Genomic DNA, 56915 nt, shown 5'->3' on the forward strand with positions numbered 1-56915 from the left:
CCAGGCGGGGCGCGCGTTCGCGCCGCACCTGGCTGCCCGCTTGCGCCAGCGCATCCTGCAATTGCCGCCAGCGGCCCTGCGCGGCGTGCGGCCGCAGCAGCTCGGCCACGTCTTCGTCGAACACTTCCACTTCATCGGTGGTGGTATTGTGCAGCGCCGCCATGAATACGGTGGCGTCGGGAATGGCAATGCCGCGCGCATGCAGGCCGCTCCGCACGGCGGGATGGTTGAGCAGGCGCGCCAGCGTACGCGCATTGACGTCGCCGCTCTGGCCGCAGCAGGCGCCGCAGTCCAGCGCGGCCGCGTGTGCATTGTTGGCTGACTGGCTGCCATGCCCGACCAGCAGCACCAGCGGCGCCAGCCCGTGCGCCAGCCCCATCGCGTGCAAGATGCGGTACGCCAGGTCCACTTGCGCGCCGGTTTCCAGGCCGGTCAGCTGCGGCTGGCAAAGTGCACGATAGCGGCGCGGCATGCCTTCCAGGTCATCCCGCGCACGGCCGCGGCGGCGCGGCAAGATCCAGTTTCCCAGCTTGGCCAGATAACCGAGGCCGGCCGCCTCCACGTAGGAAAAGGCGGCGCCCGGCCAGCGGCTGGCGCCATGCCACTGCGCTTTCATGGCCAGGCGCGCTTGGCGTGCGCGGCCGGCCGCCTGCTGCAAGCCTGCATCGGCGGCGGGCGCCACGCAATCCGTGATGTCGATGGCAGGCGCCAGCAAGCCTGGCAATTGCGGCCTGCGGGCCGGCGTACCCAGCGGCGTATACGCTGCCGGCAAACCGAAAAAGCCCGCGCAGCCCACGGTTTGCACGGCCGGCCATGCGGCTTCCAGCGCGCGGCGCAACGGTTCGCTGCGCACGTCGATGCAAAACGCGGCTTGCACTTCAATGACGTGCGTAGCAACGTGCGTAGCGACGCGCGTAGCGGCAGGGGGCGCCAGCAGGCGCTGCGCCAGGGTGCGCTGGTAACCGGCTTCCAGCGCCACTTGCCACACTTCGTCCACCAGCAGCGCGTGCTCGGCAGCCTGCAGGATGGCGGGCGCCTGATCCCACGCGTGCCGCAGCGCGGCATAGGCTTGGCGGGCCGCCAGGTCGTCCTTGCACTCCAACAGCAGGGCGCCCCAGGCCAGGCGGATGGCCAGCAAGTCGCGCAAATGCGGGTCCGTGCGGCCTTCCAGCCGCGCCTGCCAGCCGAGGTAGGCGCACCATGACGCCCAGCCATTGACGGTCAGCAGCACGGCTTCCAGGTAATCAGCCCACACTGCCGGCGGCAAGCCCAGGCGCGCCATCACCCACTGTTCGGCATCGCGCGCCGTGGCCGGCAGCGCATCGATGGCGCGGCCGATGTCCGGCAAGCCCATCAGCATGCCGATGCCGTGGTCGTGCCGCAGCGTATCGCGCCAAAACGCATACAAGCCTTGCGTGCGCGCCGGTTGCCAGTCGGCCTGATGGTGGTCGAAATACGCGGCGCACGTCTGGCTCACCTGGTGCGTGATGGCCTGGCGCCACGACAGCCGCGTGTGGCGCTGGGGATCGTTGTCAAGCACGTCGATCAGCAGCGGCAATTGCTGCACGCCGGGTTGCACCGCCAGCGCATCGAGGCACTGGCGGGCCGTCAAGTCCCGGGTCTGCGCGCCGGGCACGTGGCGCAGCGCGAAGTCGACGTCGGCCAGCGTGATCCTGCCGGCGTCATAGGCTTGCTGCTGCTGTTCGCGCGGCGGCAACACGCCTATGCTGCCCAACACCGCCATCCGCGCCGCCACCCGGCGCAGCGGCATGCCGATGCGCGCCCAGTGCGGATTGACGGCAATCGCGCGGTCCAGCGGCCACGCGGGGGCAATCGCACTGCATGCTTCGGCGCACGCGCGCTCCACCAGCATATCGGCGCCGCCGCCGTGCGTGCGGTGAGCTTGGCCGGGATAACTGCCTGGCTGGGCCGCGGTATTCGATGTCTGCTTCATGGGCTTTCCTTGGTCTTCACGTTATTGGCGCGCGGGCGTCAGGGCAGGCAGCGACGGCGACGGGCGCCCGCCGGTGTCCGGGACAGGCGTCCAGCGGGCCGCTCCCACGGCCAGGGCCAGGCGGGTATAGGCTTCGTCCACATAAAAGCCCGCATAGCTCCAGCGCCGCCATGCCGGCAACGCGTGCGGCCGCCATTGCAGCACGGCCAGGCACAGGTACAAGCCTGCCATGCCGGCCAGCGCCGCCATGCCCAGCACGCCGTCGGGCGCATCGCCGCCGCCCAGCGGTAGCCTATGCCCCAGCCACGTGATGGCGGTCAGGCCGGCCACCATCAGCACGCCCGATGCCGCATGGCGTGCGCGTGCCGGCAGGCCGGCGGACTGTCCGGGCAGCCACAGCAGCGGCGCCCACGCCAGTCCCAGCACACAACCCCACCACCATGGCCACGCCGCGTGGCCGGGCCACGTGGCGGCCGGCAAGGTCACAGCCATGGCCAGCAACGGCGCCAGCGCCAGGCTCCATGGCGCGATGGGCGCCGCGCCATGCAATGCTTGCTGCCGGGTCTGGCGCACCGTGGCGGACGCCGACAGGAAGACGTGCGCCTTGTACAGCGAATGGCCGGCCAGGTGCAGCGCCGCCAGCGTGTACAGGCCGGCCGCGCATTCCACCAGCATGAAACCCATTTGCGCCACGGTCGACCAGGCCAGCCGGACCTTGATGCTGACGCGCGTCAGCATGACCATGCCGGCCAGCACGGCCGTGGCCAGGCCGAACGCCAGCAACAACGCGCGCGCCGGGACGGCGGCCTGCAGCAGCGGCGCAAAACGGATCAGCATGAAGCCGCCCAGGTTGACGACGCCGGCGTGCAGCAGCGCCGACACGGGCGTGGGCGCTTCCATCACCTGGATCAGCCAGCCGTGCGCGGGCAATTGCGCCGTGCGCAAGATGACGGCCAGCGCCAGCACGGCCGCGCACACATGCAGCGGCGTGCCCATGCCATGCTGGCTCACGTGCGCCCACAAGGCCGACAGTGAACCGCTGCCGGTTTCGCTCCACGCCAGCAGCGCCGCGCTCACCAGCAAGCCATCGGCCGCGCGGTCGGCCAGCAATTTTTTGCGCGCGGCCAGCAGGGCGAACGGACGGTCCGGGTAAAAGCACAGCAATGGCTGCAGGGCGGCGCCCACCAGGGACCATGCGGCAATCAGCACCAGCCAGTGATCGGCCAGCAGCAGCACGTGCACGGACGCCAGCACGCCCGCCAGCGCCGACACGTAACGGCGCTGGCCGCGTTCGCCTTGCAGGTAGCGCGCGGAGAACGCGGCGATGACGGCGCCCAGCATTTGCACCAGCAGCGTCATCGCCTGGCTTGGCGGCGACGCCAGCAGTCCAGGCGGCAGCGCCAGCCCGTGCGGCGCCACGGCGGCGGCAATAACAGCCGCCATCACGGCCGCGCCACACGCTGCCTGCAGCGCGCGCCACAGTTGCTGTTCGCTGATCCGGGCGATGCGGCCAGCCACCGCTACGCCCGCCATCAACAGGGCCGGGGCCAGCGCACAAGCCGTTAAAAAAAATGAAATCACGGTTGACATTGCGTCCATCACAGCACCTTTCCAAAGACTGCGGCATGATGCGGTCATTAGAATGTTCTGTAAAATACATTTATCCGAACTTTTTCATACTTTAAAAAGAACGATGGACCTCGACCAGTTGAACTTCAACCATTTGTTTTACTTTTGGCGCGTGGCGAAACTGGGCCACCTGACGCGCGCGGCGGAAGAGTTGCACACGTCGCAGTCGGCCGTGTCGACGCAAGTGCGGCAACTGGAAGAACGGATCGGCGCGGCCTTGTTCGTGCGCGAGCGGCGGCGGCTGGTGCTGACCGATACCGGGCAGCTGGTGTTTGCGTATGCGGAAAATATTTTCGGCCTGGGCCAGGAAATGCTGGGGCGGCTGCAGGGCCGTGCTGCCGGCATCACGCGCGTGCGCGTGGGCAGCGTGGCGACGCTGTCGCGGAATTACCTGGAAAACTGGATCCGGCCCTTGCTGGCCGATCCCGCCGTCGTGCTGACGTTGGAGTCCGGCCTGCTGGAAGGCTTGGTGGCGCGCCTGGCGCAGCACCAGCTCGACGTGGTGCTGGCCAATGAAACGGTGCCGTCCGACCCGGACCGGCCGCTGCATTGCCGCTTCCTGGGCAGCCAGCCGATTTCACTGGTGGGCCCGGCCAGCCGCTGGGCCGCGCAAAGCTTGCGCATACCGGACGACCTCGATGGCGCCGACATTGCGCTGCCGGGTCCGCGCAGCGCGTTGCGCTCGCAATTCGACGCGCTGTGCGTGTCGGCCAGCGTCAGCCCGCGGGTGCGCGCCGAAGTCGACGACATGGCGATGCTGCGCCTGATTGCACGCGACAGTGGCTGGCTGGCGGTCTTGCCGGAAGTGGTGGTGCAAGATGAATTGCGTTCCGGCGTGCTGGTGACGGTGGGCCGCTCCACCGCGCTGGCGGAGCGGTTTTATGCCATCACGACGCCGCACAGCCATTACGTGGAACTGCTGGACCGCTTGCTGCCAGCCAGCCGCGATCCGCTGCACGGCAAGGCTGCAACCGGCTGAACGCTGCATTACAATGCCTTGCGCACTGGTGTTCGTTGCCGTGCACCAGTGATCTCCCCTGTCAACATGATTGATCCGGAGACGACTCATGCACATTTTCGATACTGTTTCTGCGCAGGTATCCGCCATGGGCCTGCCTCTTCTTGCCGTCAGCGCAACGCGCGTGAATTTGCCGGATACGCCGCTGCTGCTGTTCCTTCACTGGCACGGTTTCCGCCGCGCCACGCCGCTGCAGCTCGACGGCGTCGAGTTGCCGGCGCGTCCCATACCCAGTTCCGCCTTCCAGTTCGACGGGCCGTGGCCCACCCGCGCCGCAGCCGAAGAAGCGTTGCTGGACGCCGCGTGGCGCCTGGGCGCATGGAGCCTGGAGCGCTTGCAGCAGCGCGCCTGCAATACGCCCGGGGCGTCCGCCAGCGAAGCGTATGCGTGCCGCCAGGCGTTTGGCGACAATGCCGCCGATTACCCCGATGAACCGGTGCTGGCGTCAGAATTGCCGGACCGCGAACAGTTGATGGGACTGGCCGCCCGCAAAGGGTATTCGCGCTGGCTGTTCCAGCCCGTCAAAGGTGGGCTGTGGGCCGGTATCGGACCGGGCGATGACAGCCTGGAAGCGGATGGCGGGCGCCAGTCCGATTGCCCCGTGCGCCCGGCGCCTGCCGGTGGCGATGCGCGGCTGGTGTACCAGCTGGGGCACATCCGCCACCTGATTCTTCCTTGATACATTTTGTTACAAACTGCCGCGCGGCGCGGCTCTTGAAAACCTTGTTGAAAAAACCTATTTCCGGAATCGCTGAAGTTCCGGCTCTGGATTTTTGTCTGGGCCGATTCACTTTGGAATGATCTGAAACCACATTGGAGATTGAAGCGATGAATATTCGTCCCCTTTATGACCGGGTTATTGTTAAGCGAATTGAGCAGCAACGCCAAACCGCATCCGGCATCGTCATCCCGGATTCCGCCACGGAAAAGCCTGAACAGGGCGAAGTCCTGGCGGTAGGCCACGGCAAAGCGCTGCCTGATGGCACGGTGCGTGTACTGGCCGTCAAGGTTGGCGACTCCGTCCTGTTTGGCAAATATGCCGGCCAGACCGTCAAAGTCGATGGCGAAGAATTGCTGGTGATGCGCGAGGAAGACATCCTTGGCGTGATCGAGCACACCCGTACCGCAGCCAAAGCCGCTGCCTGACCATCCACCTGATCGAGACATACGGAGAAAAACATGACTGCGAAAGACGTACAATTTCATGACGACGCACGCGCCCGCATCGTAAAAGGCGTCAACGTGCTGGCCAATGCCGTGAAAGTCACGCTGGGCCCGAAAGGCCGCAACGTGGTAATCGACCGCAGCTTCGGCGCACCGGCCATCACCAAGGATGGCGTGTCGGTGGCCAAGGAAATTGAACTGAAAGACCGCCTGGAAAACATGGGCGCGCAAGTGGTGAAGCAGGTCGCCTCCAAGACCGCCGACGTGGCGGGCGATGGCACCACGACGGCCACCGTGCTGGCGCAATCGATCGTGCAGGAAGGCATGAAGTATGTGGCCGCCGGCATGAACCCGATGGACCTCAAGCGCGGCATCGACCAGGCCGTGGCCGCCGCCATCGATGAATTGAAAAAGATTTCCCGCCCGATTGCCACCAACAAGGAAATCGCCCAGGTCGGCGCGATTTCCGCCAACTCTGATACCGCCATTGGCGACATCATTGCCCAGGCGATGGAGCGGGTCGGCAAGGAAGGCGTCATTACCGTGGAAGACGGCAAGTCGCTGGACAATGAGCTGGACGTAGTGGAAGGCATGCAGTTCGACCGCGGCTACCTGAGCCCCTACTTCATCAACGACCCTGACAAGCAGCTGGCGCGCCTCGATGATCCGCTGGTGCTGCTGTACGATAAGAAGATCAGTAACATCCGCGACTTGCTGCCGGTGCTGGAACAGTCGGCCAAGGCGGGCAAGCCGCTGTTTATCGTGGCGGAAGACGTGGAAGGCGAAGCGCTGGCCACGCTGGTGGTCAATTCCGTGCGCGGCATCCTGAAAGTCGCGGCGGTGAAGGCGCCAGGCTTTGGCGACCGCCGCAAAGCCATGCTGGAAGACATTGCGATCCTGACGGGCGCCACCGTGATTTCCGAAGAAACCGGCCTGACGCTGGAAAAAACCACGCTGGAACAGCTGGGCAGCGCAAAGCGCATCGAAGTGCAGAAAGAAGCCACCACCATCATCGATGGCGCCGGCGAACAGCAGCGCATCGACGCGCGCGTGGCGGCCATCCAGGCGCAAATCGAGCAAGCCACCAGCGACTATGACAAGGAAAAGCTGCAAGAGCGCGTGGCCAAGCTGGCCGGCGGCGTGGCCGTGATCAAGGTGGGCGCTGCGACCGAAGTGGAAATGAAGGAAAAACGCGACCGCGTCGACGATGCGCTGCACGCGACGCGCGCTGCCGTGGAAGAAGGCATCGTGCCAGGCGGCGGCGTGGCGCTGCTGCGCGCCCGCACGGCTGTCGCCAACGTCAAAGGCGCCAACGCGGACCAGCAGGCCGGTGTGCAGATCGTGCTGCGCGCGCTGGAAGAACCGCTGCGCGTCATCGTTTCCAATGCGGGCGAAGAAGCGTCCGTCGTGGTGGCGAAAGTTGTCGAAGGCAAGGGCAACTTTGGCTACAACGCGGCCACCGGCCAGTATGTCGACATGGTGGAAAACGGCGTGATCGACCCGACCAAGGTGACCCGCACGGCGCTGCAAAACGCGGCATCGATTGCGTCGCTGATCCTGACGACGGAAGCCACCGTGTCGGAAGCACCGGCGGAAGAGAAAGCGGCTGAACCCGCGTAAGCGCGTAAGCTGTAGGGCGGATTAGGCGTAGCCGTAATCCGCCAATGCCGGCAATACCGATACGCATGCATGGCGGATTACGCTTCGCTAATCCGCCCTACAGCAGCATGCGCCGGAGACTAACGGCTTGCAGGAGACCCGGCAAGCCGTTTTTGCATCGTACAGCGTGTATTACATATTGCGGCGATACTGCCCGCCCACCTCGAACAGCGCTGCCGTCACCTGCCCCAGCGAGCACACGCGCACCGCATCCATCAGTTTGGCGAACACGTTTTCATTGTCGATCGCGGCTTTCTGCAGCGCGGCCAGCGCGGCTGGCGCCTTGTCGGCATTGCGGGCATGGAAGTCCGCCAGGCGCTGCAACTGCGACTGCTTTTCATCGTCCGTGGAACGGGCCAGTTCGATCGGCGCCGGCACGTCGGACGCCTTCGGATTGCGGAAGGTGTTGACGCCGATGATAGGCAGGGTGCCGTCGTGCTTCTGGTGTTCGTACAGCAGCGATTCCTCCTGGATCTTGCCGCGCTGGTAGCCGGTTTCCATGGCGCCCAGCACGCCGCCGCGTTCCGCGATGCGCTCGAATTCCTGCAGCACGGCTTCTTCCACCAAGTCGGTCAGCTCGTCAATGATGAACGAACCCTGGTTCGGGTTTTCATTTTTCGCCAGGCCCCATTCGCGGTTGATAATCAATTGAATGGCTAACGCGCGCCGCACGGATTCGTCGGTCGGCGTCGTGATGGCTTCATCGTACGCATTGGTGTGCAGCGAGTTGCAGTTGTCGTAGATCGCAATCAGTGCCTGCAGCGTGGTGCGGATATCGTTGAAGTCGATTTCCTGCGCGTGCAGCGAGCGGCCCGACGTTTGCACGTGGTACTTGAGCTTTTGCGAACGGTCGTTGGCGCCGTATTTGTCGCGCATGGCCACGGCCCAGATGCGGCGCGCCACGCGGCCCAGCACCGTGTATTCCGGATCCATGCCGTTCGAGAAGAAGAACGACAGGTTCGGCGCGAAATCGTCGATGTGCATGCCGCGCGCCAGGTACGCTTCGACAAACGTGAAGCCGTTCGACAGCGTAAAGGCCAGCTGCGAAATCGGGTTCGCGCCTGCTTCGGCAATGTGGTAGCCGGAGATCGACACGGAATAGAAATTGCGCACCTGGTGGTGGACAAAATATTCCTGGATGTCGCCCATCACCTTCAGCGAGAATTCCGTCGAGAAGATGCACGTGTTCTGGCCCTGGTCTTCCTTCAGGATGTCGGCCTGCACGGTGCCGCGCACGTTTTGCAGTACCCAGTCCTTGATCTTGGCCGCTTCATCATCGGTCGGCTGGCGCTTGTTCTCTTCGACGAACTTGTCGATTTGCTGGTCGATGGCCGTGTTCATGAACATCGCGAGGATGGTCGGCGCCGGACCATTGATGGTCATCGACACGGACGTGCTCGGGCTGCACAGGTTAAAGCCGTCGTACAGCACTTTCATGTCGTCCAGGGTCGCGATCGACACGCCGGAGTTGCCGATCTTGCCGTAGATGTCAGGACGGATGGCCGGGTCCGCGCCGTACAAGGTCACGGAGTCGAACGCGGTCGACAGGCGTTTTGCATCCATGCCGGTCGATACCAGCTTGAAGCGGCGGTTGGTACGGAAGGCATCGCCTTCACCGGCAAACATGCGGGTCGGGTCTTCGCCTTCGCGCTTGAAGGCAAACACGCCGGCCGCGAACGGGAACGAACCCGGCACGTTTTCCGACATCAGGAAGCGCAGGATTTCACCGTGGTCCTGGTACTTCGGCAGCGAGACCTTGCGGATGCGCGTGCCGGACAGCGTCTGCTGCACGAGGCGCGTGCGGATTTCCTTGTCGCGGATTTTCACGACGTAATCGTCGCCTGCATACGCGGCCTGCATGTCGGGCCACATGGCCAGCAGCTTTTTCGCGCCGCCATCCATCGCGTTGTCGCGTTCCGCGATCAAGCCGTCCAGCGTATTCAAGTCCGCATCCTTGCCGGCGGCTGCCAGCATGCGCTTGGTTTCCTGCAGTTGCTGGCGCTCGCGCGCCAGTTGCACTTGCTTGTTCGTGTTCTTGTGGTAGCCGCGCACCGTGTCGGCAATTTCGGCCAGGTAGCGGGTACGGGCCGGCGGCACGATGACGTTCTTGCCGCTGGAGAAGCGCACGTTGCTCGCTTCCAGGATGCCTTCACGGGTCTTCATGCCATATTCGGCCAGCGCAGGCAGCAGCGCCTGATACAGCGCGGTGACGCCATCGTCATTGAAGCGGGACGCCTGGGTGCCGAACACCGGCATTTCTTCCGGACGCTTGGACCACAGTTCGCGGTTGCGCTGGTACTGTTTCGCCACGTCGCGCAGCGCATCTTGTGCGCCCTTGCGGTCGAACTTGTTGATGGCGATGAAGTCCGCAAAGTCCAGCATGTCGATTTTTTCCAGCTGCGATGCGGCGCCGAATTCCGGCGTCATCACGTACATCGACACATCGACGTGCGGCACGATGGCGGCATCGCCCTGGCCGATACCGGACGTTTCCACGATCACCAGGTCGAAGCCCGCGACTTTGCACGCGGCGATCACGTCCGGCAGCGCCTGCGAAATTTCCGAACCGGCTTCACGGGTCGCCAGCGAGCGCATGAACACGCGCGTCTGGCCTTGCCATGGACCGATGGCGTTCATGCGGATCCGGTCGCCCAGCAGCGCGCCGCCGGATTTGCGGCGCGACGGGTCGATGGAAATCACGGCGATGTTCAACGCGTCGCCCTGGTCCAGGCGGATACGGCGGATCAATTCATCGGTCAGCGACGATTTGCCGGCGCCGCCCGTGCCCGTGATACCCAGCGTCGGCGCAGGCAGGCTTTCCGCAGCCGTTTGCAGTTCCGTGCGCAATTCCGGCGTGACCTTGTCGTTTTCCAGCGCGGTAATCAATTGCGCCAGCGGGCGGTGGCGGTCCGCCATGTCGCCCGTTTGCAGCGGGGCCAGCGACGTCGGCGCATATTGCGACAAATCGCTGTCGCACTGCTGCACCATCCACTGGATCATGCCCACCAGGCCCATGCGCTGGCCATCTTCCGGGCTGAAAATACGGGTCACGCCGTACGCGTGCAAATCGGCGATTTCTTCCGGCACGATCACGCCGCCGCCGCCGCCAAACACCTTGATGTGCGAACCGCCGCGCTGGCGCAGCAAGTCCAGCATGTATTTGAAGTATTCGACGTGGCCGCCCTGGTAGCTGGAAATGGCGATGCCTTGCACGTCTTCCGTCAGCGCTGCCGTCACCACTTCGTCCACCGAGCGGTTGTGGCCCAGGTGGATCACTTCCACGCCGTTCGATTGCAGGATGCGGCGCATGATGTTGATGGAAGCGTCATGGCCGTCGAACAGCGAAGCGGCGGTGACGAAGCGTACCTTGTTGGCCGGCTTCGCTTCAACTGCGGCGGCGAGTTTTGGTGCGGAGAGGTCGTTCATGGAAATCCTTATCTTGGACTGTTCAGGACGTGATGCCTGAAATTATATGACGTTTACGTTAACGTCAAGTCAAGCAATTCTTGTGGAATGGACGGGCCTTGTAAGCCCGTCCTTTGCTATCAGGCCGCGTGTTGGTGGCCACTGTTGAAAATCGCCAACAAGCGCTCTTTTTCAGCGCGGAACTCAGCCACCGCCTTTTCCTTCACATGGCCAAAGCCGCGGATTTTCTCCGGCAACTGGGCCAGCGCCACGGCCGTGTCATAGTTGTTGGCATCGACTTTGCTCAACAGCAGGGACAGCAGTTCGCGGTATTCGCCGATCAGCGCACGCTCCATCTTGCGCTCTTCAGTGTAGCCAAAGATGTCGAGAGCGCCACCACGCAAGCCTTTCATTTTTGCCAACAGCTTGAAAGCGCTCCACATCCACGAACCGAATTCCGCCTTCACCAGGTGGCCCTTGGCATCTTTCTTCGCGAACAGCGGCGGCGCCAGATTGAATTTCAGCGAGAAGTTGCCTTCGAACTGCGATTGCAACTGCTCGACGAAACGGCCGTCCGTGTACAGGCGCGCCACTTCATATTCATCCTTGTACGCCATCAGTTTCGACAGCGATTTCGCGGCAGCCATAGCCAGCTTGTTGCCGAGGTTCAGCGACACATCCTTGGCGCGCACTTGCTGGACCAGTTCTTCGTACTGGGCGGCGTAAGCGGCATTTTGGTAGCCGGTCAGGAATTCCACGCGCTTCTTGATGACGGTATCCAGGCTTTGCGGCATTTGCACGATGACGGCTTGCGCAGGGATCGCGGTTTTTTCCACGCGCTTCAAATCCACGGCCGCGCGGCGGCCCCACAGGAAACTCTTCTTGTTGGCTTCCACGCCGACGCCATTCAATTCAATGGCGCGCAGCAGCGACGCTTCATTCAGCGGAATGCGGCCGCGCTGCCATGCGTAACCCAGCATGAACAGGTTGGCGGCAATCGAGTCGCCCATCAGCGCGGTGGCCAGCTTGGTGGCGTCGATGAAGTCGGCGGCGGCCGTGTTGCTGTTGTCTTGCGGCGCACCGACGGATTCGCGGATCAGTGCTTTGACTTCCTGCACCGGGTATTCCCAGTCGCGCTGCTGTGCGAACGTGCCTGGCGGCTGTTCGTGCAGGTTGACGACGGCCAGCGTGCGGCCCGGACGCATTTTCGATACCGCGTCGGCAGCGCCGGCCGTCAGCATGTCGCAACCGAGGATCAAGTCGGCTTCGCCGGTGGCGATACGCTGTGCGCGCAAATGCGCCGGCGAACGGGCGATCTTCACGTGCGACGTGACGGAACCATTCTTTTGCGACATGCCCGTCATGTCCAGCACGGACGCGCCTTTGCCTTCCAGGTGCGCAGCCATGCCCATCAGCGCGCCCACGGTGATGACACCGGTGCCGCCGATACCATTGATCAGGATGTTGTACGGGTGTTCGCAGTCCGGCAGCACAGGCTGCGGCAGCGGCGCCCAGCCGTCATCCGTCTTGGAAACGCCCGTCTTGGATTTTTTCAGGGTGCCGCCTTCCACCGACACGAACGATGGGCAGAAGCCTTTGACGCATGAATAATCCTTGTTGCACGACGACTGGTCGATCGTGCGCTTGCGGCCGAATTCCGTTTCTTTCGGCAGAATCGATACGCAGTTCGACTGGATGCCGCAATCGCCGCAGCCTTCGCACACGGCTTCATTGATGACCATGCGCTTGTTCGGGTCAGGGAATTCGCCTTTTTTGCGGCGGCGGCGTTTCTCGGCAGCGCAAGTCTGGTCATAAATGATGACGGTGGCGCCGGGCAGTTCGCGCAATTCGCGCTGTACGGCATCCATTTCCTTGCGGTCGTGCAGCGACACGATGGCCGGCAGGCTGGAACGGTCTGTATAGCGCGACAAATCTTCCGTCACCAGCGCAATGCGCTTGACGCCTTCGGCCGCCATTTGCTGCGCAATCATCGGCACGGACACGGTGCCGTCGACCGGCTGGCCGCCCGTCATCGCGACCGCATCGTTGTACAGGATCTTATACGTGATGTTGACCTTGGCTGCCACGGCAGCGCGGATTGCCAGGTAGCCCGAGTGGAAGTACGTGCCGTCGCCCAGGTTCTGGAATACGTGCGGCACTTTCGAGAACGCCGCCTGGCCGATCCACGGCGCGCCTTCGCCGCCCATGTGCGTGGTCAGCTTGTTGTATTCAGGGTAGATCGACGTGGCCATCACGTGGCAGCCGATACCGGCCAGTGCAAACGAACCGTCCGGCACTTTGGTCGACGTATTGTGCGGGCAGCCGGAGCAATAGAACGCAGGACGGAATGGCGTGTTGATGGCCTTTTTCAGCACGGCGTCTTTTGCGTCGAGGAAGGTCAGGCGCGCCTTGATCTCATCCTGGATGTGCGTGTCCGTGATGTACTGTTTGATGCGGGATGCAATCACGCGCGCCACTTGCGACACGGAGAAGTCAGCCTTTGGCGGCAACAGCCATTCGCCGCGCGGCGCCACCCATTCGCCCTTGTCGTCGAACTTGCCGACCACGCGGGGGCGCACGTCTTCGCGCCAGTTGTACAGCTGTTCTTTCAACTGGTATTCGACGAACTGGCGCTTTTCTTCGACCACGAGGATTTCGTCCAGCCCTTGCGCGAATTCACGCACGGAATCCGGTTCCAGCGGCCATGGCATGGCGACCTTGAACAGGCGCAGGCCGACTTTCGCGGCCATCTCTTCATCGATGCCCAGTTCTTCCAGCGCTTCCAGCACGTCCAGGTACGACTTGCCGGACGCGATGATGCCCAGTTTCGCCTCCTTGGAATCAATGGTGGTGTGATTCAGCTTGTTTTCACGGGCATAGGCCAGCGCTGCATAGATCTTGTAATCCTGCATCAGCGCTTCCTGGTTGCGCGCCTGCTGGCCCAGCGGGATCGCGGACAGGCGGGCATTGAGGCCGCCTTCCGGCATGTGGAAGTCTTTCGGGATTTTCACTTCGACGCGGAACGGGTTCGCATCGACCGAGGCCGACGATTCCACCGTGTCCGCCAGCGCCTTGAACGCCACGGCGCAGCCGGAGAAACGCGACATGGCCCAGCCGTGCACGCCCAGGTCCAGGTATTCCTGCACATTGCATGGGTACAGCACGGGGATCATGCAAGCGGAGAAGATGTGGTCCGACTGGTGCGGCAGGGTCGACGAATACGCGCCGTGGTCATCACCGGCCACCAGCAGCACGCCGCCATGTTTCGACGTGCCGGCATGGTTCATGTGCTTGAAGACGTCGCCGCAGCGGTCCACGCCCGGGCCTTTGCCGTACCACATGGCGAACACACCGTCATACTTGGCCGGGCCGATCAAGTCCACTTGCTGCGAACCCCATACCGCCGTTGCCGCCAGGTCTTCGTTGACGCCAGGGACAAATTGCACGTTGTGCGCTTCCAGGTGCTTCTTGGCTTTCCACAGCGTCTCATCGAGGCCGCCCAGCGGCGAGCCGCGGTAGCCGGAAATAAAACCGCCGGTGTTCAAGCCGTTCGCGTGGTCGCGCACTTGCTGCATCATCGGCAGGCGCACCAGCGCCTGGATGCCGGACAGGAAAATGTTTCCGGAAGTGGCCGTGTATTTGTCGTCGAGGGTGACGGAAGTAAGGCGGTCGGCAATTGCCGCAGGTGCCGTGGTATCGGCCATGGTGATGTCTCCAAAAGGGTATTCGGGATCGCCGCCAATCGTCGCGGTGCGCCGGGTAAGCGCGGGCGGGACAGGCGTTTTGCCGCGGGTGTGCGGCGGTAATACGTCATGCTTACGGATAGTTTAGGTCTAAAAAATCCGTTTAGCGTGCCAGTTTAAATGGCAAGTTAACGTATACGGAAATACCGTTTCTGGATGGGGGTATAAGTAAAAGTTATGGCCCGGCGCCAGAATCCAGCAGCCGCGCGCCCAGCCAGTAGCCGCTGCGGCACAGGTCGGCTGCAACCTGGCAAATCAAGCGGCTGACGGCAGCGGCGGCATTGGTCAGCGGGATATTTTTCGAGCCGCACAGCACCACGGTACGGGAAATGGACGGGCTGTGGATGGGCAGGGCGCGCATGGCGCCGTGTTCGACTTCGGCCAGTACCGGGGCGACCGGCAAGATGGTCGCGCCCATCCCCGCCAGGATCGCGGATTTCAAAATCGCAATGGAATTGATTTCAATCACGTTCGACGTCGCCAGCCCGGCGCCGCGCGCCACCGCCTCAATGCGGGGACGCACGCCGTGCTGCATGCCGGGCAAGATCAGCTGGGTGGACAGCGCATCGGATAGCGTAATGCCGTTGCCGTCATCGGGCGGGGCCATGTCGGCACGGCAGAGATAGCGCAACTCTTCTTCCGCCAGCGGCGTACAGACGAACGGCGACAATTGCCCGTCATCGAACAGCACGGCCAGATTGACCCGGCCCGATTTCAACTGTTCCGCCAGGTTGCCGGTCAATTCTTCCGTCAATTGCAATGTGATTTCCGGGAATTGTTCGCGGGTCGCCGTCAGCAGCGGCAGCGCCAGCGCACCGGAAATACTGTGCGGCAAACCAACAGTCACGCTGCCGGATGGCCGCGTGGCCGATTGCGTCACGGCGGAACGGGCATCCGCTACTTGTTTGAGGATGGCCAGCGCATGCTCATAAAATACTTTGCCCGCATCCGTGCTGAGCACGCCCTGAGCCGAACGGTGCAGCAGTTGCGCCCCCAGTTCTTCTTCCAGTTGGCGCAATTGCTGCGTCAGTGCGGGTTGCGCCACGTGCAGCATGGCTGCCGCGCGCGACAGCGATCCATGGTCAACAATGGCAACAAAATAGCGGAGCTGGCGTAATTCCATGTAAAGTGTGTTGTGTGCAAGACATAGGAATGAATCCTACGGGAAACAATTTGTTATACTGATTCTAACTTGTTTTACAGCCCACACCGCCCGCAGCAGAGTTCCCTATGCTCAAGAAAGTCGATTCGTCCCAGCTGAAAGTGGGCATGTTCATCCACGATCTCAGTTGTGACTGGATGTCACATCCATTCATGCGCAACCGCTTCCTGCTCAGCAGTGAAGATGAAATCCGCAAGATAGTCCAGGCCGGCATCCATGATGTCGTTATCGACAGTTCCAAGGGATTGGATGTGCAGGATGCGCCCACGTTGCAGGAAGCGCAGGAAGCCACCGAGCAGGAATTGCTGGAACTGGCCACCAAGCCTGTGACCGTGATGCGCGTATCGCTGGGCGAGGAATTGTCGCGTGCGGCGCAAGTGCGGCACCAGGCGTCGTCGCTGGTGCGCACCGTAATGGCGGACGCCCGACTGGGCAAAGCCATTGAAATCGGCCAGGTGCAGCCCGTGGTGCAAAACATCACGGAATCGATTTTGCGCAATCCCGGCGCGCTGGTGGGGTTGCTGCGCATCAAGAACAAGGATGACTACACGTTCCTGCACTCCGTCAGCGTCTGTGCCTTGCTGGTCGCGTTCTGCAATTCGCGGGGCATGGCGCCGGAAGTCACGCGCCAGGCGGGCCTGGGCGGCTTGCTGCACGATACGGGCAAGGCGCTGGTGCCGGACGAAGTGTTGAACAAGCCGGCCGCGCTGACGGATGCGGAATTTGCCGTGATCCGCAAGCACCCGGAAGATGGCTACAACATCCTCAAGCAATCGCCGGAAGTCAACGATATTGCGCTCGATATCACCTTGCACCACCATGAGCGGTGCGACGGCAGCGGCTACCCGCACAAGCTCAACGGCAGCCAGATCAGCGAATTGGCGCAAATGGCGGCCATTGTCGACGTGTATGACGCGATCACGGCAGACCGCTGCTACCACAAGGGCATGTCGGCGGCGGCAGCGCTGCGCAAGATTTACGAGTGGAGCAAATTCCACTTCAACCCGGTCTATGCGCAGGAATTCATGCGCTGCGTGGGTATTTATCCCGTCGGCACGCTGGTGCTGCTGGAATCCGGACGGCTGGGCGTGGTGGTGGAACCGCACGAAACCAATTTGCTGGCTCCGAAGGTCAATGTGTTCTTCCACACCAAGAAAAACGTCTACATCAAGCCGGAAACCCTGGATTTGTCGAAAGGGCTGGGCTTTGGCGGCGGCGACAAGATCGTCGGCCACGAATCGGCTGCCAAGTGGAATGTGGACCCGATGCGGTTCCTGACGCTGGCCTGAGCCGCCAGCGTTTTAAAAGAATTCTGCCTCGTCGTTCGAGGCGATTGCCTGCAGCAAGCCGCCGCTGACCAGTTCATCGTAGTGGCAAATCATGTTGCGGCCATGGCTTTTCGCGTAATACAGCGCCTGGTCCGCGTGGCCGAGGATGATCACGGGCGCTTCATACGCACTGATGCTGACGTAGCCGATCGATACCGTGACTTTGCCCACTTGCGGGAATTCATGCGCTTCCACATTCATGCGGAAGCGGTCGATGATGCGGCGGGCATTTTCCTGCGTGGTCGAACGCAGCAGCACGACGAATTCTTCACCGCCAAAGCGGAACACGCGGTCTTGCGCGCGGAACGATGATTGCAGCAAGTTCGCAATCAGGATCAGCACTTCGTCGCCATACAGGTGGCCGAACTTATCGTTGACGTGCTTGAAGTGATCGACGTCCACCACGGCCAGCCACTGCTTTTCCTGGTCCGAGTGCTGGCGCCGTTCTTCATCGCCGGGCAGCAGGGTCAGTGCATCCTGCTCCGCGCTGCTGGCAGCGAGCATCTTGGCCAGCTGGTCATCAAAGGTTTTACGGTTCAGCAAGCCCGTCAGTGAATCCCGCTCGCTGTAATCCAGCAAGTTCTGGAAATTGCGGTATACGCTGACGATCCCGCCCACAATGTGGATGGTTTCCGGCGTGTATGGCGTGGGATTGATAATTTCCAGGCAAGTATTGCATTTGTCGCCCATCCAGATCGGCAGCCACAGCGTGTGGTTGCCTTCCGCATCAACTTGCTCGGCAGACGATTCGTGGTGGCTGATGCAGGCGGCCAATGCCGGGATGCTGGTTAGCGGGTCGCCCGGGTCTTGCTGTTCTTCCATGCGGGCGGTTTTGCCGGCGCTGATGATGGCGCGTGAACGGACAAACATCTGGCCTTTGACGACGGTGACCGACAGCACGCGCGTTTGCTGCGCGTTGGCAAGTTCTTGCACTGCGGAAATTACCGAAATGTCAAGCATGGTGTGGTCGCGGTGGCCAGTCATGTCCACCATGTGTTTCAGTAGGGAATCCATCGTCGTTCTCTGATCACACACCCATAGCCTCAAGCATCATACCGAGAGCCCATCATAGCGAGTTTTACTGCAGCTGCAAGGCTCACAGTGCTTAAAAGCATGAGGCCTTTCCGAAAGACAGCTAAGTAGAATAATACCTTTTTGTCTTATAAGCAATTAAAGCTTACGAATATCTGCCAAAACGCCACGATTCTACGCCGTAGGGTTCAGCCTGAGCGCCCGTCTGTGGAAAAAACGCGGCATTGGCTGCGTCACCGCTAAGCAAAAAAATTCCATGTGGAAAAGTTGTGCGTCGTCAACGACGCATGAATGGCCGTGCCTATAGTGGTCTCAATGGCGGCGGCATGGCTGCAGACAGGTCCCGCCAGGTCTTGTTAACTCTTTTTAGGAGCACATCATGGACTCACTGTTTGCAGCCGTCCGCAACTTTGCCCGGGACGAGGGCGGTATCACTGCCATTGAATATGGCTTGATTGCCGCCGTCATCGTCGTCGCCATCACCACTGGTTTCACGTCCGTCAGCGCGGGCCTGGACCACATCTTTACGGACATCAAGACCAAATTGGGCGTCACCAGTTAGTGACCCGCAGCGCGCCGGCGCAGTCTGGCCGGCGCGCCTGGATTCCGCCATGCTGAATGTCTTTGAATTTGCGCTGCTGTGGCTGGTCATGCAAGCCGCAGTCACGGATCTTGCTGTGCGCAAGGTCCCCAACGTGCTGGTGCTCAGTGGCGTATTGCTGGCGCTGGTGCTGCATTGCCGGCTGGGGCCGGACGGCGCGTGGCTGTCTGCGTGGCTGGGCGGCTTGGCGGCAGGATTTTTCCTGTTCCTGCCCATGTACGTGGGCGGGGGCATGGCCGCAGGCGACGTCAAGCTGATGGCCATGGTGGGCGCGTTTGCCGGGCCATCGCTGGCATGCGATATCGCCATGGCCAGCATCCTGGCGGGCGGCGTGCTGGGCCTGGTGCTGATTGCCGCCAGCGGACGGGGGCGCCAGTGTTTTGCCAACGTCAAGCTGTTGCTGGCGGCGCTGATGGCGCGCCTGTCCGGGGTACGGGTGCCATTGCCTGTACTGTCCGGCGGCGCTTCGGTAGGCGGCATGCCGTACGGCGTGGCGGTGGCCATTGGTACGGCCGCCACACTGTGGTCGCACCACGGCATGCCGTGAAACGGCCTTGCCGCTAATCAATGTCCATCAGGAAAGCCGCGGCTAGACTCGCTTTTCCTACAGATCTGCTCGCTTGAAGGAGGACCGTCATGCTTGATATTGCCACCGTGCTTCCCGCCACCCGCACTGATGAGGATGAGCACAGCCCCATCTTGCCGCCGCAGCCGCGCAACGTGCATGAAACGGGGCTGGAATTGCAATTGATTGTGGAATTGATTGCGAAAGCGATTTTCACTGCGGGCCGCACGCATTTGCCTATCCTCGCGACCCGCTTGCGGCTGTCCGTCAACGTGCTGCGCGAAGCGCTGGATTTCATGGTGGCGGAACAGTTGGCGGAAGTGGCGTGGCGGGGCGATGCCGATATCGACGTGCAATACCAGCTGACGGGCATGGGACGCCAGCGCGCCGGCGTCTGGCTGGAGCGGGCGCCCTACATGGGGCCCGCTCCCGTGACCCTGGACGCGTACCGGGCCATGGCGGCGCGCCAGGCGGCGCGGCTGGCGCTGGGCGGCGTCATGGCCGACGATGTGGACGCCGTCTTTGCCGATTGCAGCCTGGATCCCGCCGTCCACCGGCTGGCGGGCGCGGCCATGCATGCGGGCCGCTCCATGCTGCTGTACGGCCCGCCGGGCGGCGGCAAGAGCACGTTGGCGCGCAAGCTGGGCGGTTTGCTGGCCGGCGCCGTGCTGGTACCCCATGCGGTGGCGGTGGGCCAGGAAATCGTGCAGCTATATGATCCCGCCATCCACCAGCCACCCACGCCGGCGCCCGGCGGACGCTTGCCGCCGGAGCGGCGCAGCGGCGATGCGCGCTGGATGCTGTGCCAGCGGCCCATCGTGCACCTGGGCGCGGAACTGGACGCCGCCATGCTGGAATTGCGGCACGATGCCTTCTCGGGCTGCTACCAGGCCCCCGCGCACTGCAAGGCCAGCCATGGCCTCGTCATTGTCGATGACCTGGGCCGCCAGCGCATTGCCGCTACCGCCTTGTTGAACCGGTTTATCCAGCCGCTCGATGCCGGGCAAGACCAGCTGGCGCTGGCCGGCGGTTATCAATTTTCCATGCCATTCCACGCGATGCTGGTGTTTGCCACCAACTTGCCGCCGCACCAGCTGCTCGATGGTTCCGCGCTGCGCCGGCTGGGCTACAAGGTGCACGTGGGAGCGCTGTCGGAAAGCGCCTATTGCGCGCTGTTCCGCAAACAGTGCCGGGCCGCCAACGTGGCGGTCGATGAAGCGGCGCTGCGCCATCTGGTGGACGAGCTGCATGCGGGCAGTGGGCAGCCGCTGCTGGCCAGCTTTCCCCGCGAAATCCTCGCGCGGCTGGCGGACTTTGCCAGCTATGCGGGCCAGCCGCCGCAATTGACGGTGGTGGCGCTGGAACAGGCGTGGTCCAGCATGTTCGCCGCCGGGGCCAGCCATGAAGCATAAGCGCGCCTTGCTGATGCTGGGGCTGGCCATGTTGCTGGGGCTGGCCGCCGTCTTGCTGGCGTCACGCTGGCTGTTGAATCAGTCGCCGGGGGCGGCGGGCCGCATTGTCGTGGCGGCAGTCGATGCCAGCCCGGGCCAGCGGCTGGCGCCGGACATGGTGAAGCTGGCGGACTGGCCCGTCGAAAGCTTGCCGTCAGGCGCCTTGCGCGAAGTGCGCAAGCTGGAGGGGCGCGTGCTGCGCCATGCCGTGCAGCGGGGCGAGCCGCTCAGCGAAGGCAAGCTGGCGCCGGCCGGCGCGTCCGGCGGCCTGTCTGCGCTGATTTCGGAAGGCAAGCGCGCCATCACCGTGCGCGTCAATGATGTCGTCGGTGTCGCGGGATTTGCGCTGCCGGGCAATTTCGTCGATGTGCTGGTGTACACGCAGCTCGATAGCGAAGGACACGAAGGGCAGCGCGCCATTTCCAAGATCGTGCTGGAACGCATACTGGTGCTGGCGGTCGCCCAGGAAGTGGGACGCGACGATACCAAGCCCCGTGTCGTCAACGCCGTCACGCTGGAAGTCACGCCGGTGCAGGCGGAGCAGCTGGATCTGGCGCGCAGTGTCGGCACGCTGTCGCTGGCGCTACGCAACCAGGTCGATCCGCATCCGGGCATCACGGATGGCGCGACCAAGGTGTCGCTGCTGGGGATGCCGGATGTGCATGCCGTGCCTGCCGCCGTATCCAGTGCGCCGCCAGCCCCGGCGCCGGCGCAGTCCAGGCCGCGCGTGGCGCAGGCTGCGGCAAAGCCGGCGCCGCGCCAGTGCATTGGCGTCATCAATGGGGTGCACAGCGGCCAGGAGTGCTTTTAAGGAGAGACCATGAACGCCATGACCGGATGGCTGCCGCGCGCACCGCGGCGGCAGGGACGGGTTTTGCCGTCCATTTCATGCCTGGCCCTGCGGCTGCTGGCGGGGCTGTTGGCGGGGACGTTGGTGCTGCCGGCCACGGCTGCTAACGGCGGTGAAGACAGTACGGCGCCACAGCGCGGCGGCAGCTTGCACTGCCGTGGTTCGAATGGCGCGCCGTGGCGTTTGCAGCTACAGCCAGGCAAGTCCAGCATGCTGCCCGTGGGTGGAAAGGTTGCGGGCCGCAGCATCGGCAATCCGGGCGTGGCGCAAGCCGTGCTGGTGGCGCCCGACACGCTGTATGTCGCCGGCGTGGCAATTGGCAGCACCAATATGGTGGTGCAGCTGGCAAGCGGCATTTGCCAGCTGGTTGATATCGACGTGGCGCTCGATGCCGCGGGCTTGCAGGCGGCGCTGGCTGCCTTGATGCCGCTGGAGAAGGGCGTGCGCGTCACGCCGGCGGCGGATTCGCTGGTGCTGAGCGGCGCCGTGTCGGACGGCCCCACGCTGGTGCAAGTGCTGGAATTGGCGCAGGCGTATGTGCGCCGCCCCGTCCCGCAACTGGCCACGCCCGGCGCGCCCGCATCTGCCGCATCCCCCGCTTCGGCGCCGCCATCCGCGGCCGATACCGGACCAGGGGCCAGTCCCCGCATCGTCAACCTGCTGTCGGTGACGGCGCCGCAGCAAGTCATGCTGGAAGTGAAAATCGCGGAAGTGTCGAAGACCTTGCTGGACAAGCTGGAAACCAGCGTGCTGATGAAGGCGGGCGGCAGCTGGACCGCCACCTTGCTGACGAATTTCCTGTCCGGCGTGGCGAAGGGCCATGCCGACTTGACGCGCGCATCCGGCAAGGGCGTGATGATCGATGCGGAACGGCAGGACAGCCTGGTGCGCATCCTGGCCGAACCGACCTTGATTGCCGTGAGCGGCCAGGAAGGCAGCTTCCTGGCCGGCGGCAAGATCTTGATTCCCGTGGCGCAGGATGACCGGCGCGTGACGCTGGAAGAAAAGGAGTTTGGCGTCGGCCTGCGCTTTACGCCGACCGTGCTGTCCGGCGGGCGCATCAACCTGAAGGTGGCGCCGGAAGTGTCGGAATTGTCGCGCGAAGGCGTGGGTATCAGTACGGGCGGCCTTGGCGGCACGGCGATCTTGCCGCTGGTGACGACGCGCCGTTCTTCCACCACGGTGCAATTGAATGATGGCCAAAGCTTTGCCATCGGCGGGCTGATACGCAATCACCAGAACACGGGCGTCAAAGGCTTGCCGCTGCTGGCGGAAATCCCGGTGCTGGGCGCCCTGTTCCGCAGCACGGATTTCCTGCATGAGCGCACGGAATTACTGTTTGTGATCACTGCCCGCCTGGTGCAGCCGCAGGCGCCGGGCCAGGCATTGCCGACCGGGGACATGGCGCCGCCCGGACGCGCACCGCTGATGCTGGGCGCCCATCCAGCCGGAGAACAGCCATGATGACCATGCCCAAACGCTTGTCCTATTGGCTCCGTTATGCCTTGCCCTGCCTGCTGTCGGCATGCGCGTCGCCGCCGGCGCTGCAGACGCCGCCTGCTTCCGGCGATGTGGTGCGTGCAGCGTTTGCGCGCCAGGTGATTGCATTGCCATCCAACGCGCCCGTCACCGGCATCGATAGCGGGGCGGCGCTGCAGGCGCAGCAGGCTTACCGCAAGAGCTATGCCGAGAAGGAACCAGCCTACCGGCCGCTGGTCATCGGTGCGGGAGCGCAAAAATGAAGCGCGCGGCTGGTTCCATTTCCATCGCGTTTGCGCTGATGCTGGCCGGAGTGCTGGCCTTTATCGGACTGGCGATGGACCTGGCGCAAGTGTTCAACCGCAAGCAGGAATTGCAGCAACTGGCCGATGCCGTGGCGCTGGCGGCGGCGCAATCACTCAATGGCACGGCCGACGGCATTACCAGTGCCGTCAGCCAGGCCAGCACGATTGCAGCCGGCTACCACTATGCGTATGTGCAAAACGTGGCATGGAGCAGCAGTGCGCTGTCGTTTGCCGACAGCGCTGATGCGGCGGGTAGCGCATGGAAGGATGAAGCTGGCGCCAAGGCCGCGCCGAATGGCTTGCGCTATGTGCGGGTCGATACCAGCCAACTCGGTGACATCGGCAACGTGGCGATGCCATTTGCCGCCATGCTGGGCGATGCATATGCCTCCATCACAGCCAGTGCGCAAGCGGTGGCGGGGCGCAGCGGCATCGAGGTGGCGCCGCTGGCCATTTGCGCGATGAGCGCGGCGGCCGACGCTACCCGCAACAATGGCGCAGGCGATGCGGAATGGGTGCAATATGGCTTTCGCTATGGCGTCACGTATAACTTGCTGAACTTGAATCCCGCACTGGGCGCGGCCACGCCGGAATACTTCCTGGTGGCGCCGCAAGCCACGTCGGCTGACGCTTCCGATGCAACCGTGGCGCCGTTCATGTGTAGCGGCAGCATGGCGCGCGACCGCATCACGGATGCCACCGTGCCTGTGCGCCGGCCCGGCGCCTTTACGTTCAGCGGCCAGTTGAATACGCGCTTTGACAACTACACGGCCGCCGCGCCCTGCACGGCGCGCGGCACGCCGCCGGACATCAATGTCAAGTCTTACACGGCGCCGGCGTGGATGGGCGCCCCCACCGCGGCCCACGCGCAGCCAGGTGCAAGCGGGCCGGGACAAAAGCTCGATACCATGGCGGACCGCACCGTGCCCGCGGCCAATGCGGCAGCCTATGGCACGCTGTGGGCATATGGCCCCGCGAAGCAGGCCAATGCGGCCCATGGCAACATCGCCAAGAGCCAGTGGCAATACCTGTACAAGGTCAATACCGGCAGCCCGCCCGCGGTGAACGCCACGTATACCGGCGCGCCGCCATACAGGTCGACCGGCGCCAGCATGAGCGCGAAACCGGTGAACCCCGGCCGCAAAGACCGGCGCCTGCTGTACATTCCGTTGCTCGCCTGCCCCGTGGCCGCTGGCGCCAGTGCGCAGGCCCAGGTCGTGGCCGTGGCCCGCTTCCTGTTGGCGGCGCCGGCGACGGCTTCCGCAGTCAGCGCTGAATTTGCCGGCATTGCCAGCGAACAGGCGCTGGGCGGCATGGTGGAGTTGTACCGGTGAAGCGCGCTATACCAAAGCTGGCCGGCGCGCTGCAGAATGGGGTGGCGGCCATCGAGCTGGCGCTGTGCCTGTCCGCGTGCGCACTGCTGGCGCCGACCGTGCTGGCGCTTGCCGGCGTCTTTCTGCATTACGCGGCCATGCAAAAGGCCGTGCATGAGGGCGCGCGCTATATGGCGTCGCTGCCGCCACAGGCGCTGGGCACGGATGCCGCGGCTACCCAGGCCATGGCGGCTGCGCGCGCGATCATGGTGGAGACGGCGCGGCAAGCCGGCCTGGAAGTCACGCTGCAGCCGGAACAGATCATCATCGAATGTGATGGCTTCGCGTGCTATGGCACGCTGCCGTCGTCCATCAAGGTATCGGCTGCCATCAATGTACCGCTGTCGACAGAGCTGTTCAGCACGGAAACCAGCGGCACCGTGCAAGTGCGGGCATCACATACGATGCGCTATGGCTATGCGGGCAATTGACATGGCCGGCAAGCGTCAGGGCGGTGCGCTGACAGTGGAATACGCGCTGGTGTTTCCTGTGTTTCTGCTGTTCCTGTTCCTGCTGCTGGAAACCGCGCGCGCAGTGTGCGTGTGGAATACCGTGCAGGAAGTGACGCGGCGCGCGGCGCGCACTGCCGCCGTCACGGATTTCCGCGACAGCAGCGCCATGGATGCCTTGCGCCGCAATGCCATCTTCCGCGACAGCGACGGCACGCTGCTGCTGACGGGCGGCGTCACGCAAGACCATGTGGTGATTGATTACCTGTGGCAGGACAGTGCGGGGAACCTGCAGGCATTAGCGGAAGGGGCGCTGCCTGCATCGGCCGCGCAAAACCGTATCAACTGCATGGCCGACCCGGGCGGCGGCAGTTGCATCCAGTTTGTGCGGGCCCGCATTTGCAGTCCGGTGGGCTGCGAACCTGTGCCTTATCTGCCGTTGCTGACCTGGCTGCCTTTGCCTGCCATGACCATACCGCTGGCGACCACCGTGGTCAAGGCTGAATCGCTGGGTTACCGCACCTGCACTACGCCATGTCCGTGAAGGAGGATTCATGAAAGCATTGATCATCAGCCATGACAGTGAATTGCAGGCGGACGTTGCCTCGCAAGGTTCGGCGCGCATGCCTGCCGTGGAAGTATTGGCCGTGCGGCAAGGCTTGCGCGATGCCGTGGAGCGGCTGTTGCCGGATTCGCCCGGCCTGGTGGTGCTGGACGCCAGCGAACTGGCGCCGGGCGAAGCGGAGTTGCTGGAGCCGCTGGCGCGCCATTACCCGCGCGCCGCGTTCATGCTGCTGACGCGGGCGCCGCAACAGGACTTGCTGATCCGCGCCATGCGCGCCGGCATGCGCGAAGTGCTGGCGCTGCCGCTGGATCACCGCGCCTTCCATGACGCGATGGACCGCATCGAAGTCGATGCCGGCATCACGCGCATGCGCAATGGCAAGGCGCTGGCCTTTATCTCATGCAAAGGCGGCAGCGGCGCCACGTTCCTGTCGACGAATTTCGGCTATGCGCTCGCCGAACTGGGTGGTTGCAAAGTGCTGCTGATGGATTTGCACGGCCAGTTTGGCGATGCGACCTTGTATGTGTCGGACCAGAAGCCGGTCATGACGCTGTCCGACATATGCGCGCAAATCGGCCGCATGGATGGCGCGTTCCTGGATTCGTGCCTGGTGCATGTGGCGCCCGGCTTTGGCGTGCTGGCGGCGGCTGACGATCCGGCGCAGGCCGTGGAAATGAAGCCGGACCACATGGACATCATCTTGCGCGTGGCGCGCCAGCATTACGACTACATCTTGCTGGATGTGGGGCGCCAGATCGATGCGCTGTCGCTGCGGGCGCTGGACCATGCGGACGTCATTTATCCGGTGCTGCAACTGGCGCTGCCCGATATCCGCGATGGCAGGCGGCTGCTCGATATTTTCCGGTCGCTGGGCTATCCGGCGGAACGCATCCGCCTGATCGTCAACCGCTATGAAAAGGGCGGCAAGCTGCGGCTGGCGGATTTGTCGTCCGCGCTGGGCGCCGAAGTGGCGCATACGGTGCCCAACGATTACCTGGCGGCGACCGACTCCGTCAACCAGGGCGTGCCGCTGCTGCAGCTGTCGCGCAGCAGTGCGCTGGCGCGCAGCCTGGGCGAACTGGTGGAGCTGGTGACGGCCCGCCGCATCCCGGAAAGCAAAGGCTTGTTTGACCGTCTGTTTGGCCGAGGGGAGGATATATGAGCTTAAGGGAACGTTTGACGGGGCTGGAAGATGGCCGCCTGATGCAGGGGGCGGGCAGCGGCGGGCCGGTACTGACTGCCAGCCTGCCTGACGCGGCCTATCAAGAGCTGCGCAAGTCCATGCACCAGGCGATCCTCGACCGCATCGACCTGGAACGCTTGAAAAAACTCACGCAAGAACAGTTCCGCCACGAACTGGCGCTGCTGGTGCAGCGCGTCATTGAAGATGAGCGCATCGTGCTGAACCAGCACGAGCGGCACCGCCTCGTGCTCGACATCCAGAATGAAATGCTGGGTTTCGGGCCACTGGAAGCGCTGCTGGCCGATGCCGGCGTGTCGGACATCCTCGTCAATACCGCCAGCAAAGTGTATGTGGAACGGAGCGGGCGGCTGGAACTGACCAGCGTGACCTTCCACGACAATGCGCACCTGATGAAAATCATCGAGAAAATCGTGTCGCGCGTGGGGCGCCGCATTGATGAATCCAGTCCCATGGTCGATGCACGCCTGCCCGACGGTTCCCGCGTCAATGCGATTATTCCGCCGCTGGCCATCGATGGGCCCATGCTGTCGATCCGCCGCTTTTCTTCCAGCCCGCTGACCATCGCCAACCTGCTCGCCTACAAAAGCGTGACGCCGCCCATGGTGCAGGTGCTGGAAGCGCTGGGACAGGCGAAGATCAATATTTTGATTTCGGGCGGCACCGGCAGCGGCAAGACCACGCTGCTGAACGTGCTGTCCGGCTTCATTCCCGGCAGCGAACGCATCGTCACGATAGAAGATGCGGCGGAACTGCAATTGCGCCAGCCCCACGTGGTACGGCTGGAGACGCGCCAGCCGAATATTGAAGGCAAGGGCGAAGTCACGCAGCGCGCGCTGGTGCGCAATGCGCTACGCATGCGGCCGGACCGCATCATCCTGGGCGAAGTGCGGGGCGCGGAAGCCATCGACATGCTGCAAGCGATGAATACCGGCCATGAAGGTTCACTGGCCACCATCCATGCGAACTCGCCGCGCGATGCACTGGCGCGGCTGGAAAACATGGTGGGCATGGCCGGCGTGCATTTGACGCCGCGCGCCATGCGGCAGCAAATCTGTTCCGCCATCACGGTGGTGATGCAAATGTCGCGCCTCACGGATGGCACGCGCAAGCTGGTCAGCATGCAGGAAGTGACAGGCATGGAAGGCGAAATGATCGCCATGCATGAAATCTTCCGCTTTGAACAGGACGGCATCGATGGCGCAGGCAAAGTGCTGGGCCGCTTCCGCGCCACCGGGGTGCGGCCCCGCTTTGCGGAACGCTTGCGCATGTATGGCGCGCCGGTGCCGGACAGTACATTTGATCCAGAAAAGCTGTACGAATAGGAGGTGGTATGGACCTGGTGTTTTCCGCATTTGCAGTGCTGGTATTTGCCGCCGTGATCCTCGCCATTGAAGGCGCATGGCTTTGGTGGTCGGGCAATCATGGCGGCGATGCGCGCCGTATTGCCCGCCGCCTGCAATTGATGGCGGCCCGCACGGATGGCAGCGAGCGCGTGACCATCCTCAAACAGCGCCGCTACAGTGCGCAACCATTGCTGGACAGCTGGCTGCGCCGTATACCGCACATGGCCAAGCTGGACCGGCTGCTGCTGCAGGCAGGCGTGGATTGGACAGTGGGACGGTTTCTTGCCGTGCAGGGCGCGCTGCTGCTGGCGGCGCTGGCGTTGCCCGCCTTGTCGGGCGCACCGGCGCCGCTGCGTCTGGCGGCGCCCATACTGGCATGCGCGGGGCCGGCGCTGATGCTGCTGCAGGCCAGGGGACGCCGCCTGCACAAGCTGGAAGAGCAATTGCCGGAAGTGGCGGACTTCCTTGGCCGTGCGCTGCGTGCCGGGCACTCGTTTGCCAATGTGCTGCAAATGGTGGGCAATGAAATGCCGGAACCGACGGGCAGTGAATTCCGCATGGCGTATGAAGAAATCAATTATGGCGTGCCGATGAATGAAGCGCTGCACAACCTGGCGGCGCGGATTCCATTGACGGACTTGCGCTACATGGTGCTGGCTGTGCTGATCCAGCGCGAGTCCGGCGGCAACCTGGCGGAATTGCTCGACAACGTCAGCACCATGGTGCGGGCGCGCTTGAAACTGATGGCGCAAGTGCGCGTGCTGTCCGCCGAGGGGCGCATGTCGGCGTGGATACTGGGCTTGCTGCCGCTGGGCGTGGTGGCGCTGATGTCGCTGCTCAACCCCGGCTATATCTCGGTGCTGTGGACCGATCCCGCCGGCGCGCGGCTGCTGTGGTATGCGGCGGGCGCCATGCTGGCAGGGCTGCTGTGGATGCGTACCGTGATCAGGATCAGCGTATGAACGGCCCCATGGCGGTGTTCCTGTTGCTGGTATTCCTGGTGGTGGCAGCCATCGTGATGCTGGCTTTGTGGCTGTTTGCACCAGATGCCGTGCGCCTGCGCCTGAACGGGCAATTGCTTGACCCGGATGCGCAGCCAGTGGAAGGGCAGGGCAAGTGGGTCGAGCGCATTGCGCGCGTGGCGCAGCCGCTGACGCGCCTGTCGCTGCCGGACGAAGGCTGGGAACGGTCGCCGCTGCGCACCCGCTTCATTACGGCAGGCTGGCGCCAGCAATCCGCTCCGACGCTGTATTTCGCGGCCAAGACCATGCTGGCATTGCTGCTGCCGGCGCTGGCAGCGCTGCCGGCCGCCAGCCATGTGCCGCAAAACGCGTGGCTGCTGCTGTTGCTGGGGGCTGCCGCCATCGGCTATTACTTGCCTAACGCCGTACTGGCGCGTACCGCGGCGCGGCGCCAGCGGGAAATCTTTGAAAATCTGCCCGATGCGCTGGATTTGCTGACAGTCTGCGTGGAAGCGGGCCTGAGCCTGGAACGGGCGCTGGTGCGGGTGGCGGCGGAAATCCACATCAAGAGCGTAGCGCTGGCGCAGGAATTGCAGCTGACGTTGATGGAAATGCGCGCCGGCTTCAGCAAGGAAAAAGCGTTGCGCAACCTGGCGCTGCGCAGTGGCGTCGAAGATATGGATACGCTGGTGGCAATGCTGATTCAATCGCAGCGCTTCGGCACCAGCATGGGCGATTCGCTGCGCGTGCATTCAGAAAATTTGCGCACCAAGCGCAGGATGATGGCGGAAGAAGCGGCGGCAAAGATCGGGTTGAAATTGCTGTTCCCGCTGATCTTTTGCATTTTCCCGACGTTGATGCTGGTGCTGCTTGGCCCGGCAGCGCTGCAAGTGGCGCGTGTGCTAATGCCGGGCCTGTTGAAATAACCGGCTTAGTTCCAGGCGACGCTGCCCATGCCGCGCGCCGTGGAGCTGCGGTTGGCCGGTTTGCCATACACGGTGGCGGAACCCATGCCGGACAGGCGCAGGTTGGCCGACGTCTTCGCGTACACCGTGGCGCCGCCCAGGCCCGACATGTCGACGTCGACGCTGTCGGCGCGCAAGCCTTGCGCATCCAGGCTGCCGATGCCGCCCAGCTTGGCCGTCAGGTTTTTGCTTTGGCCGTTGATGACGATTTGTCCCGCGCCTTTCAAGTTCAAGTCCACGCTCTCCGCGTCGCCCGCGTTCACGTGCATGCTGCCGACGCCGGTCAGGCGCGCATCCATATGCTTGTAGCGCGATGCCATGTTGACGGAGCCGGCGCCTTCCAGCGACACGCGCATGTCATCGCCCGAAAAGCCGGACAGTTCTGCGGAACCGACGCCAGCCGAGACAAATTCACGCAAGTTCGGCAACGTCAGTTCGGCGCGCAGGTTGCCATTGCTGAAGTTGACGCCGCGCAGGTCAGTGCCGATGCGCAGCGTATCGCCGCTTTGCACCACCGTGATTTTCGGCACGTAGCGCTTGTCGCCGGACACCACCAGCGAAGGCGTATTGCCCTGCTTCAGATTCAGGCTGATGATCCCATCCAGCACCACCTTGACGGCCCGTGCATCCACAGTGCGGATTTCACTGATCACTTCATCCGCGACGGCCAGGCCGTGTGCTGCGTACAGGGAAACTGCCATCATCGTGGCGCTGATAAATTTGTTCATCATTCTGCTCCGGCTGGATTGATTGGACTGCTGGGATTAATTGGCGAGCGCTGCTTTTTCAGCTGCGCTCAGCCGTTTAGCGGAGATCACCACCACTGGCACCTTGGCGGCATTTGCTTGCACGGTGTGGGCGGTAGCGACAGTATTCTTGGCGGCTGGTACGGCTGCAACGGCAGTGGTCACCAGGGTAGCGCCTGCCAGGGTAACGGCAGCGAGGAAGATGGCTTCCATGTTTTTAGCGATGTTCATTTTCAGCTCCTTGTCTATGTGTTCGTCGTTTCGATGAGTGAACTATAGACAAGGGCCGTTTGCAGCTCTATCGGTGTGCGACGAACTGCAATTTTTGCGACATGAACTGCATGAAAACGCCGACCGGCGTATTGCGGAGGATCAGGCGAAGCGCAAATGACACGCTGCGCCGGTGAGGAAGGTCAAATATGGCGGTAAGGCACGGGGCGCCGTTATGCGGCTTCCTCTTCTTCATCTTCGCGTGCGGAGCGCATCCACTGCACCAGCGGATACGCATCCTTCATGCCGTTGGCAATCAGGGGCAGCAGCAAATCCGGCTTGTTCAAGTCGAGATCCATCTCGGTCCACACAAAGAAGCTTTTCAGCTTGATGTATTCAATGTGTTCGTGCTCGGGATCGAAGCCTTTTGGCGGGCGCTGCAGCTTGCCTTCATTCTGGATCGTGCCGTAGCGGGCTTTCAGGTTTTTATTTTTCAGCACTTTGCTGAAACCGGCAGCATCTTCGACCATGGCGCGGCGCAGCGCTTTGATGCGGTTGGGCGGCGGCATGTATTCACCGGCGCCAAACAGGACGCGGCCTTCACCGTCCAGCTGGAAGTAATACGTGGGGCCGCCGGCTTTTGACGGGCGGCGCATGTCGTTCGGCGCGATGGCGGCCGAGAAACGGGTTTTGTACGGGCTTTTGTCGTTGGCGAAGCGCACGTCGCGGTTAATGCGGAACATGGCTTTCTTGGGATTGCAAAACTTGACGGCCGGGTCGAACTTGCCCAGTTCGGCGATCAGCTGCGTCACCAGCTGCAGGAACTCTTCGCGCAGGATGTCATAGCGCGGTTTGTTCATGATGAACCAGGGGCGGTTGTTATTGTCGGCCAGCTCGGTCAGGTAGTTTTTCAGGTCGCGCAGGTGCATGGGCATATCGGAGTTGGAAGAGACGGACCATTATGCCGCCACCCCGCCTACTTCGCTACCGGCCGCCTGCCCACCGTGACCGCCAGTTCTGTTTCCCGGCTCTTGCGCAAGACGCGCATGGTGGCTTTGCCGCCTGGTTGCAGTGCGGCAATCAAATTCAGCATTTCCGTCGTGTCATGGACATCCTTGCCTTCCACGGACACCAGGATGTCGCCCGGCTTGATGCCGGCCTTGTCGGCCGGGCCATTGCGTACCACGCCCGCAATGATCGCGCCGCTGGTGCGCTGCAAGCCAAAGCTTTCCGCCAGTTCCGGTGTAATTTCCTGCGATTCCACGCCGATCCAGCCGCGCGTGACATGCCCGGAGGAAATAATCGCTTCCATCACGGATTTCGCTGTGGACACGGGAATAGCAAAGCCTATGCCGACGGAACCGCCCGTTTGCGAATAAATCGCGGAATTAATGCCGAGTAAATTGCCGTTGGTATCAATCAGCGCGCCACCGGAATTGCCGAAATTAATGGCCGCATCAGTCTGGATAAAATTCTCGAAGTTATTGATACGCAAATTATTGCGGCCCAGCGCAGAAATAATGCCCATGGTGACGGTTTGCCCGACACCGAACGGATTGCCGATGGCCAGCACGACGTCGCCGACTTTGGCGTTTTCCGCATGGCCCAGCACGATCACGGGCAATTTATCCAGGCCGATTTGAATGACGGCCAAATCCGTTTCCGGGTCCGTCCCCACGACTTTGGCCTTGCTTTTGCGCCCGTCCGGTAACACCACCTGGATATCGTCGGCCGCATCGACCACGTGGTTATTGGTGAGGATATAGCCGGCCGGGCTGACGATGACGCCAGAACCCAGGCTGGACTGGTCTTCATCGCCATCGTCGCCTTCTCCCCGGTCGCCCCGTTCAAAGAAGCGGCGGAAAAACGGGTCGCGCGACAGTGGATGCTTGCGCTTCGGGGACTTCGTGGTGAGGACATTGACGACGGCGGGCATCGCGCGCGATGCCGCCACCCGGTAAGAACCGGGGGAAGGCGGGGTATTGCTGGAGGCTTCCAGCAGCGTGGCAGGGCGGGCGCTGCCCGTGCCCAGTTGCCGGATCGAGGCCGGCAAGCTGGCTGCGTCGGGACGGACGGCGTTATAGACGAAATACAGCGCAAGGACCACGGTCACCGTTTGCGCAAACAACAACCACAGTCGTCGCATGATCTTCATCCCGGGCCCGCTGGCCGGGCCAGCAGGGCGTTATTTATTCTTCAGCGAGTCGCGGATTTCACGCAGCAGCAAAACATCTTCTGCGGGCGGCGCCGGCTCGGCAGCCGCTGCCGGCGCCTCCGTGCGGCGGGCCTTTTGCAGCAGGCGCACCATTTGGAAAATGATGAACGCCAATATGATGAAGTTTAGCAGGATGGTCAGGAAGTTACCGTACGCGAGGACCGCGCCCAGCTTTTTTGCTTCGGCCAGTGATAAATTCATGGGCTGGCCGTTGAGCGGAATGTAATAGTTGGCGAAATCCAGGCCGCCGATCAGCTTGCCGATGGGCGGCATGATGATGTCTTGCACCAGTGAATCCACGATTTTGCTGAATGCCGCGCCCACGATCACGCCGACCGCGAGATCGACCACATTGCCTTTCATGGCAAACTCTTTGAATTCCTGCATCATGCCCATCTGTGTACTCCTGGTAAATAAACGAACCGATGATAGCGGTATTTTGTTGCTTTTCACAACACATTGCCGGGTCGATCCCCCTGGGACAATTTACCCATGGACGGCGTTGCATAATGTGGGGCAGAATTTACACAAATACTACGTTTTCCTTTAATTCAAAAAACTTTTGTCCTACAATTTAAGGTTGCTGCAAGCTCAGTAGTCGTATAACAACTATTTCGCAATTTGATGATTGGGGTTTGTGTATGAGTATCGAAAAGCAGGTCGATCCCGGCCGACGCGGTTTGCTGGCTGCCACATGTGCAGCGGGCGGCGTAGTAGGCTTGTCTGCCACGGGCGCCTTGGTCAGTACCTTCCAGCCGTCCGAACGGGCGAAAGCCGCCGGTGCACCGGTTGAAGTCGACATCAGCTCTCTGCAGCCGGGCGAGATGAAGACGGTGGAATGGCGTGGTAAGCCGGTGTGGATTCTGCGCCGCACGCCGGAAATGATCGCTTCCCTGAAGAAAACCGACGGCCAGGTGGCCGATCCCCAATCGAAACGTAATCCTGACGAATTCACGCCGGAATACTGCCGCAACGAAGCGCGCGCGATTAAACCGGAATACCTGGTCGCCATTGGCATTTGCACCCACCTGGGCTGCTCGCCATCGACCAAGTTCGTGCCGGGCCCGCAAGCGTCGCTGCCGGATGACTGGGCTGGCGGTTTCCTGTGCCCATGCCACGGCTCCACCTTCGACCTGGCCGGCCGCGTGTTCAAGAACAAGCCTGCGCCGGATAACTTGCCTGTGCCGCGCCACATGTACCTGAGCGACACCAAGCTGATCATTGGTAAAGACCAGAAAGGCGAGGCATAACCATGGGCGCATTCAAAGAAACCAAGTTTCCTGCCAACGCGCCAGCCTCGCAAAAGGCCCTGGGCTGGGTCGACGACCGTTTTCCGCTGACGAAGCTGTGGAACGACCAATGGGGCAAGTACTACGCTCCCAAGAACTTCAACTTCTGGTACATCTTCGGTTCGCTGGCCATGCTGGTGCTGGTGCTGCAGATCGTTACCGGTATTTTCCTGACCATGCACTACAAGCCGGACGCCAACCTGGCTTTCGGTTCCGTGGAATACATCATGCGTGAAGTGCCGTGGGGCTGGCTGGTGCGCTACATGCACTCGACCGGCGCGTCCGCGTTCTTCATCATTGTGTACCTGCACATGACCCGCGGCCTGCTGTACGGTTCGTACCGCAAGCCACGCGAACTGATCTGGCTGTTTGGTTTCGCCATCTTCCTGTGCCTTATGGCTGAAGCGTTCTTCGGCTACCTGCTGCCATGGGGCCAGATGTCGTACTGGGGCGCGCAGGTGATCGTCAACCTGTTTGGCGCGATTCCCCTGATCGGCCCTGACCTGTCGCTGTGGATTCGTGGCGACTACGTGGTGTCCGACGCCACCTTGAACCGCTTCTTCGCGTTCCACGTGATTGCGATTCCTCTGGTGCTGCTGGGCCTGGTGGCTGCGCACTTGATCGCGCTGCACGAAGTGGGTTCGTCGAACCCGGATGGCATTGAAGTCAAGGAAAACCTGGGCCCGGACGGCCACCCGGTCGATTCGATTCCATCGCACCCATACTACACGGTGCACGACTTGTTCGGCGTATCGGTATTCCTGCTGATCTTCTCGACGGTGGTGTTCTTTGCACCGGAAATGGGTGGTTATTTCCTGGAGTACAACAACTTCCTGCCCGGTGACTCGCTGAAGACCCCGCTGCACATCGCGCCAACCTGGTACTTCACGCCGTTCTACTCGGTGCTGCGCGCCACCACTGCGGACTTCATGTGGGTACTGATGTTTGCCGTGGCAGCCTATGTGGCCTTCCTGTGGCTGAAGTCGCGCCTGTCGGGCATGGTCAAGACGGTCATTGCCGCGGTTGCCCTGGTGGCCATCATCGGCATGCTGCCTTCCGTGCTGGATGCGAAATTCTGGGGCGTGGTGTTCTTTGGTTCGTCGGTGGTGATCCTGGCCTTCCTGCCATGGCTGGACCACTCGAAAGTCAAATCGATCCGCTACCGTCCTGACTGGCATAAATATGTGTACATGCTGTTCGGTATTGCATTTATTGCACTGGGCTACCTGGGTACCCAGCCGCCTAGCCCGGTTGGCACCGTGGTTTCGCAGATCTGCACGCTGTACTACTTTGCCTTCTTCCTGCTGATGCCTTGGTGGAGCGAAATGGGCCAGTTCAAACAGGTTCCATCCCGCGTTACGTACCACGCGCATTGATTACCGGCCATCGCTGAAGAGGACATGTACATGAATTTTGCTAAAAAGTTAATTGCAATCCTGGCGCTGGCAGTCCCTGGACTGGCGCTGGCAAACGAGGGTGGCCACCCGCTGGACAAGGCGCCGGACCGCTCGACCAACATGGCGGCACTGCAAAATGGCGCCAAGTTGTTTGTGAACTACTGCCTGAACTGCCATAATGCGTCTTCGATGCGTTATAACCGGTTGAAAGACCTGGGCCTGACGGAAGAGCAGATCAAGGGCAACCTGTTGTTTACTGCTGAAAAAGTGGGCGAAATGATGACAACGGCGATGCCGGCCAAGGATGCCAAGGCCTGGTTCGGCGCGGTTCCGCCGGATTTGTCCGTGATTTCGCGCGCCAAGGCATCGTCCGCAGGCACCGGTGGCGACTACCTGTATACTTATCTGCGTACTTTCTACAAGGATGACAACCGCCCGACCGGCTGGAACAACCTGGTATTGGCAAACGCGGCAATGCCGCACGCCCTGTGGGAATTGCAGGGTGTGCAAAGCGCCAAGTTTGTCGAGGAAACGGATCCACACGATCCATCCAAGAAAGTGCACAAATTCGCTGGCTTTGAGCAGGTGAAACCCGGCACCATGACCAAGCTGGAGTTCGACACGGCCGTGGCGGACCTGGTGGGCTACATGGAGTGGATGGCGGAACCTGCCCAGCAAACCCGCAAACGCCTGGGCGTGTGGGTGGTGCTGTTCCTGTCGTGCTTTGCGCTGCTGGCCTGGCGCCTGAACGCATCGTACTGGAAGGAAGTTAAATAAGAGTTAGCTCGGAAGTTTGAGCTTTGTTTTGTGCGCCGCCCGCGATGCGGGCGCGCTCCTTGGGGTGAGCCGCTTTTGCGGCTACATCCCATTTTGTTTCTAAGGAACTACAAAAAATGATGGTTCTCTACTCGGGTACGACCTGCCCCTTCTCGCAACGCTGCCGCCTGGTCCTGTTTGAAAAAGGCATGGACTTTGAAGTGCGCGATGTGGACTTGTTCAACAAGCCGGAAGACATTTCGACCATGAATCCATACGGCCAGGTACCGATCCTGGTCGAGCGCGAACTGATCCTGTACGAATCGAACATCATCAATGAGTACATCGATGAGCGCTTCCCGCACCCGCAACTGATGCCGGCCGACCCGCTGATGCGCGCCCGTGCCCGCCTGATGCTGTTCAACTTCGAAAAAGAATTGTTCGTGCACGTGCACACGCTGGAATCCGAGCGTGCCAAGGCCAACGACAAGAGCCATGACAAGGCTAGAGCAGAAATCCGCGACCGCCTGACGACCTTGGCGCCGCTGTTCCTGAAGAACAAGTACATGCTGGGCGATGAATTCTCGATGCTGGACGTGGCGGTGGCGCCGCTGCTGTGGCGTCTGGATCACTATGGCATTGAGCTGTCGAAAACTGCTGCGCCGCTGATGAAATACGCCGAGCGTATCTTCTCGCGTCCAGCCTACATCGAAGCGCTGACCCCATCCGAAAAGGTCATGCGCCGCTAATATCATGGCAGACATCTCCACCAAGCCCTACATGCTGCGCGCCATCTACGAGTGGTGCACCGACAGCGGCTATACGCCTTACCTGGCCGTGAAAGTCGATGCCGCCACCACGGTACCGATGGAATACGTGAAAAAGGGCGAAATTGTGCTCAACATCAGCTTTGGCGCCACTTCGGGGCTGAAGATGGACAATGACAGCATCCGTTTCCACGCCCGCTTCGGCGGCGTGTCGCGCGAAATCTTCGTGCCGGTAAATAACGTCATGGCCATCTATGCCAACGAAAACGGCCAAGGCATGGCGTTTGAGCCGCAATTGGGCCAGTACGAACCGCCAGCCCCGGCGCCAGCACCATCGGCGCCAACCCTGGCGCCCGTGCCGAGCCCGGTGCCTTCGTCCGAGTCCCGTCCTGCTGAGACTGTCAGCACGGATGCACCGGACGATGGTGGCGAACCGCCAAAAAAGGGCGGACGTCCTACCCTGACACGTATCAAATAGCGTATAATCCGCGCTGAAAAGTTTACGCCGGCTTAGCTCATTTGGTAGAGCAGTTGATTTGTAATCATCAGGTGGCCAGTTCGAAACCGGCAGCCGGCACCAAAATTAAGTAGTAAAAACAAAGGGTTACATGATTTTTCATGTAACCCTTTTTGTTTCCAGTACGCTCTGTTTGACCCTTGTAACCACTATGTAACCCGATTGAGTGGTGGCGAGAACCTCGGCTGATGCTATAAGCCGTCATTTCCGTTACCCGCCCATATATGGTTGAGTCTGTACAGCATTTCACAGTTCAATGCAAGTCCCGGTTGCTATGAAGGGAGGGACACTGTTAGAATTTAGACTTCATATACTGTAAAACCGTACAGTAGTAATTTCTCACAATAGGAAGGGGGAGGCCATGGGACATCTATCCAATCATTCGCTTACTCCCCTTGGGGAAGAAGGCGCCGCGCGTGAATTGTTATCACGCTACTGGGACGGTCTGCTTCCTATTGATCCTGTCAAAATAGCAACGCAAGCAGGTATCGCAGTGTACGGGCGTGGAGGTTGGGGGGACTTTGATTACCCCTACAGTGGCTACTACCGCATATTCAATGGTATGCCTTCAATTGAATACAACGTATCGGAAGCTCCTGTTCGCCAGCGTTTTACTGTTGCACACGAACTTGGGCACTTTGCTTTAGGTCATCAGGATGCTCCACGAGATGCCGGTAACTTCCAATCCAGCGGCGACTACCGTGAGCGGCAAGCCAATAAATTTGCTGCGGAACTACTTATGCCCGGTTCACTCGTAGCTCGCCATTACCAACAGGGCGCCGCAAGCAGTGTGGAAGCATTGGCAAATATGTTTGGAGTCTCCAGAGATGCCATGGGCTACCGCTTAATTAACTTGGGCTTACTGCGATAAGCGCATATCCAAGCAGCAGTATTCGAGATCACTGAAGGAGAGATATTGAGTCAAGATTTAGACGGGGGTGTACTTAGGTCACCCGAATCTTCAGCTCGTTCGCCAAACGTTGTACTAGATCCTTCGCCAGATCAGCTTAGAACAGAACTTGATTCATCTACTCAAGCACCAGTTACAACAGGTCCTGGCGATAGTCCTAGAATGTCTGAACATGCACTGGACGCCATAAACGACCAAATATCACGACGGGGATACCGAACTCCAATTTTTTACGCGACCTTGTTTGTTTTATTGACTTTTACGGTATGCCTTGCAGGAGTAGTCTGCACATTGGGAAGAGGATTCTATGAGGCGCTAAAACCTGAGAATGTTTCTAAGTTTGTAGCAGTAGAGTTGCAAGAGAAAATTCGAAAAATTTCACCCGATGCAAGTGAAAAGGCAAGTGAAAAGGCAAGTGAAAAGGCAAGTGAAAAGGCAGGTGTAAAATCGGAAAAAGTATCAAATAATTCGAACAAGGAAAACAAGACTTCTTCGACTAAATCTGCTGACGTGCACAGCGTAACTAAGGAACCAGAGTCTATCAAAGTAGAGGCGAAGATTTATGGTGAAATTCGCGACTCTATGGTTCCTTTAGTGGCGTTAGTATCGATTCTTACCGTAGCCATCGTTGTTATATTGGGAAGCATGGTCAAGGCAGCCTTTGCGCCACATCCCAATAACGGTATTGAATCAAAAGAGAAAGATGACGTATCTCCTGTCCCATTGCTTGAGGCAATCAAAAGTCTTGTAGATTCAGTTAAAGCTGCCTTGAAATAATCCTGATGTATAGCGACAACCTGCTTACTTGTTGCAAGCATGAGAGCGACCCGCAGTGGAGTGAGGTCGCTTTCACATTGAAACACGGTTGTATAAGGTTTGGTGAAAAAAACTTCTAAGTTGATGAACGCTACCCCATCGCGGCAAACCTTATATTCTAGGACTTTGCCTTTTCAGGGTCGGATGGGGGCGTTACTTGCGCATTAGGGGCCGCAATGATGTTACTGAAGAATGTAGCATTCGCCGTTGCCGTAACAGGTTGAAATGGCAACTGTCCGGCGGCCGTCAACATACCCGAAGTGAGTGATGGCGAAGCCGCTCTCTACGGATTGGGTGATGGTCATTACTTCCAGAATGTCAGTGAATTGCTCAAGCGTTACGTGCTTCACGTTATGTTTGCTCCTCTTTGGTTGATCGGCTTGTCGAGCCGGTGGGGTATCAGGGTTATTTTTGAGTGGCCAATCGGCCCGCATTGGCTCCGCGCTAGTTCTCATAATGTGGAATAAGCCATGACGAGAGCCTATGGCTGACCCATGACGCCGTCATGGCTTGGAAATTACAAAAGTCATCTCATTCCGTCATGAGCCAATTTGCGTGATTCTCGGGGCGTCGCGGGATGGTTGAGGGATGACGAAAACAATGGGGACCTAGGTCCCCAAAACGAATATACGTCCCTCGCTTCATCTCCATTTAGGTCGCCCAAGTCATCTCTGCTTTCCGCAGCGTTGACCGTATCTTTTCGAGTTGCTGCGCTACAGCTTGTCGTGTGATTGGCATTCCTGTTAGTTGTTCAAAAAATACCGCTGTCTCTGTCGGGCTGGCGCTGGTAGCCATACGAGAACACCGCCATAAGGCATGGCGTCGCTGCAGGGTTGCCAGTGCTTCAGTTTCGCCAAAGGTAGCGGTTCGTCGCACAGTGCACAGATCATCACGCAGCGCTTTGTACACATGCTCACTGGCCACCGCTGTGATTTCGGCACGCTTCTTGACCGGTGCAGTACGCAAGTAACAAGCTTCGAGTTGCTGGCGGGTGTTAAGGCTCAACGACCCCGCCAGCTTCCAGGCCGGGCGTCGTCCTCGAAAGAACGCATACTCGGCCTCGCGATGAAAGACGGCATCGCCACCTGTCAGCATTAGCTTGCCTCGCTTGTACCGGACGACATCGGCATGGCCAGGGTAATGACGGCGTAGCCACATCACATCGGCCAGAAAAAGATCATAGCGGGTGTTTATGTGCAGATCGTCTAATTCCAGCCCATCATGCCAGACCCACGGCGGCACGCCGTTGGCAACCAGTGCACATGCTGTTACATAGGTCCGCTTTCGTTGCCCTGCCTTGAAGGCTGTGCGGTATTGGGTGAGCAGTTCTTCGCGCCCGAATCGGCGCGCATTCTGTTGCACATCGTAGAGCTTGAGCGGGTCCACAAGGCGTAACAGCGATGCAAGCGGAATGAAGCCCTGCGCGTTGTTCGCTGTGGGGCTTCCGGTCATCATTCGTGCGCTACTCTGGACGCGGGGATAGCTTCGCCGATTTCGCGTGCGAAACGCGCCGCCAGCGTCTCATATCCTACTGGCGCAATGCTTCTGATTCCCGCCTCGATAGATTCGGGACCGAACGAGATAATCAGGTTGGCAGCTTTGTCGCGCATTTCGGGGTGGCTACCGACCAGCGCCAGCACTTCATGCCAGCCTGCTTCGATGGGGCCGAGCGTTTGAGCAATGATGTCACCGCCGTACAGTCCGGTCAGGCCGGCTATCTGGCGCAGCACTTCGGCGGTTTCGTCGCCCAGCGTTAGTTTGATACTGTTCATGCGTCGGCCCCTTTGGAATCGACAGCGGCACCGGCGGCCAGAGTGCGCCGAATTGCATCCACCGGCCATGCCAAGCGGCCCATAATGCGCACCGGACGAATTGGCCCAGCCTCTGTTGAAGCCCAGGATCTCATTGTTTGTGGCTTGCGGCTCAGGTAGAAGGCGGCGCAGGCTGTCTCTACATGGCTGCGCGTCTCTTGGTCAATAGGGGGAAATCGATTTGTTGCGGCTGGCATATTGGAATCCGTGTCGTTGTTGAAAGGGATTCCATTAGAACTTATGCCGGACTCGGGATTCTAGTGGTGAAACACGGGTATTTTTCCCCTACTGATTTGGGGAAACTCAGGCAACTTACCTAGTGATTACCGTAGTCGTCGTGGCGTCTTGTCCGCACCCGCTTCTGAGCTAATGCCTCCCGCCATGCACCCTCGAACTGACTTTCTGTGGCAAGCGGTGACCCTTTCGGCGCAGCACAATCCGCAGCAAGGGCTTTTTTTCCACCGGTAGGAATACACATCACATCGTATTTACGTTTTTTTGCCGCAGCCTCGATTAAACGAATCTTCCGCTCCATCTTTGATAGTCCTGGCTCGTCGGGGCCTGTTACTGCAGTATTCACGTTTTTCGCCTGTTGGTTGGCTTTTTTAGTACTTTCGATTTGCGCCCACAGTAAGGCTTCCACTTCGGCTTGGCGTTTATGGCGTTCTCTCGCTTCTCCCATCACAAGACCTAGCTTTAACTCATTAATCTTCATCCTCGCTCCGCTTTGAATATAGAAGTAATTGCACCATATGTTTTGAATTATCAGCTTGCAGTTACTACACGCAGCCCGTGCGCCGCTGGCATGAAATTTATACCGGCTTGCTCAAGCATCCACTCTTCGATTTTAACGTGCCATTTCCGCAGCAGATCCAGCGGACGGCGAATGTAGTTCTGTTCGCGTACGCCCTGCGGCGCGTGGCCTTGAATCTGGGCCGCGATGCCTGCAGGCATCTCCACCCATTCGCTCAGTGTTGCGAAGCTGCGGCGCAGGCCATGCAATGTCAGATGTGGCAGCCCGGCGGCGGCGACCGCCTCGTTATGGGCGATGCGCGGCTCTGTCAGCTTGCCGGATTCGGCGGTGGGGCTGCTGAAAACCCACTCATTACGGCGTGGCAGCGCAGCCAGCAGGTGCGCGACGTATGGCGTGAGCGGCACCATGCGGAAGTCTTCCACTTTGTCGCCCAGCTTCATGCTGCCCCATTGGAAATCGACATCGACCCAGCGCAACCCTGCCACCTCCTCGCGGCGAGCGCCAATCATCAACAGTGTTTGCAGGTATGCAGCGATGACCGGGTTGCCTATCTTGCGAACTTCACCAAACCACGCCGCTAGTTGTTCGCGCTGGAGCAGGTCGTGCTTCACCTTGGATTTGCCCAGAATTTCACGCGCACGGCTGCTCTTTGCAGCATTCACTTTGACGATAGCGGCATACACGGGGTGTCCGGCACACCAATTCAGAAAGGCTTTGAGCAGTCGCATCGCCAGCCGCGCGCTGGATGGGCGTACTGCCGCCTCTATCTTGGCCCAAGCCTCGATCCTCGCATCTGTCAAATCCACTAGGCGCTCTCCGGCCAGCATCGATAGCGGCCCTGCCTTGGTCAGCTTTGGGCTACGCTTTCGTCTTTCGCCACCAGCCTGGATAATTTTTCTGTGTGCGGAGATTTGATGGTCGCCCCAGTGTGGCGTGCGTTCGGCCACGTAGACAGGCCAAGCATCGCCCAACGTTATCGAATCGCGCAAAGCTGCCGCAGCGGCGGCGGTCTGTTCCGCAATCTTGGCCTCACGGCGGGCCTGCTCTGCTGCCAGCGCATCAGCTCTGACTTGGCGAGGATCTTGGCCACCGTCAATCATCACCTTTAAGCGGCGTGCTTCCGCGCGTGCGGCATCAATACTCCATGCCTTGCGGTCGCCAATTGTCACGCGAATGGTCTTACCGCCCAGCTTGGCCTGAAAAATGAAGGATGTGGGCGGCAATGCTTTGCCCGCTTCCGGTCGCGTTGCCCGCAGGCCAAGCCCTGGCGCTTCGGTATCCCAGATGAACTCCTGCGCTTTGTCCGGCTCACACTTGTGAGCATCAATTCTTCCAGCAGTGAACGCTATCCGCGCCATCGTCAGTCTCCCATGTAACCTCTATGTAACCCGATTGGGAGTATAAACATCGACACAAACTAACGCAAATCAACATCATATTTTCATAAGTTATTGATTTTAAATGGCGTTGTGGCATTGGGGAATGCGGATGAATGCTAATGAATGGCTTCTTTTGATGATTTGTAATCATCAGGTGGCCAGTTCGAAACCGGCAGCCGCAAGTTGTATCAGGCAGTATCGAAAACCCGCCTCTCTTATAGGGAGCGCGGGTTTTTTGTTGTCTCCGATGGCCCCACTGCGTACATGAAGGCGCATAGAAGTGCCGGTACCTGTGGCGGTATCTGCCTCGCGACGTAAAACAAGATTCCGCCAGCGGAGGCGGATATGGCACTGACTGATACGTTCGTCCGGCTGGTAAAGCCGGGCAAATCCACTGGTCTTTTTGTTACCCAAGCACCCTTGTACAACCAAGGCACCGTAACAATATCAGCATCCATATCCTACCCCGACCGCTTCTCGCCCCCAACCACGCATGGACCAACAACACCCCCATCCTCCCGTCCCAGCCCCAGCAGGTCTCTCTGCCGACCTCGGCGGCTATACCTGGACCCCTCAGACCGCCGGTGAATCCGGCGGCGCCGTTTACCGGCTGCACAGTAAAGCCGATGCGCCTGATCTGTTCGTAAAGCATGGCAAGCACGCTGTTGCCGATGACATCACCGATGAAATGATCCGGCTGCGCTGGCTGGCCACGCACGTTCCTGTGCCGGCTGTTGCGCATTTTGCCCGTACGCCTGACGAAGCCTGGCTCTTGATGACGGCACTGCCCGGGCAATCGGCGTATGAGGTGATGGAGGCGCATCCCGGGCAGCAGGGCGCTATCGTCGACGCGCTGGCCAGGTTCCTGCGCCGCCTGCATGCGATCCCGCTCAGCGCCTGTCCGTTCACCAGCGATCACACCTACCGGCTGGCCCATGCACGGGCACGCATCGATGCCGGTCTGGTCGACGAAGACGATTTCGATGACGAGCGGGAAGGCTGGAGTGCCGAACAGGTGTGGGACGCGATGCAAGACTTGATGCCGATGGCGCCAGATCCAGTCGTTACGCACGGCGACTATTCGCTCGATAACCTGTTTATCTGCGATCAGGAGGTCGTGGGCTGTATTGATGCGGGACGGCTGGGCATTGCTGATCGCTACCAGGATATCGCCATCGTTTGGAATTGCCTGGCGGAGTTCGGGCGCCCCCTTCAGGAGCGCTTTCTGGCGCAATACGGCTTGTCCGATCCCGACTGGGACAAGCTGCGGTTCCATCTGCTGTTGGATGAGCTGTTCTGACCAACGACGCCTATCGGGGCGCGATGCCACCTGCGCCGGAGCCCGAGCGCCGCATCGCCAGCACCTTATGCCCCGAGACCGCATACCCCACCAGCCGCTTGGCCAGGAATGGCGGCAACTCTTCCGGCGCCGCAGTCGCAAAACCTGCCTGGCCATAGAACTGCACCAGATGGGTGTAAGGCAGGCAATACGCCACATCCCGGTCGAGATAGGGAACGCAATGTTCCAGCAGCATCCGCCCAACGCCCTGCCGCTGAAACTCCGGCAACACTTGCATACCCCGCAGTACCGTCACGCCGCCTTCTTCGCACAGGCGGACCACGCCTATCATGTGGCCACCATGCCAGGCAGCCAGCGTCACATCGGCTTCGGCAACGCCGCCGCCATATCCCGCCGCCTGGTATAAGCCTGCCACCTGGCCGAGTTCCACAACTGGAACACGTTCAACCTTGATCATATCGAGTACCTGTTTTATTTAGCGATCACCACATTATCCGCCGGCCCGGCTGCCCCGGCCGACACCGTCACGATGGCGCCGGCGGATGTATTCACGGTGCTATTGTGGCCCATGATATTGACAGTGTTGGTACCGGAATTGACCGTGGTGCCCGCTGGCACGTTGACGCTTTGGCCCGCGCTCATCGTCAGCGACTGGCCAGCCTGCAAGGTTTTCACGACCGGGACGCTGGGGCTATCACTGCCGCCTCCGCATGCTGATAGGGTGAGAGCGCAAAGGACGGGCAAGAACAGCTTCATGCGGTGCATGGGGTTTCTCCTGAGTGGTTAGTCAAAAAGACACGCACTGTACACACCGCGGCGAACTTGAAAACTATTCAATTGTTTCAATTTGAGCAATCTCTCTAATTGCAAGATAAATGCCAAAAAGCAAAATCACTAAAAGTTTGTGTTACGATATTTTCAATACATCTTGCTAAAGCCTGGCAAGGCTGACAAAGGACCGAATTAATGGATGAGGTTGGCGCCGGCGCTGGTATTGTGCCGGATTTTTTTACCACCTATGACGCGCTGATGAACGCCCGCGATGAACCGGAAACGGTGACGCGGCTGGAATCGGCAGCCCAGGGCCTGGGCTTTGACAAGGTACTGTTTGCCGTCATTCCGCAACCCAAAACTAATATTGCCGACGTCTACTTGCGCAGCAATTACCCGGACCAGTGGCGCGAGCATTACGACCGCAACAACTTGCGCACTGCCGACCCGACGGTGGAATACTGCTTCAAAGCCAGTTCGCCATTTGTGTGGATGCCGCAATCGTTCAAAACGCCGGAACAGCAGGCGCTGTACGAAGAAGCCGCATCGTTCGGCCTGAAGGTTGGCGTGACCTTGCCGATACGCGGCGTGGGCGGTGAAATCGGCATGCTGACGTGCGTGCGCGATGAAGCGCCGGGACCGGCTTTCCTGAAAGACTTGAGCCAAAGCCTGGGCGGCCTGTCGCTGTTGCGTGACGTGGCGTCTGATTCGCTGCACCAGTATGTGCACGCATCAGTGGCGCCAACGGAAGACATTCCCGTTTTGACGGCGCGTGAACAGGATTGCCTGCAGTGGATGTGCGCTGGCAAGACTGCATGGGAAATCGGCCGCATCCTCAGTATTTCCGAAGCAGGCGTCAACTTCCACATCAGTAACTTGCGCACGAAATTCGGCGTCAGCCGGCGCAATGATGTGGTGGTGAAGGCCATCCGCCTCGGCCTGATTTCCCTGCCCGGCTAAGAATTTTCTCAAGCCGCATCCTGCCAGTTCGCCAGCTCCATGACCGTACTGCCGCTAAAACGTATGCAGCAGCACCAGGTGGCCCTGGTAGCGGTAAGGCGTCATGCCGAATTCACTGCCGGACTTGCCGGTGAAGACATTCACGTCCGCCTTCAAGGCCAGGCGGCTGCGCAATTGCCAGCTCTTTGACAGCGTCGTCATGGCGCTGCCGTCAGCCAGTCCGGCAAAGGTGGACAGGCACCACGTGGCGTCGCCCTGGCCGAGTTCCGCACGCAGATAAAGGTAATCGCGCCGCACACCGGCCGGCGCGCTGCCCAGCAGCGACGCGTCCGTGCCCAGGTTGCCGATGGCGGCTCCATGATAAGGACCGCCCAGCGCCGCCGTGTGCTGCACCAGCTGCTGCTTGTAGCGGCGCCATTCCGTCGCGGCGATGCCGTCCCCGTGGTGCACCCACTCGCCATACAGCGCCAGTCCCCGCTGAGGTGTCCACGTGGCGCCCGCGACGGCGCGCAGCTTGTAATCGCGGCCCGGTTCGTAGCGGAACGGCAGCGGCGGCAAATACAGCCGCGCCGGATCGGACAACAGGCCGGTGGGGAACCAGCGCGCTTCCGCCGGACCGTAATACGCGTCGGCCCGCAGCGTCACTTCATCCACGCCGTATGACGCCGACACGCCGGCGCCAATGCGCGCACCGGCGCGCTTGCGCAGCATCAGCGCCGTGTTCAGTCCAGGCGTGGGTTCGCCTGACCAGCGCACCGCCAGCTGGCGCGCGTTGCTGCGCTCGGCCCGGTCGTTGCCAGGATTGTTGGTGCTGGCCACGATGTCCATTGTGACGGTGTCGCCCAGCCGGGTTGCCACGATCATCGGCAAACCCTGGCTGCGGCCTTCCGTATCGAACACGTCGCGCAAATCCGTTTGCGACGATTTAAAGAACCCCAGCGGCTGGAACGACAGGCCGCTATCCCACGTCAGCAATTGCTGGCCGGCGGCTACGTGCCACTGTTCTCCCCAGCGCCAGCCATAGTGCAATTCCTGCAGCTGCAGCTTGCGTTCCGACGGCCAGTCCTTGCCGCGTTCGCCGTCCAGCGTGAGGCGCGCACGCCAGCGCACGCCGGACGCGCCGCCTTCCAGCCCCAGCGCCAGCTCGCCGCTGCCGCCGCTCATATCGAACAGGTTGCCCGGATTGGCAGCCGTGCTGCGCGACTGCGTTTGCGCCAGACCGGCCAGCGCGTAGCCGTGCACGCCCGCGTCATGGGCCAGCGCCGGCGCGGCCAATGCCGCGCACAGCAGGGAAGGGACAGCGGAGCGCACCGAATCAGTTCTCCAGGGCCAGCGCTTGCGGCTGGAACATGGCGGCCGGTGTGCTGGATGCTTCCACCGCATGGATTTGCTGCACCGTGCGCTTGTTTGGATTGACGGCGTCGATGTATGTCAGCGTGGTCAGCAAGTTCTGGCCGCCGACTTTTTTCAGGCCGCCGAATTTCAAGGTCTTCAGCTTGCGGCCAGTAGCCGCCAGCAGGTCGGCCTGCACGGGCGCCTGGTCAGCCTTGGCCACGTACAGCGTGATGCTGGCGTACGACGCTTCCGGCGACTTGGCTGTCAACGTCAATACATAGCATTCCTGGTCGTCCACCTTGGCTTCGCCCTGGGCGGCAAAGGCGGCGCTGTAATCGTCGGCCAGGTTCAGGCGCGAAATGTCGCCGATGCTGGCCTGGCCGCGCAAGGTTTGCAGCGGCGTCAGGCGCATCGGGCGGCGCGTGCGTGGAGCGTACAGCCAATAGCCGCCCGGCGTGTACAAGTATTTCTGGCCGCGCTGGTCGCCATCTTCGGCCAGTACCAGCGTGCCCGCGTCGCGGCGGATCAAGCCCGTGTAGCGGTACGTATCCTGCGCATCGTTTTCCGTCGTGGTCAGCGTAAAGCCCATCTTCAGGTTGGCCGCGCTGGGGCGGCGCAGCGCATCAAGTTTGGCCACCATGGCGGCCGGGTCGGCCGTACCTGCGGCAGCAGCGGCGCCGCACCAGCCGGCCAGCGCCAACGCCAGCACAGCGGACAGTTTCAAGGTTTTCGTATTCATCACAGTGCTCCCAAAGCGTCGATTACTTTCAGCCGCGTGACACGGCCACTGGCCATCCAGGCTGCCGCGATCCCCAGCAGCAGCACCACCGTTGCAATGCCTGCCGTTGCCTGCCAGTCCCACAGCACGCGCAGCGGGTAGCCTTCGGTCTGGCCCGGCGGCGGCGGCATCGTGATGCGCAGCGCATTGATGCCTTCGCCGAGACCGGCCGCCACCAGCATGCCGGCGGCGACGCCGATCACGCACAGCACCAGCCCTTCCAGCACAAACGCGCGGCGCACATGCCAGGCGCTGATGCCGAGGGCGCGCATGACGCCGATTTCACGCGAGCGTTCCAGCACGCTGGTCAGGATGATGGTCGTCAGGCCCAGCAGGCTGACCACGAGGATGAACAGGCCGAAAATGCGGAACAGGTTTTCGTACAAGCCCAGCACCTGCGTGTAATACGGCGCCAGCTGCAGCCAGTTGCGCAATTCCAGCTGCGGCAGGGCGGCGGCCAGGCGGCGCTGCACGGCGTCCACGTCGGCGTCGTCGTCCAGCAGCAGCGCGACGGACGATACGCGGTCGGTGGCCAGCAAGCTTTGCACCAGCGGCAGCCTGGCGCGCAGCAGGTGCAGGTCGCGCTCGGGCGAACCGGTGCTTTCCAGCCCCACCACTTGCACGTCGGACGCGTTGATGGCGCCGCTGACGGTGGACGTCAGCAGTGTGACGGTCTGGCCCGGCTCGACGCCGAGGCGGTGCGCCAGTTCCGTGCCCAGCACCACGCCATCGTCCGGTGCGGATGCATTCAATGGCGCGCCCTTGACGATGTCATGGCTGGCGCTGAAGGCGGCGCTTTCCAGCACGGGATCGACGCCGCTGCCGCTGAAGGACAGCGTGCGCGGCCCGTTCGACACCAGGCCCTGGAACGACAGGCCCGGCACGATGCGGCGCACGGCCGGTTCGGAGCCGGCGGCTTTTTCCAGCGCCGCATACTGGGCCGGCGTCATGCCGTGCTGCAGCTGCTTTTCTTCATAGGCGTCGAAGCCGCCGCGGGCGGCGGCGCGCATGTGGCCCAGGCCATCGTGGATGGTGGTGTGGCGCAGGCCGACGCGGATCGCGTTGACATAGTCGGCAAACAGCATCATGGCCACTGCCGCCGCTGCAATCGCGGCCAGCGCCAGCATCGAACGCCGCCGGTTAGCGACGATATTGCGCAAGGCAAGCGATAGCCACATCATGACAAGGCTCCATTTTCAAGGCGGATGACGCGGTCCACCCGGTCCAGGCAGCGCTGGTCGTGGGTGGATACCAGCGCGGCCATGCCGTTTTCGCGCGCCAGCGCTGCCAGCTGGTCCATCAGGCTTTCCGCATTGGCGCGGTCCAGCGCCGCAGTGGGCTCGTCGGCCAGCACCACGCTGGGCTTGGCGGCCAGTGCGCGCGCCACGGCAACGCGCTGCTGCTGGCCGCCGGACAGCAGGGCCGGACGGCGCGCCGAATGCTCGGCCAGTCCCATGCGGCGCAGCGCTTCGGCGGCGCGCGCGCGGCGCTCCGCTTTCGACAGGCCCGCGTTCAACAGCGACAGTTCGACGTTTTCCAGCGCGTTCAGGCCCGGCACGAGGTGGAATTGCTGGAAGATGAAACCGACCGTGCGGGTGCGCAGCACATCCATGTCAGCCGGCTTGGCGCGGGTGACGTCAAAACCGTTGACCACGACGCTGCCGTCATCGGCCTGGTCATAGCCGGCAATAATGTTGAGCAGCGTGCTCTTGCCGCTGCCGGACGGGCCGGTCAGCGCGACCAGTTCACCGGGCTGGATTGTGAAGGAGACCTTGTCCAGCGCGGTAAACGCTTCCGCACCGCGCGTGTAGCGCTTGGACAAGTCTTGAACGTGGAGGGCAGCCATGGCGCTCTCTCAGTATTGCAGGTTGATTTGCACGGGCACGGCGGCGCCATTGCCGACCGTCACGGCCGCCTGCCTGAATGGCGGCGGCCCATATTTCGCGGTGGCGCCGTTCGAGAAGCCATAGCCTTCGCTGGGAATGCCCATGGCGTTACGGTCCATCTTTTCATTATCGTTTTCATCGTGGTAAGCCATGACGGCCCAGGCGCCGGCCGGCACGTTTGGCACGTCGACCCTGGCGCTGCCCGCATGCGCCGCAGTGGCGGCGCCCAGCGTGCATTTTTTCAGGAACGTGCTTTCATCGCACACGGCCACGCGCAGCTTGCCTTTGCCGCTGGCTACGCCGTCGATTTTCACTTGCAAGGTTGTGGCCGACGCCCCCGCCGACGCCAGCAGCGCCCCCGCCAGCGCTGACTTCAGTACGTGTTTCATGATGTTTTCCTTAGCATTGAAAAATGGAATGCGCCGCGATGGCGTGGTGGCCATGTTAAGGAGGAGGGCAGGCGGGCGTAACTATCAGGGCTGATAGGTTGACTTGCAGGGATTCCACGGATTTGCCCGCTTCGCAACCGTGCGCGCCTTGACGCTCCGCTACGCTTACATTACCGTTTGTCTACAACAAGCAATTTCCCTACCGACTTCCCTGAGAGACGCTATGCTCCCAGTCCTCTATGCGCCCCTCTATGCGCCCGTGGAGCAGGCACCGCCTGCTGTCAATTACGAACAGCAATTCGAACAGGCGCGCCAGGCTGCCAATAATGGCCAGCCTGGCATGGCGGCGGCCATCTATACGACGCTGCTGGCGGCATCGCCCAACAATGTGGACGTGCTGTATGGCCGCGGCCTCGCATACAGCCGCATGAAGCAATGGGATGAGGCTGAGAAAGATTTCCTGGCTGCGACCGCTGCGGCACCTGCCTATGCGGATGTGTGGGCTTCGCTGGCCGACGTGTATATATGGACGGACCGGCCCGCGAAAGCCATTGCCGTGTATGACCGGCTGATTGCCATGAAGCCGGATGACGCGGCGCTGTACGTCGCGCGCGCCAGGGCTTACCGCGATGCCAGCCAGCCGGGGCCCGCGCGGGCCGACCTCGACAAGGCTGCTGAATTGAAGGGCGACCAGCAGGCAATTGCCGCCGTGCGCGCGGCTATGCAGCCGGCAGCGCTGGCGCTGGCGGCGCCGGGCGCGGTTGCGCCGGCGGGCTTTGACTGGCAAGCCAGCCTGTCCGGCAGCATCACCAAAGTCGATCCGCGCAGCCAGCGCTGGGCGGACCAGACTTTGGCCGTGCGCCGCTATTGGGAACGCGGTTCGCTGGCGTTTGAAACCTTGCGCGCGCACCGTTTCGATGACCATGACATGGCGTGGGCGCTGGACGGCTACGTGAATTTGTGGAACGGCGCGTATGCCAACGTGCGCTACCAGCAGGCGCCGCAACAGCGGCTGTTCCCGCACCGTTCGTGGCGCGCCGAAGTGTGGCAAAGCGTGGGCAATGGCTGGGAAGTGTCGGCCAGCAATGACACCATGCTGTTTGCGTCGCACGTGGATATTTATGGCCTGGGCATAGCCAAATATGTCGGCAATTATTATCTGCTGCTGCGGCATACGGCCGTGCTGACGGACACGTCGCACGGCACGGGCGACCGTTTGCTGGGCCGCTATTACTACCGGGGCGATGGCGACAGTTACGTGGAATTGGCGCGCAGCCGGGGGCGCAGCGACGATACGCTGTCGCTGGTAGGCGGACGCACGCATTCCGGCGCAGCCAGTGTGAACTGGGTGCATTACGTAACGCCGCGCTGGGGCTTCAAGCTGGGCGCCAGTTATTCGAAGGAATCCGGCGGCGGTAAAGAGCAGGGCGTTTCGGCTGCCCTGTACCGGCGATGGTAGCCGCAGCCGGGCCAGTGCAGGACGCTGCGCCGCCGCAGGGATTTGGCGCGGCCGCGGCATCTTTCCTGGGCTACTTGCCCGGCCTTGTGCTGGCGATGGCGTGCCTGCGTGTGGCGGAAGTGGCGCAGGGTGTGCAGGCCGGGGCGTCGTGGAGCGTACTGGCTTCCGCCATGGCGTATGACGTGAGCGCGCTGCTGCGCTATGGCTTGCCGCTGTTGCTACTGGCGTGGCCCTTTCTGCGGCAGGCGTCGCGCAAGGTGCACATTATCGGCCTTGGCGTCGGCTGGACCGTGCTGCTGTGGGGCCATGCCGCGCTGATCCACTATCACGCATCGGCCGGTGTGCCGCTGGGCGCGGACTTGTTTGCGTATTCCTGGCAAGAAGTCCGCACCACGGCGGCTGGCGGTCCTGCATTGCGTACACCGCTGCTGGCGGCGCTGGCTGCCGCCCACGCGGTGCTGTGGGGATGGCTGTTGTGGCATGCGCGCAGCGGCAAGCCGCGATGGCCTGCGCGCGCCGGGCTGGCGTTTGCCGCCATTGCTGCCGCCAGTGTATTGCTGGTGCCGACGCGGCTCGACGGCGTCTTTCCTGCTTCCTCTGGTGCGGCGGCGCTGGCTGCCAACAAAACCGCGTGGTTCTTCGACGATAACCTCCACCACTGGCGTACCCACGAAGCGCCGGCCAAGCCTGCCGCCGCGCAGGACACCGCGCAGCAGCAGGCCGCCGATCCCGCGCTGCGCGCCGGTTATCCATTCCTGCACAGCGAACGCACGCCCGATACGCTGGGCCCTTATTTCACAGCCGCCGCAGGCAGCAAGCCCAATCTCGTCATCATCATCGTCGAAGGATTGGGCCGCAGTTTTTCCGGCCCCAATGCACGCCTGGGCAGCTTCACGCCCTTTCTTGATGAACTGGCGCAGCGCAGCCTGTACTGGGAAAACTTCTTGTCAACGCAAGGCCGCACGTTTGCCGTGCTGCCTTCCATCCTCGGCTCGGCGCCGTTTGGCCCCAATGGTTTTTCCGCCTTGCCCGCGATACCGCCGCACGCGGCGCTGCCCGGCATATTGAAAGCGCAGGGATATCAAACGCGGTTTTATACGGGCTCGAACCTGGAATTCGACAATGAAGGGCAATACCTGCGCAGCGCCGGTGTCGGCAAGCTGCTGAGCGAAAAGGATTATGGCGCTGGCTACCAGCGCAGCAATGACTGGGGTTATGCGGACCGCGCGCTGGTCGACTTTACGCTGGCGCGCGAGAAAGAGGAACAGCGGGAGGAACAGCGGGACGAAAAGCAGCAGCCGTTTGCCGCCATCGTGCAGACCAACAGCATGCATACGCCATTTGTGTTCCCGGGGCAGGATGACTACCGCAAGAGAGTGGAGCAACGCCTCGCGCAATTAAACATTGCCGAAGACAGGCGCGGCCCGTACCGCACGCAGCGCGATATCTATGCCAGCATCCTGTACACGGATGACGCATTGCGCCACTACTTCGAGCAAGCAGCGGCCTTGCCCGGCCACGCGCATACGATTTACATCGTGACAGGTGATCACCGCTTGCCGGAAATCCCGATGGAAACGCGTATCGAGCGCTATCACGTGCCACTGCTGATCTGGTCGCCGATGCTGAAAGCGCCGCGCGCCATCAAGGCGGTGTCGTCGCAATTTGATTTGGCGCCATCGCTGCTGGCGTTCTTGTCGCACAACTACGGCATCAAGACGCCGGCTGCCGTCACGTGGCTGGGCACGGGCCTCGATATGGATACGGCGTTCCGCAACCTGCATGCGCTGCCGCTGAAGCAGACCAAGACTGAGTTGAGCGATTATGTGTCCGGCCCGCTGTACCTGGGCCAGGACCAGCTGTACACGCTGGCCGACAATATGCGCATCGCCCCTGTCGACGATGCGCAAGCGAAAACACAGGTGCGCGCACAATTCGATGCATTCATCGCCAATAACGACGCAATGGCCACGAGCGGCAAACTGGCGCCGCCGGAATCGCTCCCACCACAGCTGGCGTTCCGCGCTGAAGGACGTTCGCTGCAAACGGCGGCCGTGGCGTCGGGCCTGGGCGGCGTGGTGGTCGACAATACGCATACGCGCCGCGACGGCGCCATGCTGCAAGTGGATGCGCGCTTTGCCAACCATGCGTCGGCCCGTTCGGTGGTTTTTGTGCCGCTGCTGGTACTGACGGACGCACAGGGCCGCGAACTGGGCGAAGCGTATGGCAAGGCTACGACGCTAGCCGGGGCCCAGGAATTGCCGGTCACGCTGCAGATCAAGACGTCAGCATTGGCGCCTGGCCAGTACTTTGTCTCCGTGATTCCGTCGCATCCGGACACGGGCAAGCCGGCCGGCACAGGGCAATATCACGTGCCGGTGCAGCTGTGAGGGCGCTGGCTGCCATTTGGCTGTTGGCCTTGCTGGCGCTGGCGGGACCGGTGCGCGCCTGTGCGCCGGTGCTGGAGCGCGCCATCTGGACCTGGGAACCGGAGTCGTACGCCATGCTGCAAAGCGAAGCGGAGGCCGATGCCGCCATCGCCTTCCTGCATGCGAAAGGCATCCAGGTCGTTTATCTGTATGCCGATGCTTACCAGGGCCGCAACCTGATCGTGGAACAGCCGCAGTTATACCGGCGCCTGATCAAGCGTTTCCGCAAAGCCGATATCTATACGTACGCGCTGCTGGGCTCCGCCTACCTGCATACGGAGCGCTACGTGCTGCCATCGCACCGCAAAGAAGCGCTGGCCATGGTGCAGCGGATCTTCGATTACAACGCGCGGGCCGCGCAGGAAGAACGCTTTGATGGCGTCAACCTCGATATCGAACCGCATGTCCTGCCGCAGTGGGGCAGCCAGCGGCAGGCGCTGCTGACGGGGTTCCTGGACCTGAGCCGCGACATCATGGCGGCCAAGCGCCAGTCAGGCCAGGCGATGAGCGTCGGTCCCGCGATACCGTTCTGGCTCGATGGCATCCCGCTGGAGTGGCAGGGCAAGCGCAAGCCCGCCAGCGAACATGTGCAGGATATCTACGATTACGTGGCGCTGATGGATTACCGTGACCATGCACTGGGTCCGGACGGCATCGTCAGCCACGGCGCCGATGAAATCGCGTATGCGAAAGCCATCGGCCGCACCGTGTGGCTGGGCGTGGAAACATTGCCCAACGACTTGAAAAAAGTGTCATTTGAACATCTGCGCGAAGCGGATATGGAGCGTGAACTGGCGCTGGCAAAGCGCAGTTTTGAAGACAATAGTGCATTTGGCGGATTTGTCATTCATCACTATGGCCAATACCAGCGCTGGCTGAAAGGCGTAAAATAAACCGTATGCGCCTGTTCAAATGCTTCCTGCTGATCGCTGTCTTCGTGCTGCACTCCGTGGCAGGCGCGGCGGCGTCCGTGCACACGTGCTGCGGCGGCGGGATGGACGATTGCACGGTGGCGCAGTGTGCGGCGATGGGCTGCCTGGCGCAGCAGCCGCCATTATTGACAGCTCCGCCGTTGCCGGTGCTGCCCGTTGTGAAGCAGCCGGCGCCGCAGGGGATGATCGACACGCCATCGCCAGCGCCCGTGCAGGAAATCTGGTGTCCGCCTGACTGAATGGAATGGTTTTCCCACTTAACCCATTTCAATCACTTCGTAAGGACACATCATGAAAAACACGTTGATCAAATGCTCCGCCGCGGCAGCTTTGCTGGCCGCCGCTTCCGCCGCCATGGCCTCGACCATGGATTGCTGCGGCAGCATTGAATGCTGCCTGCGCATGCTGGCGCAGTGCTGCGGCGGCTGATAGCAGGCTAGCGTGACCAGACAGGCCGGTTGCCCATGGGCGCCGGCCTGTTGTCATTGCGGGCGTACTAACTGGTGGCCGTACGCGGCCAGTGCGCCATAGACGGCGGGTTGTACCGCCGCCAGCGCATCGATGCGGGCCACGAAATCGGGCGCAGACAACGGATAAGCCAAAGCGGCGCGCTGCAACTGCGCCTGGGCATCCTTCATGCGGCCTTCCTCGGCCAGTAGCGCGGCATGGCGGAATGCCACTTCATCGGTAGGGGCAAAGCGCAGCACGCGTTCATTTAACGCACGCCGCGCCGCGGCGGGGGCATCGCCTGGCACAAACACTTCCGGCCCAATCAACTCGCTGAGCGGCGCCAGCAGTGAAAAGCTGCGCAGATGGTGCAAGGTGCGGGTGCGCAGCGCCACGTCCGCAGCCGCTTCGCCCCCTTCAAATTGTTCGCGGATGGCGCCATGGTCGCGCGCGGTC

At 61.6% G+C, this 56915-nt stretch carries 55 protein-coding genes and 1 tRNA gene (1 of these 56 running past the window's edge); 33 read left to right on the forward strand and 23 right to left on the reverse strand.

Annotated features, from left to right (window positions below; genetic code table 11):
* Positions 1–1873: putative inorganic carbon transporter subunit DabA (locus GM668_RS15370; protein ID WP_229499411.1), on the reverse strand; the 1873-nt coding region annotated here is incomplete at its 3' end.
* 102 nt (positions 1874–1975) lie between these two features.
* Positions 1976–3544, reverse strand: coding sequence for an NADH-quinone oxidoreductase subunit L (locus GM668_RS15375; RefSeq protein WP_155440008.1), 1569 nt, complete (start codon positions 3542–3544; stop codon positions 1976–1978).
* Positions 3545–3647: 103 nt separating this feature from the next.
* Here GM668_RS15375 and GM668_RS15380 point away from each other — a divergent pair, with 103 nt between their 5' ends.
* From GM668_RS15380 to groL, 4 genes are all read left to right on the forward strand, one after another.
* Positions 3648–4562, forward strand: a complete 915-nt coding sequence (locus GM668_RS15380) for a LysR family transcriptional regulator (protein WP_155439851.1) — start codon at positions 3648–3650, stop codon at positions 4560–4562.
* An 88-nt stretch (positions 4563–4650) separates the two neighbouring features.
* The gene (locus GM668_RS15385) at positions 4651–5280 is read left to right on the forward strand and encodes a diguanylate cyclase (RefSeq protein ID WP_155439852.1); all 630 of its coding nucleotides are present in this window, start codon (positions 4651–4653) and stop codon (positions 5278–5280) included.
* 149 nt (positions 5281–5429) lie between these two features.
* Entirely contained in the window at positions 5430–5747 is a 318-nt protein-coding gene (locus GM668_RS15390; RefSeq protein WP_155439853.1) for a co-chaperone GroES, read from the forward strand.
* A gap of 33 nt (positions 5748–5780) precedes the next feature.
* Entirely contained in the window at positions 5781–7385 is a 1605-nt protein-coding gene (gene groL, locus GM668_RS15395) for a chaperonin GroEL (protein WP_155439854.1), read from the forward strand.
* A 171-nt stretch (positions 7386–7556) separates the two neighbouring features.
* Here the strand turns inward: groL and icmF are convergent, their stop codons facing one another.
* The 3 genes from icmF to GM668_RS15410 all read right to left on the reverse strand — a co-directional run bounded on the left by icmF (position 7557) and on the right by GM668_RS15410 (position 15695).
* Positions 7557–10850 (reverse strand): fused isobutyryl-CoA mutase/GTPase IcmF, encoded by a 3294-nt coding sequence (gene icmF / locus GM668_RS15400; protein ID WP_155439855.1) that lies wholly within the window; start codon positions 10848–10850, stop codon positions 7557–7559.
* 119 nt (positions 10851–10969) lie between these two features.
* Positions 10970–14533, reverse strand: coding sequence for an indolepyruvate ferredoxin oxidoreductase family protein (locus GM668_RS15405; protein WP_155439856.1), 3564 nt, complete (start codon positions 14531–14533; stop codon positions 10970–10972).
* Positions 14534–14747: 214 nt separating this feature from the next.
* Entirely contained in the window at positions 14748–15695 is a 948-nt protein-coding gene (locus tag GM668_RS15410; protein ID WP_155439857.1) for a LysR substrate-binding domain-containing protein, read from the reverse strand.
* A 107-nt stretch (positions 15696–15802) separates the two neighbouring features.
* Between GM668_RS15410 and GM668_RS15415 the strand changes: the two genes are divergently transcribed.
* Complete coding sequence (locus GM668_RS15415) at positions 15803–17023, forward strand: HD-GYP domain-containing protein (protein ID WP_155439858.1); 1221 nt, start codon at positions 15803–15805, stop codon at positions 17021–17023.
* A gap of 12 nt (positions 17024–17035) precedes the next feature.
* On the opposite strand, the gene GM668_RS15420 is transcribed toward GM668_RS15415, so the two are convergent.
* Positions 17036–18076: a GGDEF domain-containing protein gene (locus tag GM668_RS15420; protein WP_155439859.1), complete on the reverse strand. Its 1041-nt coding sequence runs from the start codon at positions 18074–18076 to the stop codon at positions 17036–17038.
* Between the two features lie 397 nt (positions 18077–18473).
* Between GM668_RS15420 and GM668_RS15425 the strand changes: the two genes are divergently transcribed.
* The 13 genes from GM668_RS15425 to GM668_RS15480 all read left to right on the forward strand — a co-directional run bounded on the left by GM668_RS15425 (position 18474) and on the right by GM668_RS15480 (position 30167).
* On the forward strand, positions 18474–18656 hold the full coding sequence (locus tag GM668_RS15425) for a Flp family type IVb pilin (protein WP_155439860.1): 183 nt from the start codon (positions 18474–18476) through the stop codon (positions 18654–18656).
* A gap of 49 nt (positions 18657–18705) precedes the next feature.
* On the forward strand, positions 18706–19242 hold the full coding sequence (locus tag GM668_RS15430) for an A24 family peptidase (protein WP_155439861.1): 537 nt from the start codon (positions 18706–18708) through the stop codon (positions 19240–19242).
* Between the two features lie 89 nt (positions 19243–19331).
* On the forward strand, positions 19332–20672 hold the full coding sequence (locus GM668_RS15435; RefSeq protein WP_155439862.1) for a DUF8689 domain-containing protein: 1341 nt from the start codon (positions 19332–19334) through the stop codon (positions 20670–20672).
* Entirely contained in the window at positions 20662–21522 is an 861-nt protein-coding gene (gene cpaB / locus GM668_RS15440; protein WP_155439863.1) for a Flp pilus assembly protein CpaB, read from the forward strand. Before GM668_RS15435 ends, cpaB begins: the two co-directional genes overlap by 11 nt.
* A gap of 9 nt (positions 21523–21531) precedes the next feature.
* On the forward strand, positions 21532–23025 hold the full coding sequence (locus tag GM668_RS15445; RefSeq protein WP_229499392.1) for a type II and III secretion system protein family protein: 1494 nt from the start codon (positions 21532–21534) through the stop codon (positions 23023–23025).
* Positions 23022–23303, forward strand: a complete 282-nt coding sequence (locus GM668_RS15450) for a hypothetical protein (RefSeq protein WP_155439864.1) — start codon at positions 23022–23024, stop codon at positions 23301–23303. Before GM668_RS15445 ends, GM668_RS15450 begins: the two co-directional genes overlap by 4 nt.
* Complete coding sequence (locus GM668_RS15455) at positions 23300–24679, forward strand: pilus assembly protein TadG-related protein (RefSeq protein WP_155439865.1); 1380 nt, start codon at positions 23300–23302, stop codon at positions 24677–24679. The genes GM668_RS15450 and GM668_RS15455 overlap by 4 nt, the downstream gene beginning before the upstream one ends.
* Positions 24676–25149: a hypothetical protein gene (locus GM668_RS30560; protein ID WP_170305656.1), complete on the forward strand. Its 474-nt coding sequence runs from the start codon at positions 24676–24678 to the stop codon at positions 25147–25149. Before GM668_RS15455 ends, GM668_RS30560 begins: the two co-directional genes overlap by 4 nt.
* A gap of 1 nt (position 25150) precedes the next feature.
* Positions 25151–25711, forward strand: coding sequence for a TadE/TadG family type IV pilus assembly protein (locus GM668_RS30565; RefSeq protein WP_170305657.1), 561 nt, complete (start codon positions 25151–25153; stop codon positions 25709–25711).
* Between the two features lie 10 nt (positions 25712–25721).
* A complete protein-coding gene (locus GM668_RS15465; RefSeq protein ID WP_155439867.1) occupies positions 25722–26894 on the forward strand; it encodes a CpaE/TadZ family protein in 1173 nt (390 codons plus the stop codon).
* Complete coding sequence (locus GM668_RS15470) at positions 26891–28258, forward strand: TadA family conjugal transfer-associated ATPase (RefSeq protein ID WP_155439868.1); 1368 nt, start codon at positions 26891–26893, stop codon at positions 28256–28258. Before GM668_RS15465 ends, GM668_RS15470 begins: the two co-directional genes overlap by 4 nt.
* Positions 28259–28266: 8 nt before the next feature.
* Positions 28267–29241, forward strand: a complete 975-nt coding sequence (locus GM668_RS15475) for a type II secretion system F family protein (protein WP_155439869.1) — start codon at positions 28267–28269, stop codon at positions 29239–29241.
* Positions 29238–30167 carry a type II secretion system F family protein gene (locus GM668_RS15480; RefSeq protein ID WP_155439870.1) on the forward strand — a complete coding sequence of 310 codons (930 nt, stop codon included), beginning with the start codon at positions 29238–29240 and terminating at the stop codon, positions 30165–30167. Before GM668_RS15475 ends, GM668_RS15480 begins: the two co-directional genes overlap by 4 nt.
* Positions 30168–30172: 5 nt before the next feature.
* Here the strand turns inward: GM668_RS15480 and GM668_RS15485 are convergent, their stop codons facing one another.
* From GM668_RS15485 to mscL, 5 genes are all read right to left on the reverse strand, one after another.
* On the reverse strand, positions 30173–30937 hold the full coding sequence (locus tag GM668_RS15485) for a GIN domain-containing protein (RefSeq protein WP_308506823.1): 765 nt from the start codon (positions 30935–30937) through the stop codon (positions 30173–30175).
* Between the two features lie 33 nt (positions 30938–30970).
* The gene (locus GM668_RS15490; protein WP_155439871.1) at positions 30971–31183 is read right to left on the reverse strand and encodes a hypothetical protein; all 213 of its coding nucleotides are present in this window, start codon (positions 31181–31183) and stop codon (positions 30971–30973) included.
* Positions 31184–31395: 212 nt separating this feature from the next.
* Positions 31396–32091 (reverse strand): DUF2461 domain-containing protein, encoded by a 696-nt coding sequence (locus GM668_RS15495; protein WP_155439872.1) that lies wholly within the window; start codon positions 32089–32091, stop codon positions 31396–31398.
* Between the two features lie 47 nt (positions 32092–32138).
* Complete coding sequence (locus tag GM668_RS15500; RefSeq protein ID WP_155439873.1) at positions 32139–33308, reverse strand: Do family serine endopeptidase; 1170 nt, start codon at positions 33306–33308, stop codon at positions 32139–32141.
* Positions 33309–33347: 39 nt separating this feature from the next.
* Positions 33348–33773, reverse strand: coding sequence for a large conductance mechanosensitive channel protein MscL (gene mscL, locus GM668_RS15505; RefSeq protein ID WP_155439874.1), 426 nt, complete (start codon positions 33771–33773; stop codon positions 33348–33350).
* 245 nt (positions 33774–34018) lie between these two features.
* Here mscL and petA point away from each other — a divergent pair, with 245 nt between their 5' ends.
* From petA to GM668_RS15545, 8 genes are all read left to right on the forward strand, one after another.
* Entirely contained in the window at positions 34019–34627 is a 609-nt protein-coding gene (gene petA / locus GM668_RS15510; protein ID WP_155439875.1) for a ubiquinol-cytochrome c reductase iron-sulfur subunit, read from the forward strand.
* Positions 34628–34629: 2 nt separating this feature from the next.
* Positions 34630–36042, forward strand: coding sequence for a cytochrome b (locus GM668_RS15515; RefSeq protein ID WP_155439876.1), 1413 nt, complete (start codon positions 34630–34632; stop codon positions 36040–36042).
* A gap of 30 nt (positions 36043–36072) precedes the next feature.
* Positions 36073–36840 carry a cytochrome c1 gene (locus GM668_RS15520; protein WP_155439877.1) on the forward strand — a complete coding sequence of 256 codons (768 nt, stop codon included), beginning with the start codon at positions 36073–36075 and terminating at the stop codon, positions 36838–36840.
* A gap of 116 nt (positions 36841–36956) precedes the next feature.
* Positions 36957–37568, forward strand: a complete 612-nt coding sequence (locus tag GM668_RS15525; RefSeq protein WP_050409980.1) for a glutathione S-transferase N-terminal domain-containing protein — start codon at positions 36957–36959, stop codon at positions 37566–37568.
* 4 nt (positions 37569–37572) lie between these two features.
* A complete protein-coding gene (locus tag GM668_RS15530; RefSeq protein WP_155439878.1) occupies positions 37573–38064 on the forward strand; it encodes a ClpXP protease specificity-enhancing factor in 492 nt (163 codons plus the stop codon).
* 26 nt (positions 38065–38090) lie between these two features.
* Positions 38091–38166, forward strand: a tRNA-Thr gene (locus tag GM668_RS15535).
* A gap of 298 nt (positions 38167–38464) precedes the next feature.
* A complete protein-coding gene (locus GM668_RS15540; RefSeq protein WP_155439879.1) occupies positions 38465–38974 on the forward strand; it encodes an ImmA/IrrE family metallo-endopeptidase in 510 nt (169 codons plus the stop codon).
* A 45-nt stretch (positions 38975–39019) separates the two neighbouring features.
* On the forward strand, positions 39020–39790 hold the full coding sequence (locus GM668_RS15545; RefSeq protein ID WP_155439880.1) for a hypothetical protein: 771 nt from the start codon (positions 39020–39022) through the stop codon (positions 39788–39790).
* 690 nt (positions 39791–40480) lie between these two features.
* Here the strand turns inward: GM668_RS15545 and GM668_RS15550 are convergent.
* From GM668_RS15550 to GM668_RS15565, 4 genes are all read right to left on the reverse strand, one after another.
* A complete protein-coding gene (locus tag GM668_RS15550) occupies positions 40481–41284 on the reverse strand; it encodes a hypothetical protein (RefSeq protein WP_155439881.1) in 804 nt (267 codons plus the stop codon).
* Positions 41281–41601 carry a hypothetical protein gene (locus tag GM668_RS15555; protein ID WP_155439882.1) on the reverse strand — a complete coding sequence of 107 codons (321 nt, stop codon included), beginning with the start codon at positions 41599–41601 and terminating at the stop codon, positions 41281–41283. The genes GM668_RS15550 and GM668_RS15555 overlap by 4 nt, the downstream gene beginning before the upstream one ends.
* Before the next feature lie 355 nt (positions 41602–41956).
* The gene (locus tag GM668_RS15560; RefSeq protein ID WP_155439883.1) at positions 41957–42355 is read right to left on the reverse strand and encodes a hypothetical protein; all 399 of its coding nucleotides are present in this window, start codon (positions 42353–42355) and stop codon (positions 41957–41959) included.
* A 50-nt stretch (positions 42356–42405) separates the two neighbouring features.
* Positions 42406–43752: a tyrosine-type recombinase/integrase gene (locus GM668_RS15565; RefSeq protein WP_155439884.1), complete on the reverse strand. Its 1347-nt coding sequence runs from the start codon at positions 43750–43752 to the stop codon at positions 42406–42408.
* 514 nt (positions 43753–44266) lie between these two features.
* Here GM668_RS15565 and GM668_RS15570 point away from each other — a divergent pair.
* Positions 44267–45073 (forward strand): APH(3')-I family aminoglycoside O-phosphotransferase, encoded by an 807-nt coding sequence (locus tag GM668_RS15570; protein WP_155439885.1) that lies wholly within the window; start codon positions 44267–44269, stop codon positions 45071–45073.
* A 10-nt stretch (positions 45074–45083) separates the two neighbouring features.
* Here GM668_RS15570 and GM668_RS15575 read toward each other — a convergent pair whose 3' ends face one another.
* Both GM668_RS15575 and GM668_RS15580 read right to left on the reverse strand, forming a co-directional pair.
* Entirely contained in the window at positions 45084–45530 is a 447-nt protein-coding gene (locus tag GM668_RS15575; RefSeq protein WP_155439886.1) for a GNAT family N-acetyltransferase, read from the reverse strand.
* A gap of 14 nt (positions 45531–45544) precedes the next feature.
* A complete protein-coding gene (locus GM668_RS15580; RefSeq protein WP_170305658.1) occupies positions 45545–45748 on the reverse strand; it encodes a hypothetical protein in 204 nt (67 codons plus the stop codon).
* A 291-nt stretch (positions 45749–46039) separates the two neighbouring features.
* Here GM668_RS15580 and GM668_RS15585 point away from each other — a divergent pair, with 291 nt between their 5' ends.
* Positions 46040–46804 (forward strand): helix-turn-helix transcriptional regulator, encoded by a 765-nt coding sequence (locus GM668_RS15585; protein WP_155439888.1) that lies wholly within the window; start codon positions 46040–46042, stop codon positions 46802–46804.
* Between the two features lie 54 nt (positions 46805–46858).
* On the opposite strand, the gene GM668_RS15590 is transcribed toward GM668_RS15585, so the two are convergent.
* The 5 genes from GM668_RS15590 to GM668_RS15610 are packed head-to-tail and all read right to left on the reverse strand — an operon-like array spanning position 46859 to position 51192.
* A complete protein-coding gene (locus GM668_RS15590) occupies positions 46859–48115 on the reverse strand; it encodes a hypothetical protein (RefSeq protein WP_155439889.1) in 1257 nt (418 codons plus the stop codon).
* A 4-nt stretch (positions 48116–48119) separates the two neighbouring features.
* Positions 48120–48878, reverse strand: coding sequence for an outer membrane lipoprotein-sorting protein (locus tag GM668_RS15595; protein WP_155439890.1), 759 nt, complete (start codon positions 48876–48878; stop codon positions 48120–48122).
* On the reverse strand, positions 48878–50098 hold the full coding sequence (locus GM668_RS15600) for an ABC transporter permease (RefSeq protein WP_155439891.1): 1221 nt from the start codon (positions 50096–50098) through the stop codon (positions 48878–48880). The genes GM668_RS15595 and GM668_RS15600 overlap by 1 nt, the downstream gene beginning before the upstream one ends.
* Positions 50095–50763: an ABC transporter ATP-binding protein gene (locus GM668_RS15605; RefSeq protein ID WP_155439892.1), complete on the reverse strand. Its 669-nt coding sequence runs from the start codon at positions 50761–50763 to the stop codon at positions 50095–50097. Before GM668_RS15605 ends, GM668_RS15600 begins: the two co-directional genes overlap by 4 nt.
* Positions 50764–50772: 9 nt before the next feature.
* Entirely contained in the window at positions 50773–51192 is a 420-nt protein-coding gene (locus GM668_RS15610; RefSeq protein WP_170305659.1) for a DUF2141 domain-containing protein, read from the reverse strand.
* Positions 51193–51415: 223 nt separating this feature from the next.
* Here GM668_RS15610 and GM668_RS15615 point away from each other — a divergent pair, with 223 nt between their 5' ends.
* From GM668_RS15615 to GM668_RS15635, 5 genes are read left to right on the forward strand one after another with little or no spacing between them, the layout of a single operon-like run.
* Positions 51416–52651: a YaiO family outer membrane beta-barrel protein gene (locus GM668_RS15615; protein ID WP_155439894.1), complete on the forward strand. Its 1236-nt coding sequence runs from the start codon at positions 51416–51418 to the stop codon at positions 52649–52651.
* Positions 52645–55041 carry an LTA synthase family protein gene (locus GM668_RS15620; protein WP_155439895.1) on the forward strand — a complete coding sequence of 799 codons (2397 nt, stop codon included), beginning with the start codon at positions 52645–52647 and terminating at the stop codon, positions 55039–55041. Before GM668_RS15615 ends, GM668_RS15620 begins: the two co-directional genes overlap by 7 nt.
* Positions 55038–55973, forward strand: coding sequence for a hypothetical protein (locus tag GM668_RS15625; RefSeq protein WP_170305660.1), 936 nt, complete (start codon positions 55038–55040; stop codon positions 55971–55973). The genes GM668_RS15620 and GM668_RS15625 overlap by 4 nt, the downstream gene beginning before the upstream one ends.
* A gap of 5 nt (positions 55974–55978) precedes the next feature.
* Entirely contained in the window at positions 55979–56251 is a 273-nt protein-coding gene (locus GM668_RS15630; protein ID WP_155439896.1) for a hypothetical protein, read from the forward strand.
* Positions 56252–56303: 52 nt separating this feature from the next.
* A complete protein-coding gene (locus tag GM668_RS15635; protein ID WP_155439897.1) occupies positions 56304–56441 on the forward strand; it encodes a hypothetical protein in 138 nt (45 codons plus the stop codon).
* Between the two features lie 53 nt (positions 56442–56494).
* Here the strand turns inward: GM668_RS15635 and GM668_RS15640 are convergent, their stop codons facing one another.
* Positions 56495–56915: the end of a PglL family O-oligosaccharyltransferase gene (locus GM668_RS15640; protein WP_155439898.1), read on the reverse strand. The gene runs 1337 nt beyond the window's last position; 421 of the gene's 1758 nt are visible here — the last part of the coding sequence; its start codon lies off the right edge, out of view; it ends in the stop codon at positions 56495–56497.

It is taken from the genome of Pseudoduganella ginsengisoli (assembly GCF_009720865.1).
Taxonomy (GTDB): domain Bacteria; phylum Pseudomonadota; class Gammaproteobacteria; order Burkholderiales; family Burkholderiaceae_D; genus Rugamonas; species Rugamonas ginsengisoli.

Coding starts and splice junctions, on each gene's coding strand:
- GM668_RS15375 (WP_155440008.1), bottom strand. CDS start 3,544: ATGTCAACCGTGATTTCATTTTTTTTAACGGCTTGTGCGCTGGCCCCG.
- GM668_RS15380 (WP_155439851.1), top strand. CDS start 3,648: ATGGACCTCGACCAGTTGAACTTCAACCATTTGTTTTACTTTTGGCGC.
- GM668_RS15385 (WP_155439852.1), top strand. CDS start 4,651: ATGCACATTTTCGATACTGTTTCTGCGCAGGTATCCGCCATGGGCCTG.
- GM668_RS15390 (WP_155439853.1), top strand. CDS start 5,430: ATGAATATTCGTCCCCTTTATGACCGGGTTATTGTTAAGCGAATTGAG.
- groL (WP_155439854.1), top strand. CDS start 5,781: ATGACTGCGAAAGACGTACAATTTCATGACGACGCACGCGCCCGCATC.
- icmF (WP_155439855.1), bottom strand. CDS start 10,850: ATGAACGACCTCTCCGCACCAAAACTCGCCGCCGCAGTTGAAGCGAAG.
- GM668_RS15405 (WP_155439856.1), bottom strand. CDS start 14,533: ATGGCCGATACCACGGCACCTGCGGCAATTGCCGACCGCCTTACTTCC.
- GM668_RS15410 (WP_155439857.1), bottom strand. CDS start 15,695: ATGGAATTACGCCAGCTCCGCTATTTTGTTGCCATTGTTGACCATGGA.
- GM668_RS15415 (WP_155439858.1), top strand. CDS start 15,803: ATGCTCAAGAAAGTCGATTCGTCCCAGCTGAAAGTGGGCATGTTCATC.
- GM668_RS15420 (WP_155439859.1), bottom strand. CDS start 18,076: ATGGATTCCCTACTGAAACACATGGTGGACATGACTGGCCACCGCGAC.
- GM668_RS15425 (WP_155439860.1), top strand. CDS start 18,474: ATGGACTCACTGTTTGCAGCCGTCCGCAACTTTGCCCGGGACGAGGGC.
- GM668_RS15430 (WP_155439861.1), top strand. CDS start 18,706: ATGCTGAATGTCTTTGAATTTGCGCTGCTGTGGCTGGTCATGCAAGCC.
- GM668_RS15435 (WP_155439862.1), top strand. CDS start 19,332: ATGCTTGATATTGCCACCGTGCTTCCCGCCACCCGCACTGATGAGGAT.
- cpaB (WP_155439863.1), top strand. CDS start 20,662: ATGAAGCATAAGCGCGCCTTGCTGATGCTGGGGCTGGCCATGTTGCTG.
- GM668_RS15445 (WP_229499392.1), top strand. CDS start 21,532: ATGAACGCCATGACCGGATGGCTGCCGCGCGCACCGCGGCGGCAGGGA.
- GM668_RS15450 (WP_155439864.1), top strand. CDS start 23,022: ATGATGACCATGCCCAAACGCTTGTCCTATTGGCTCCGTTATGCCTTG.
- GM668_RS15455 (WP_155439865.1), top strand. CDS start 23,300: ATGAAGCGCGCGGCTGGTTCCATTTCCATCGCGTTTGCGCTGATGCTG.
- GM668_RS30565 (WP_170305657.1), top strand. CDS start 25,151: ATGGCCGGCAAGCGTCAGGGCGGTGCGCTGACAGTGGAATACGCGCTG.
- GM668_RS15465 (WP_155439867.1), top strand. CDS start 25,722: ATGAAAGCATTGATCATCAGCCATGACAGTGAATTGCAGGCGGACGTT.
- GM668_RS15470 (WP_155439868.1), top strand. CDS start 26,891: ATGAGCTTAAGGGAACGTTTGACGGGGCTGGAAGATGGCCGCCTGATG.
- GM668_RS15475 (WP_155439869.1), top strand. CDS start 28,267: ATGGACCTGGTGTTTTCCGCATTTGCAGTGCTGGTATTTGCCGCCGTG.
- GM668_RS15480 (WP_155439870.1), top strand. CDS start 29,238: ATGAACGGCCCCATGGCGGTGTTCCTGTTGCTGGTATTCCTGGTGGTG.
- GM668_RS15485 (WP_308506823.1), bottom strand. CDS start 30,937: ATGATGAACAAATTTATCAGCGCCACGATGATGGCAGTTTCCCTGTAC.
- GM668_RS15490 (WP_155439871.1), bottom strand. CDS start 31,183: ATGAACATCGCTAAAAACATGGAAGCCATCTTCCTCGCTGCCGTTACC.
- GM668_RS15495 (WP_155439872.1), bottom strand. CDS start 32,091: ATGCACCTGCGCGACCTGAAAAACTACCTGACCGAGCTGGCCGACAAT.
- GM668_RS15500 (WP_155439873.1), bottom strand. CDS start 33,308: ATGCGACGACTGTGGTTGTTGTTTGCGCAAACGGTGACCGTGGTCCTT.
- mscL (WP_155439874.1), bottom strand. CDS start 33,773: ATGGGCATGATGCAGGAATTCAAAGAGTTTGCCATGAAAGGCAATGTG.
- petA (WP_155439875.1), top strand. CDS start 34,019: ATGAGTATCGAAAAGCAGGTCGATCCCGGCCGACGCGGTTTGCTGGCT.
- GM668_RS15515 (WP_155439876.1), top strand. CDS start 34,630: ATGGGCGCATTCAAAGAAACCAAGTTTCCTGCCAACGCGCCAGCCTCG.
- GM668_RS15520 (WP_155439877.1), top strand. CDS start 36,073: ATGAATTTTGCTAAAAAGTTAATTGCAATCCTGGCGCTGGCAGTCCCT.
- GM668_RS15525 (WP_050409980.1), top strand. CDS start 36,957: ATGATGGTTCTCTACTCGGGTACGACCTGCCCCTTCTCGCAACGCTGC.
- GM668_RS15530 (WP_155439878.1), top strand. CDS start 37,573: ATGGCAGACATCTCCACCAAGCCCTACATGCTGCGCGCCATCTACGAG.
- GM668_RS15540 (WP_155439879.1), top strand. CDS start 38,465: ATGGGACATCTATCCAATCATTCGCTTACTCCCCTTGGGGAAGAAGGC.
- GM668_RS15550 (WP_155439881.1), bottom strand. CDS start 41,284: ATGATGACCGGAAGCCCCACAGCGAACAACGCGCAGGGCTTCATTCCG.
- GM668_RS15555 (WP_155439882.1), bottom strand. CDS start 41,601: ATGAACAGTATCAAACTAACGCTGGGCGACGAAACCGCCGAAGTGCTG.
- GM668_RS15560 (WP_155439883.1), bottom strand. CDS start 42,355: ATGAAGATTAATGAGTTAAAGCTAGGTCTTGTGATGGGAGAAGCGAGA.
- GM668_RS15565 (WP_155439884.1), bottom strand. CDS start 43,752: ATGGCGCGGATAGCGTTCACTGCTGGAAGAATTGATGCTCACAAGTGT.
- GM668_RS15570 (WP_155439885.1), top strand. CDS start 44,267: ATGGACCAACAACACCCCCATCCTCCCGTCCCAGCCCCAGCAGGTCTC.
- GM668_RS15575 (WP_155439886.1), bottom strand. CDS start 45,530: ATGATCAAGGTTGAACGTGTTCCAGTTGTGGAACTCGGCCAGGTGGCA.
- GM668_RS15585 (WP_155439888.1), top strand. CDS start 46,040: ATGGATGAGGTTGGCGCCGGCGCTGGTATTGTGCCGGATTTTTTTACC.
- GM668_RS15595 (WP_155439890.1), bottom strand. CDS start 48,878: ATGAATACGAAAACCTTGAAACTGTCCGCTGTGCTGGCGTTGGCGCTG.
- GM668_RS15600 (WP_155439891.1), bottom strand. CDS start 50,098: ATGATGTGGCTATCGCTTGCCTTGCGCAATATCGTCGCTAACCGGCGG.
- GM668_RS15605 (WP_155439892.1), bottom strand. CDS start 50,763: ATGGCTGCCCTCCACGTTCAAGACTTGTCCAAGCGCTACACGCGCGGT.
- GM668_RS15610 (WP_170305659.1), bottom strand. CDS start 51,192: ATGAAACACGTACTGAAGTCAGCGCTGGCGGGGGCGCTGCTGGCGTCG.
- GM668_RS15615 (WP_155439894.1), top strand. CDS start 51,416: ATGCTCCCAGTCCTCTATGCGCCCCTCTATGCGCCCGTGGAGCAGGCA.
- GM668_RS15620 (WP_155439895.1), top strand. CDS start 52,645: ATGGTAGCCGCAGCCGGGCCAGTGCAGGACGCTGCGCCGCCGCAGGGA.
- GM668_RS15630 (WP_155439896.1), top strand. CDS start 55,979: ATGCGCCTGTTCAAATGCTTCCTGCTGATCGCTGTCTTCGTGCTGCAC.
- GM668_RS15635 (WP_155439897.1), top strand. CDS start 56,304: ATGAAAAACACGTTGATCAAATGCTCCGCCGCGGCAGCTTTGCTGGCC.